Genomic DNA, 57,671 nt, shown 5'->3' with positions numbered 1-57,671 from the left:
GGCTGGGATGGCTATTCAATATCCATTGGAAATATTGTATCTGTATTTGTTCTTTTCTTCATGACCAAGCACAGCGTTTCAGCCTTCAAGGTTTCCATCGAGCTTGTCGGGCGAAAATGGCCCAGAGGTAAACGAGGCGCAGTTCCTTCAATGCAAACTTTGTTTTCCTATGGAATCTGGACGCTGTTTGCGCTTTTGGCTATGCGCATTCTTGGCTTGAACCTTACAAGTATAGCCGTCATCGCCGGGGGACTCAGTGTCGGTATAGGTTTCGGACTTCAAAATATTGTAAACAACTTTATCAGCGGCCTTATTTTACTATTCGGCAGATCCATCCAGCAAGGCGATGTCATTGAATTAAACAGTCTCTGGTGCACAGTCAAAAACATCAACATACGTACCACTCTGGTAGAAACCTTCGAAAATGCGGTAATCATGATTCCCAATTCCGACCTTGTTACCAATCAGGTTACCAATTGGACTAAAAATAATTCAATACTCCGCCGCGATATATTGGTCGGTGTAGCCTACGGCTCGGATACAGACAGAGTCAGAAGAACATTGCTTGAAGTTGCGAATGAAAATCCCCATGTTCTTAGTAAGCCTGAACCGTATGTTCACTTTAATGATTTCGGATCAAGCAGCCTCGACTTTATACTGCGTGTATGGATAGATGACATTGATAACACTATCAAAACAATCTCCGAACTTCGCTTTGCCATAGACAGATATTTCAGACGCGACAGCATTGAAATTGCGTTCCCGCAAGTGGATCTTCACCTTAAAAGCAGTCAGGCCCTCGCTGATGTGCTGGGTAAAAACAAAGATGCCGGCGGCAACCTTTCTTAATTCCTTCTTTATACGAAGATAGACGTCCAGAGCATATACTTTAACGAATGCGTCATGCTATGCTTCGCTTGTTTTTATCGTGTCATGAAGTTTTGAAAAAGCGCAGGGAGAAAAAGATAATGCCTTTGCGAGTAATAGAGATAGTTACCCCCCGCGAGGACAAGGACGAGGTTGTCAAATCTCTTGAAGAACATCGCCCCGATGAAGGATATGTTTTCTGGGCATCTCCTTTAGACGATGAAACAGCTCTGACATTTAGAGTCGTACTTGATGTCCAAGAGTCAGAAAATGTTCTGGATAAGCTTGAAAATCTTTTTTCATGGACTGAGAAGTATCGTATTATTGTTTTTTCTGCCGAAGCAACAATTCCTAGATTGAAAGTACCGGTCAAAGAAGAAATATCCGTCAATCCAAACGGAGAAAACGCCGAAAACGATGCAGCTAAACGAAAGAACAGAATAAGCCGCGAAGAATTGTATTCAGATGTTTTAGATACCTCCGTAATGTCAAAAAGCTACGTAATGCTTGTTCTTTTTTCATCACTAGTAGCAGTTATCGGACTTATGCGAGACAACGTGGCTGTAATTATAGGCGCGATGGTCCTAGCTCCCCTTCTGGGACCGAATGTAGGCCTATCGTTAGCTACAACTCTTGGTGACGGCAAACTGGCACTGGAGTCATCCAAAACACTTATTGTTGGTATTGCTCTTGCTTTTTTTATATCCCTTTGCGCAGGTTTTTCTCTTGGACTGCCGGAAATATCTTCTGAACTGATGTTAAGAAGCACCACCAGTTTTTCAGATATAATTTTAGCTATTGTTTCCGGAGCAGCCGGAATAATATCCTTTACACTGGGCGTTCCTACTTCCCTCGTCGGAGTGATGGTTGCTTTGTCGCTTCTTCCTCCTCTCAGCGCCTGTGGCATCTTTTTAGGTGCAGGACAAACGACACTCGCTGCAGGCGCCGGCCTTCTTTTTATCGCAAACATAATATGCCTGAATTTAGCAGGTGTAGTGACATTCTTGCTCCAAGGAATTCAACCCTTGACTTGGTGGGAACGTGAACGGGCCAAGGTTACAGCAATTCGTATGGCCCTTCTATGGGGCCTTATGCTGACAATCCTTGTACTGCTTCTATATTTCAGAATCATCCGATAACTTTGAATTATAAAACTCAAAACGATTCAAAATTCAAACACACAGGTAAGAATCCATGGCAAGATTTCTTAAAAATTTCGACAAAAAAGCAGGACAATCTCCCGGTTCACTTATTTTCATCGGACAGCAAAGAATGGATGAACCCCGTTTACGAATCATTGATTATGATTCGCAAAAGTTGCGAAAAGAATTCATTAAAGAAATCGATGAAGTAGGCCCGATTAAAGAGACAAATACGACCAGCTGGCTCAATATTGACGGCCTCCATGATTCTGAATTGATCAAAAAAGTCGGAGAGAAGTTTGACCTCTCCTCCCTGATGCTTGAAGACATTCAAGACACCGGACAGCGCCCTAAAATTGAAGAATATCAAGATCATCTGTTTATTACTATGAAGATGCTTTTTTTAAACAAGGATCAAACTGAAGTCTGGTCTGAACAATTAAGCGCAATTCTTACCCCCAATTATCTGATCACTTTCCAAGAAAGGCCCGGCGATGTCTTTGAACCAGTTAGGAACAGAATTACCAAACCAAGTGGGAAAATAAGAACTCGCGGAACAGATTATTTATTATATGCTCTTTTAGACTGCGTTTTGGAAAACTATCTGAAAGTCATTGAAAAGATGGGTGAAAGAATTGAAGATATGGAAGAAGAAGTACTGGAGAATCCCGTACCGGAACTTTTAGAAGAAATAAACTTATACCGGCGTGAAATTGCATACGTACGCAAAGCTGTTCGCCCGGTCAGAGAAATTATATCCAAACTTAAAAATCTAGATTCAGAAATTATTAATCCTGAAACAATGCCCTACCTGCGAGACCTCGCCAGCCTTGAAGAACAGGCTGTAGACTCTGCTGAAATATATAAAGAAATGCTCGCAGACCTATTCAGTACATATAACATGGCTATTGGTAACAAGTTGAACGAAATCATGAAATTTCTGACTATTTTTGCGACAATTTTTATTCCACTTACTTTTCTTGCCGGAATATACGGCATGAATTTCGAGTCGATGCCTGAACTTCATTATAAATATGGTTACCACGTTCTATTAGGAGTGATGGCTGTCGTTGCAGTCGGAATGTTATTCTATTTTAAAAAAAGAAAATGGATTTAAACAGGTATAACATTCATCACAAAAAAACCCCCGGACCCAATGCCCGAGGGTTTTTCTGACTTTGGAACAAAGCGAAACAGCCAACATGACTATCTCGCAACTCACAAACCAAATTTACTGTTGTACTAAACGCAACCAGTCGGCTTTGGAAGGCCAGCCATTTTACAAGCTCCCTTACCAGGACCGGAAGGAAACAACTCATAAATGTGCTTCAGTTTGTAGCCTGTAACTTTGGAAAGAATACGAACCATGGGAGCAATCCCGTTTTTCTTGTAGTAATCCTGCAAGAAATCGAGAACTTTCTGATGCTCTTCATTCAGTTCTTTAATACCTTCGCCAGCTTTACAGTAATCAACCCATTCGGGAGTCCACTCTTCAAACTTTAGCAAAAATCCATCCTCATCAACCTCAAAACTCTTACCTTCAAATTCAACGTTTGCCATGTATACCTCCTTAAAAATTAATAGTAAAAACTGTTAACAGCTTAAACTTTCAGGATATAATGCACTTCCTCAAACTTAACATTTGCGGCCCCTGCATCAAGTACCTGTTTCCCAGATAAAACCTAGGAAAAAAAAATTCAAGGGAAATTTCATTACTGTTCCTCTTTTATTTTATTTTACCCCTCCCTTTTTTTCCCACCTTACCATTTTATATGGAAGTTTTGTCCTCCCACAAAAACACAACGTTCAACAATATAAGACTTTTTTTTCAGAGGAACAAAATTTGCTTAATGCTGAATATATAATCAGGAGGAATGAAAAATGGAAATCAGTTTTGGTAAAGAGATCTTAAATACGCCAATCAGAAATGAACACATCACTTCTAAACAAAATAATTCCGGCCCGATTCAAACACGGGACCAGAATATTGATACCATTTCTGCAAACTTGAGATCCGGTGTTAAAGCTCAAGACGTGAATCCGGAACTGCTTCTTGAAAAAACTGTTGAAGCAAACGCACAAGGCGGCGGAATTAATGAAGCTCATGATTTTGATCTTGCAAGAGTTATGAGACTGCTCTCAGATCCGCTCCTTCAAGAAGATATTTCTTAATAACCACTCATTGCTTAAAATAAATTTTCTATCGCATGCAAAATGATTTTCATGCCGGATTATAGAATGTTTTTCCGGCAAAGCCCCGATTTACTGCAAATCGAGGCTTTGCCTTTTTTAATGCAAAATGGTAATGGAGGGAAGTTTCAGCCTTCAAAAGACAACTCTTAAATTTTATGAATAATATCAACAAGATAAAATCACCTAAAAAACCATCCCCCGGGTATCCGCCAATGGAATCCTGTTTAACGCCTCCTTTGCCAGTTAAATCCGACCCTTCATGGTCTGTTCCTACGGCCTCCGAGTGCATGCAGCATTGGGAAGACTATGACATGTTTGATAATATCAAAGCACACAGTACGCAGGTCGCAAAAGTGGCTGTATCCATTGCTTTGATCGCAGAACAGGCAGGAATCCCCGTACACGTTCCAACCATTCAGGCATCTGCGCTGATGCATGATATTGCAAAAAGCTATTCAATTCTGTACGGCGGCAACCATAGTCAACTTGGCGCAGCCTGGACCATGCACTTAACCGGAAATCCGGTCATTGCAATGGGCGTACTGCATCACGTTTTCTGGCCGTTTGAACCCGATGCTGACAAATATTTTCTTCCGCTTGTCGTCAGTTACAGCGACAAACGAGTTATGCACGACAACCTGACATCACTTAAAAAAAGATTCGGCGATTTATCTGTGAGATATGGAAAAACGGAAAAAATCAAACAGAGAATTCAGCAAACATATGAACAAGCCTTAGTTCTCGAACAACGGCTTGAAAACCTACTTGGAGTTGACCTTAATGCGTGTTCTTTTGATAGCGGGCGGCTGGTCTGACGAACGGGAAGTGTCTCTGAGCGGAGCAAAAGGCATTCACAGTGCCCTGCTTGAACTTGGACACGAAGTAGACTTACTGGACCCCGCACAGGACTTCAGCAACCTGATGGCCCGCGCGAACAAAGCTGATTTTGCTTTTATTAATCTTCACGGATCACCGGGAGAAGACGGACTTATTCAGGCAATGCTGAACCGGACATCCTGCCCGTACCAAGGTTCTGGACCGGAAAGCTCTTTCCTGACTCTGAACAAAGCTGCCACCAAAACAATTTTTGATGCAAACTCTATTCTCAGTCCCAAATGGGAATTAATTTGTGACGCAGAAGGATGCAACGGAATAGAAAAACTTAGCCCCCCTGTTTTTATTAAACCTAATTCAGGCGGATCAAGCCTCGGTATGACTTTTGCCCAAAACGCGCAGGACATGCAGAGCGGAATTGAAAAAGTTTTCAGCATGGGTGACAGCGCACTGGTGGAAGAATATATCAAAGGAATTGAAGTAACATGCGCGATTCTAGACAACGAGCCGTTACCGCTTATCCTCATTACTCCTCCTGACAAAGCACAGTTCTTTGACTATAACAGTAAATACGCCCTTGACGGAGCGAAAGAAGTCTGCCCCGCACCGATAGAAGAAAAGCTCACAGATAAAATTAAAGAAATCACTCTGAAAGCACATACACTTCTTGGTCTTAGCGGATACAGCAGAGCTGATTTTATAATTTCAAATGGAGTTCCCTATATTCTGGAAGTAAATACACTCCCGGGGATGACTCCGACAAGTCTTGTTCCAAGAGCTGCAAAGGCTGCCGGGTACTCATTCAGCAAGCTGATTGAAAAACTCATCGAACTGGGACTAAGCAGGCAAAAGTAATTTATTTCAACGGGTATGCCGAAACGGCAAGTTCAAGAAACGAAAAGTCAGGATCACCACATGCCAAAATCGCTCAAGCTTAAGACAGCCTCGTTTGTCTACGACCTCGGATGGAAAGCCGCTTTGCCTTTTCTGCATCGAAACGAAAGACTACGTGAAGGGTTTGACCGCAGAACTCTGAAACACAGCCTTCCGCCAAAGGCAGATGTATGGATTCAAGCAGCCTCAGCCGGAGAAGCAAAGCTTGCAACACGGATTATGGATCACATTTCTCCTGACAAACCAACTAGATTTCTCTTAACCACCAACACTTCACAAGGATTTTCTGAGCTTGAACGGACAGCATACAGGCTGACCCCGAATTCGCGCAATGTTTCTGCGACGGCAACCTACTTTCCCTTTGATATGCCCAGTTTGGCAACAAAGGCGTTAAAGGCAGTTAATCCGAAACTGGTGGTACTTCTGGAAACAGAAATCTGGCCAGGATTCCTTATGGCATGTAAAGATCTCGGAATAAAAGTAATCATCATTAATGCAAGAATGACCACGAAAAGCCTTGCCGGATACATGACATGCCCTTCATTTTTCAAGCTCATTGCACCGGAAGAAATTCTTGCAATATCTCCGGATGATGCGAACAGATTCAAAACTTTGTTTGAAATAGACAAAGTCAGTTTGATGCCTAATATTAAATTCGACAGCACGGCCACAGCGGAAATAATTCCATATATCTCAAATCCTCTTTCCAGTATTTTCAAACCGAAAACACCTTTCATAATACTGGGTTCGGTCCGGAAAGAAGAAGAATCTCAAGTCTTAAATATTTCAGTCGCACTGAAAAAAGAAAGACCTAAAACAGTCATAGGACTTTTCCCGCGTCATATGCACCGGATCGAAGCTTGGAAAAAAATGTTGAACGAAAAAGGTCTTCCATGGATTCTCCGTTCAGAAATTGAAAACACTGTGCCCTTCGGACATATTGTTCTCTGGGATGTCTTTGGGGAAATGTTCTCAGCCTTCTCTCTGGCACGCGCTGCTTTTATCGGAGGCAGCCTTGCTCCCGTTGGCGGACAAAACTTTCTCGAACCACTGGCATACGGTGTAACTCCGGTAATAGGCCCGTTCTGGTCCAATTTCGCTTGGATCGGCAACGAAATTTTTGAGAACAAACTTGCCAGACAAGCACAGGACTGGGAAGGAGTTCTGCACGAATTACTGGAAATCAGCAAAAAAACAGTAAAGCCTGAAAAAGTTAAAAACCATTTTGAAGCTTTTCTTGAAGATATGCGCGGCGGAACAAAAATGGCCTGCGAAGCCATAAACCGGAATCTGTCGTAAGGACTTTAACGCATGAATACAATATCAGGATGTTTCGGAATAATTCCGGCTCGCTACGAATCCAGCCGTTTTCCGGGTAAGCCACTGGCTGACATTTGCGGAAAACCCATGTTCTGGCATGTCTGGAACAAAGCGAGCAAGTGCCCTGAAATGGCACAAGTTGTCCTCGCAACAGACAGCTCTATCATAATGGATGCGGCGGAAAAACTAGGAGTTCCGGCCATAATGACTGCCGATACGCACACAAGCGGAACCGACAGAGTACTGGAAGCAGCGAGAAAATTAAATATCCCTAAAGATTCAGTTGTGGTAAATATTCAAGGAGACGAACCTTGTCTTGCCCCGGAAATGCTCTCTGAATTGGTAAGCCCTTTTACTGATAAAAATGTAAGAGTAACAACCCTTGCCTCTCCAATAAGCGCAAAGGAAGCTCTTTCCCCTGACAGGGTAAAAGTCGCGCTTGCAAAAGACAACAGAGCACTATATTTTTCCCGTTCTCCCATACCCTTCTCTCATGATGGGAAAGGAGAATATTTGTTACACATCGGCCTATACGGCTTCCGCATGGAAGCCCTTGAAACATTCGCCAGCCTGCCTGGATCCCCGCTTGAACAAAGGGAAAGGCTAGAACAGCTCAGGCTGCTGGACAACGGAATATCCATCCATGTCACGGTTACAGGACACTCCTGTCACGGAGTAGACCGTCCCGAAGATTTGGATACAGCCATAAAGATTCTTGAGAGGGAACAAATATGAAAGCCATTCTGGCACTTGAAGACGGAACTTGGTTTGAAGGAACATCCTTCACAGGCCCCGGTGAAACGGGCGGTGAGACCATCTTCAACACCGGCATGACCGGATATCAGGAAGTTCTCACAGACCCTTCATACACAGGACAGATGGTCTGTATGACCTATCCGCTTATCGGCAACTATGGAATAACAAAGGAAGACAACGAGTCTTCCAAAGTCCACGTCGCTGGATTTATTGTTAAAGAATGTTGCAAAAAGCCCTCTAACTGGCGATCAGTTATATCTCTGCCCGACTACCTTAAAGAAGCAGGCGTTATAGGGATTGAAGGGATTGATACCCGCGCTCTGACACGCCATCTCCGTATCAACGGAGCCATGCGCGGAATTATCTCAACCGAAGAAACCGATCCCGCCAAGCTTGTAGAAAAAGCTAAAAAAATTCCTACAATGGAAGGCCGTAATCTGGTAGATCAGGTAACTTCAACCTCCTGCTATGCTTGGAGAGAGAATAAACCTGTTCCTGTTGATGTGACATCCGGATATAAGTGGAGCGGCAAAGGCCCTAAACTCGTACTTATTGATTATGGTGTTAAATGGAACATTCTGCGCCTTCTCGAAGATCAAGGTTTTGAAGTTCTTTCTGTTCCTTCAAGCTACAGCGAAAAACAAATTCGCGATCTGGGTCCCGATGCCATATTCCTTTCCAACGGCCCCGGTGATCCCGGAGTTCTGGACCACGCTATCAAAACAGTGCGCGCCCTTTGTCAGGATTTTCCGACTGCCGGTATCTGCCTAGGTCACCAGCTTCTCGGACTTGCACTAGGTGGAAAAACTTTTAAGTTAAAATTCGGGCATCATGGCTGCAACCAGCCTGTATTGGACATGGAATCCCAGAAAATCGAGATTTCTTCACAGAATCACGGTTTTTGCGTTGACATTTCTGAATGTTCAGATCTTATAATGACTCATAAAAATCTTAACGATGAAACATTGGAAGGATTTGCACATAAATCAAAACCGATAATTGCAATTCAGTTTCACCCGGAAGCAGCTCCCGGTCCACGCGACAGTGAGTATTTCTTCGCCAGATTCCGCAATCTGGTAAAAGAAGCTCTTGGTAAATAACTCTCTCCTAAAACATAACTTCGGAGAATAATATGTCCGGTGAACTTACCAATGCCAGGAAAAAACTGGCCGGAGTCTCAAGCCTTTTAAAACAACAAAAAGCTATGGCAGCGGTTCAGGCTGTATATGATGCAGTTGTTGCAATGCTTCGCGGCTCACTGATGAAGTCTGAGAGGGAAGAATTTCAAGAACTGCTCGACAGCACTGTGCACATTCTTAATGGTGATAAAAAACTGCGCGAAGATTATCCGCTGATCATCAATTATACGCACGGTGAAGAAAAAGTCCTGATGGAAGTTTTGCGCGAACTCTTAAAAGAGTTGCAGGAAAAAGTCAGCGCCAATGCTCAGGATCTCCTGAAAGCAATGGAAAAAAGGAAAAGAGATATTCTTGAACAGGGACAAGCCCAAATAGAGAAAGGTGATGTTCCCGAAGCTCATATTACCTTCAACCAGTTAATCCGTGAATTTAAAGATGATACGGAACTCCGTTCAGAAATAGCTGATAAATTCATAAAAGCCGGCCTTTACTCAGAAGCACTCAGCTATCTTGAAGATGCTCTGGCACATGATCCTAATGCAATCTTTCTTTACAACCGTATCGGAATAGTTCTTCGCAAAATGCAGGATTTTGCTACAGCCGAAAAGTACTACATCAAGGCCTTGCAACTAAACGACAAGGATGAATATCTCTACTTTAACTGTGGTCGCCTTTATTATGACTGGAAAAAATGGGATAAGATGGCCGAGGCCGCAAAAAAGGCAATCAAAATCAATCCCAGTTTCGCTGAAGCTGAAAAAATGCTGAAATTTGCCAACAAAAAAATCGGCTAAAATCTGCAAGCAGTAACTAAGCCGCCCGGGCTTTTAAAAAATGAAACAACAAAAGCTCAAATTTTCATACGTGAAGATTTGAGCTTTTCTATTGGAAGCACAATGAAAAAATATATACTTCTTGATCGGGACGGCACAATCATCGTCGACAAGCATTATCTAAGTGATCCCGAAGGTGTTGAGATCCTGCCCAATGCCGAAGACGGGCTTAAACTAATGCAGGATGCCGGATTCGGTCTGATAGTCGTCACGAACCAATCAGGAATAGGACGCGGATATTATTCAGAAGATGACATGAACGCGGTCAACAACAGAATGAAAAAAATGCTGTCTAAAAGCGGAATTAAATTCGATGCAATATATCACTGTCCACATGCGCCTGAACAAAATTGCAATTGCCGCAAACCCGCTCCGGGAATGTTCGACAACGCAATAAAAGATTTTAAAATGAATCCTACAGATTGCTACGTAATAGGCGACAAGATCTGTGACATAGAACTCGGGTTAGCCAAAGGAGCCAGCACAATCCTTGTCCGCACAGGCAAAGGGTTAAAAGAAGAGCCTCAGTGCGAAGGTAAAGCCACATACATAGCAGATGATTTACTTCGTGCGGCTGAATTTATTATAAATAGGTAGATTGTGCTTGTTAGGCCTGCGGCGCTGAAAACAAAGATTTTGCCTCCGGCGGGCAAAGGGCCCGCGGCCCTCTGCACACCCTTTTTTAGGGGAATATTTTAAGTAAGAGATTACTAACTAATTCTTTTTAATAAAATATTTATTAGGAAAACATATTTCAGTAGGTTATGCGTCAACCATTTTTCCAGCTGTTTCCAGTGCTGCTTTAAAGCTGTCTAGTGACGCTTTTCCGGTTCCGGTTATGTCATAACCAGTGCCGTGATCGGGTGAAGTTCTCGGATAAGGCAATCCCAACGTAATATTTACTGCTTCACTGAAATGCAGAAGCTTGAGCGGAGCCAAACCTTGATCGTGATACATGGCAAGGACTGCGCTATACGCACCCTGCGCGGCAAAGTAAAAAATTGTATCACCGGGAAACGGACCTTCGACATTTAGCCCTTTCGCATTCGCTTCCTTAATAGCGGGTTCGATAATATCGATTTCTTCGCGACCGATTCGACCTGATTCTCCAGCATGAGGATTGAGACCGCACACTGCAATAGGCTTTTCAAGGCCGAGCGACTTCACAAGTTGATCTGTCAAATCAAGACAACGCAAAATTCTTTCTTTGGTAATTAAAGCAGGAATATCAACAAACTTTGGATGAGTCGTAACAAGACTTACTTTCAACTTCGGTCCGCCAAGGTGCATGCAGACATTTTCACGCCCTGCACCTGACCGTTCCGCCAAAAATTCCGTATGACCCGGGAAATCAAATCCAGCCAACTGCAACATAGCCTTATTTAACGGGCAGGTAACAAGCCCATAAACTATTTTATCCTCAAGCAATTGAACTGCGGTCTCCAAAGCTTCACCGGCACCACGCCCTCCCTCAGGGTCCGCGACGCCGACATTCAGCTTAAAATCTTTTAATTTCTCAGGACAATAATGATAATATCCCGCCTTCGCCCCGACAATCTTTGCGGGATCATCGATTTCCTCATAAAAAGGATCAAGTCCAAGCTGCTCCAAATGGTATTCCAAACTGTTCGCAGGACCAACCATCAAAAAAACACGCTCCGGTTTACGTCCAGAAAATGACCTGCAAACAAGTTCAGGCCCCAACCCGTTTGGATCACCAAGAGTTATACATATATTTTTTTTCATATTATCACCTGAATTTTTATTTAAATACTTTTAGGAAATTACTTAACACCCGCTTATCCAATACTATTTCAAAACAGTTAGCAAGAGCACAAAAAGAGGGAGAAACTTTCCTAAAGAAAGCTCCCCCCGTAAATTAACTTTACTCACTTTTAAAAACCAAAACTGCACCTAAAGCCCCTCCCTTTAAAAGGGAATCCAGAGGGCCGCGGGCCCTTTGGACGCCGGAGGCCTACGAAAGCACAATCCAGCAAACTTGCAAATTACTCAGGCCGTAAAGCAATAGCACCGAGCGGTGGCAAGGTCAGTTCCAGATAATATGGAAAAGATCCGATATCTCCGGCCTTCTTGGCTACGACTTCGCCGACATTACCGACATTGGAGCCGCCGTATATTTCTGCATCCGAATTAAATATTTCTTTCCACCTTCCGCCCTGTGGACAACCGAGACAATAACCGGACCGTACCACCGGAGTGAAATTAAAAATCCAGAGAATGGGCCTGTCGCCATCATTTTTACGTAAAAAACTGATGGTAGAAGATTTGAAATCGCTGAAATCTACCCATTCAAACCCTGACCAGTCGTTATCCTGCTTATACATGGCGGGATTTTCACGCATTGTCCGGTTCAAATCAGTAACGGTATTGCGTATTCCTTGATGTGCAGGAAACCCTAGCAACAGCCAGTCCAATTCTTTGCGGCAATCCCATTCATTCCACTGCCCGAACTCGCAACCCATGAATAATAACTTTTTGCCGGGATGCGCCCACTGATAACTGAAAAGCAAACGCAAATTAGCCATCTGCTGCCAAGTGTCACCGGGCATTTTAGACAAAAGAGCACCTTTGCCATGCACAACTTCATCATGTGAAAGCGGCAGAACAAAATTTTCGCTGAAAGCATAAATCATAGAAAAAGTTAAACTGTTGTGATGATACGCACGATGAATAGGACTTTTGCTCACATAATCAAGCGTGTCATTCATCCACCCCATATTCCACTTGAAAGTAAATCCAAGACCACCGGTATAAACAGGCCTTGAAACTCCGGGCCATGATGTTGATTCTTCAGCAATCATCATTGCGCCGGGGAACTGGTCATGAACAACAGTATTGAGCTGCTTAAACAACTGGATAGCTTCAATATTCTCGTTACCGCCATGCTCATTGGCTACCCATTCTCCATCTTTTCTAGAATAATCCAGATATAGCATGGAAGCCACTGCATCGATACGAAGCCCGTCAATATGAAACTCTTTGAGCCAGTAGAGCGCGTTGGTCAGTAGGAAGTTGCAGACTTCATGACGACCGAAATTAAAAATATATGTTCCCCAGTCAGGATGCTCACCTTTACGAGGGTCAGCATGCTCATAAAGGGCTGTACCGTCAAAACGCCCAAGCCCCCATTCATCTTTTGGAAAATGTCCGGGAACCCAGTCCAGAATGACCCCGATTCCTTCCTGATGACATTTATCAATAAAGTATCTGAGATCATCAGGCGTTCCATGCCGTGAAGTCGGAGAAAAATAATGACTGGTCTGATATCCCCACGATTCATCAAGAGGATGTTCGGCTATAGGCATCAGTTCAATATGAGTAAATCCCATATCTTTTACATAAGGAATAAGCTCTTCCGTCAACTGGCGATAGGTACGGTAATCCCAGTTATCTCTGCGCCATGAACCGAGGTGAACTTCATAACAGGACATGGGTTTATCAAGAGGCAATCCGTCGTTGCGGCGCTTTGTCATCCATGAGTCGTCTGTCCACTCATAATTTTCTAACCCCCATGTAACAGCGGCATGCCCGGGACGCATCTCGGAACGAAAAGCAAAAGGATCTGTCTTAGTTACTTCTCGCCCGTCACTTTGAACTACCTGATATTTATACATCTGACCGGGCACAACATCCGGCACAAATCCCGCCCAGATACCGGACACGCCGACAGGATATAACTGATTCGCGCGGCTATCCCAGTTATTGAAATCTCCGGCGACATAAATATTGCGGGCATTCGGTGCCCACACGGCAAAACGATACCCTTCCTGTTTATCCTGCACATCAAAATGAGCTCCGAGAATACGGTAAAGATCCCAGTGCTCACCTTTCCCGAACAGGAACAAATCAAAAGGGGCTATGTAGACAGGTAAAGTTTCAGGCATGAAGCATCAGTCCTTTGATTTTCGGGAATTCTGGAGGCATTCAATATAAAATAAACAATCTTTCTGATCGCAAAAACCGCTTGCCGCCCTTGCGAAACAATCAAAATTGCCTTCAACTCTCTGAAGCTTTCTGACGGATTCAATAAGACTTAAACCTTCAACTTTTACATTAAGCCTTTCAGCTAAATCCGCTATCAATTCTTGTGACATAATTTTTCCTAAATTCTCGCGCCGAGTTTGCGATACAATTTAATATACTCATCAGCCGAACGATCCCATGTGAACTCTTTCCGCATAGCCCGTTTGACCATTTTTTCCCACTCTTCTCTGTCATGCCAGACAGCTATAGCCTGTTCAATCGCTTCAAAAAATAAATCCGCGTCTGATTCCGCAAAGGTGAATCCCGTTGCTTCTTTGGAAGGATAGGGAGTAATAGTATCACACAGCCCGCCAACAGCTGTGGCAACAGGAGGCGTTCCAAATCGTAAGGCATAAATCTGGGTCAAACCACATGGTTCGTAACGTGAGGGCATCAGAAAAATATCCGATCCGGCCTGAATCGCATGAGCCAGATTTTCGGTATATCCGACCTGAACACATAATTTTCCAGCATACTCTTCCATAAGCTCAAGAAGCTGTGCTTCGTAAGCAAGATTGCCTTCACCGAGCACAATAAGACCTACATCTTTTTCCATCAGCTTCGGAATGATGTCAATGAGCAGGTCAACACCCTTCTGATCTCTCAAACGCCCTATGAATCCAAAGACAGGTTTGTCTTCAAGTTGATCAGACATATAAAATTCACGCAGCATGCTCTGCTTGCATTGCTGTTTACCGCGAATATCCTCAGCACTGTAACAGCATGGCAAAAACTTATCTTCGCAAGGATCCCAGACATTATAGTCAGCCCCGTTCAGAATTCCTTCGATTTTACCACTGTTACTTCTTAAAAAACCTTCGAGCCCACAACCAAATTCAGGTCCTAAAATTTCTTCTGCATAGGTAGGGCTGACGGCTGTAACTGCGTCGCTGTAGGCAATGCTGGCTTTGAGCATATTAAAATCACCATAAAATTCTGCTCCGTGCATGGACCATGCTTCAACCGGAAGCCCTGATTCGTGAAAAAGCCTTTCGGAAAAACGCCCCTGAAAAGCAAGATTATGAATCGTTGAAACCGACTTAGTATTTTTCCAGAAAGAATCACGGGCTCGTTCGAAATGTAAATAAGGAGGAACTAGTGCTGACTGCCAGTCATGTGAATGTATCACGGCCGGAGGACTGGGCAGAAGTCTTGCCCATTTCAAAACAGTTTTACAAAAGAAAATAAATCTTTCGCAATTATCAAAATAGTCGCCGTTATGAGTATTGTAGTAATAGCGACGATCAAAATATTCACCTCTGGCTACAAAATAGACAGGCATTCCATCGTAGTCTGTCTGATATATTTCAGCAGTCGTTGACGGCCAGGGATATCCCACATGTAAATCCGAATAAACAAGTCTGAGTTTATGCCCGTCCAGATTCATCCGTCCATAAAAAGGGGTGATAACAGCGGCATTAACACCTTTTTCGTGAACACAGGGAGGCAAAGCTCCCATAACGTCACCAAGTCCACCAGTTTTAGAAAAAGGATACATTTCCGAAGTTACGTACAAAACGTCGTGCATGGGCCAAACTCCCTATGATTTTATACCTGCTCAACAGAATTTCCAATCGAAGCCGAAACTTGCAACGAAAGCACTTTAACCGAAAATTCATTCAAAATGTCACTATGATCAAAAACTAATTCAGGAAGATCGTCCAACTGAAAAAAACGGGCTGCTCCTGCATCATCTCCAGCTTTAAGCCCCTGCGGATTACGCGCAACAGCGCTGTATGTAATGCTTATTGTATGTTGTCTGTCATCGCGGCAAGGCATGGAAAAGACTCCGACCAGACCAGTAAGTACAACGTCTAGACTGGTTTCTTCTTTCGCCTCACGAACAGCAGCATGTTCAAGTGTTTCGCCATAGTCAACAAACCCACCGGGTAAAGCCCACCCCAGCGGGGGGTTGTTCCTCTCAATTAATACAACCCCCTTACAAGGATCATATATAATAATATCTACAGTAGGGACCGGATTACGGTAAAGAACAACATCATTACCGCAATGAGGACACGGTTTCGAACCAAGCATACACAACAACCTTAATTTTATGTCACCAAAAACAGGAATTCTTACATTTGGTAATTCCTTATAATTATTAACGCATATGTTTTTTCATGACAAGAGAATACGGTTTATTTCTAAGAAAGAAAACAAGACAAACGACATAAACGAAAAAGGCCCCGTCGGTGGTATCCGACGGAGCCTGTTTTTCGATATTAATCTCAGCAAAAGAATGAAGGTGATTTAAATATAGCAACTCGCGTGCCAAAAATTATAGAAACCCAAAACATACGCTAACATACCTAAATATATGTCATTTTAAATATAAAAGACATTTTTACCAAACATGGAAAAAGTTAAATTTTTTATACTCGCATTATAAAAACACCGATTTCAAAGGGATCTTGGTTTAATTTTTTGAACTACCAAAAACGATATATCACAATCGGCCAGATCTGATCAATTTATTCAAAAGTTTTCAATCTTCAATTCTTAATTTGCTACAAAATCGAAAAGGCCCCGCCGGTGGTATCCGGCGAGGCCTGTTTTCGATATTAATCTCAGCAAAAGAATGAAGGTGATTTAAATATAGCAATACGCATGCCAAAACTTTAACCCACTAATAAAAACTCTTAACCTGCTATAATTAAACATTTTTATATACAAAGTGTCTCTTTTTAAAATTACACACAAAGTACAACAATTTATACCGGAAGACTGAACATCGGCTATTCATCACGATTACAGTTTAATTTTTTTTACTAAAAAAAAGGACCTGCTCTCACATATAAAGAGCAGGTCAATAAAATCGACATAATATATCAAAAGCTAATTTACGACTGTGAACCCGGCCTGTATCAAAGTTGCTCTGGAAATGACTCCGTCCCTGAGAACTCTTACTTTACCATTGCTAAGCGGTTCAATCACGGTTGAAGGACTTCCTCCGCGAGGAGCGGGCTTACCATCAAAAATACCTTCAACAGAGTTTATCAATTCTTCATCAATATCTTCAAATTTTTCCGCAGCTTTTTTACCGCTAAGATTCGCACTTGTTGCAATAAGCGGAGTACGAGATGCAAGACAAATTTTTGCCGCAACGGGATGATCGGTCCATCTTACAGAAGTATATCCCCGTGAATCTTTCACAGCATATGGCAACTCTTCGCGAGCTTTAACCAAAATGGAAAGAGGCCCGGGCCAAAAAGACTTAGCAAGTTTAAGCACTTCAGGAGATGCGTATTTAGTAACAAGATCGAGTTGATCCATACTCCCTATAATAATAGGTAGCGGTTTAGACACAGGCCGTCCTTTCACAAGAGCAACGCGATTTGCAGCCCCTTCGTCACTGGCATCTGCCCCGAGGGCAAACAAAGTTTCGGTAGGATAAATAAGTACCCCGCCGGATCTTATTATTTTTACGGCATCAACATCAGTCATCCCAAATCTCCGATCTTTTTATAGTGCATACGAAGCGATTATTTATACCAACTTTAAAACTTATGTCCAACATCTTTTACAATGTGCGGAAATAAAGTATCAAGCGATCATACTGCGAACAAGAAACGGCCCTACGGAGAAGTTGATGTCCACCAGAAATACAGGTTTGATAAATTTAGATATTGAAAAATTCCTATTGGAAATAAAAAATAATGTTCCTTTGTGGGCTCTGGGCACAGAGGAAATATCGCATCAAAGCGGCCTTATCAATACATTCCAAAGACTTTCAGCAAGTATCCCCTCTTTCGCAATACCATGCCGGGGAATTTCATTATGGATGTGGATGCAGAATCCACTGGATACATTTGCAGCACGTAAATTTTCAGAAGTCAGTGACATTAACGTTCCTGAAACACTTAAAAATACTATAAATTTTATCTCAAGTATGGACACAGGGAACATTCCGCTCGAGGATCTGGACAATCTGCTTCAGACAAACGACCAAACTCTTGTAATCAAGCACCTTTTCCCGCTGCTACGCGGCCCAGACGGAATAACGTGGTTAAACCATTCGTGGGATACTTTGCTACGGCTCGGCACCCCTGAGCTACCCAAAACAGCTCTCGATCTGGTAAAATGGGATGATGAGTTAAGGCCTGTAAAACAAAGGCTATATGCTCAGTACAGTTTTTTATACTTGGAACCTCAAGAAGCTTTAGACGCTGTTAATAAAATGGATGGAGACATCTGGGGTCTCTGGAAAGAATCAATAAAGTGTGAACTATTCTTAAAACTCAATGATAAAGAGCAGGCTATTGAAACTCTCTCAGCTCTTTGGAAAGAAAATATCTGGAACGTAAACTGGGGACAAAAATTATACGGACTTTTAAATCCTGCCCCGACAGCTAATATTTTGGACTCATCAGATGAAGTTTCCATCCTGCTATACTCATGGAACAACGCTAAACTTATTGAAAATACTCTTAAAAATGTAGCGACCTCAAACATAGGCAGGGCAAAAATATTTGCGCTGAATAACGGTTCCAGCGACAACACAGGTGAAGTCGTCAAAAATGCTGAAAATATTTTTGCAAAAGGGCAATACCAGTCCATCCAACTACCGGTTAACGTTGGAGCACCTGCCGCCCGCAACTGGCTGCTTGCCGAACCTGATGCCCGCAAAGGAAAATGGGCCGTATTTTTAGATGATGATGTGGAACTTCCTGAAAACTGGCTTGAAGAACTGCTTGCCACCGCAAAACAATATGGAAATCCCGGCGCAGTGGGATGCAGAATTACATCCACCACTAATCCGACGACCCTGCAATCAGCGGACTATCATATTTTTCCACCCGGATCCGGAACATCACAGATAGAAGGATTAACAGAAAGAATTATGGTTTTCGACAACTGCCGTTCGGCCTTGGATTACGGACAATTTTCATACACCCGTCCGGCAGTACATGTTTCCGGCTGTTGCCACATGCTCAACCTTGAAGCCATAAACAACAGCGGCCCGTTTGATGTCCGCTTCAACCCCACTCAATTCGATGACCTTGAGCGGGACTTAAGAGCATACCTTGCCGGATACAGTCATATATACGCAGGCCAGCTTCGCATCGGGCATATTCAGCATTCAAGCCTTGCAAAAGCCAGCAATATCAAAGGAATAGCGCAGGTGTTCGGCAACAAAATCAAGCTCGAAAGCAAATTCTCCGAGCCGGATATAAACAGTATATTTTCAAAAGACCTGATCTCACTTTGGTCAGACACTGAAAACAAATGGCGAGAGTTAACCACAATACTTTAACGGGTAAGCCAGTCCTGTACAATCACATCCATCTCTTCCTGTGAAAAAGACGGTTTGTCATACATACCTTTAGCGTAACGCTGAGTGAATCCATGATAAAGAATGAGTCCAGCTGCAACCGACACATTAAAGCTTTGTATCATTCCCTGCATAGGAATATAAACTTCATCAGGAACAAGTGCGGCCAGTTCAGGAGCCGTCCCGCTGTGTTCGTTACTTAAAATAACTGCCGAAGGCTTGCTGAGATCAAAATCCATCAACGGCCTTGCATTTTCCGAAAAACCAGTTCTGAGGACTTGGTATCCCTTACCTCTAAGTGATCCTACCATCTCAGCCGCGTCAGTGTGTGTTGTACGCTCCACCCACTTTTTACCGGACGCAGACGACTTATTGGCAAAATCCGGCCACTCGGCGTCAGTATAATACAAGTGGATGCCATAAATACCGAAAGCATCACAACTACGCAAAATTGCTGAAACATTATGCGGATCCCAGACATTATCAACAATAAGAGTAAGATCTTTCTGCCGCTTTTCCAACACTTCTCTGATTCGTTCTTCTCTTTGGGGGGTTCTCTTTTTTTCCATGGCGTTTTAGGTACTCAACCTTTCCAAAGTTTGCAAGGAAAGCCTGAAAAGAACTAGTAACACAATAATTGCTTAATATTAATTGACATTATATTGATTTAAAAAACATGATATGAGATTGTATATAGATATTTCACCAACGGAGGAACGGATGCGTGCTCTTGTAGCAGAAGATGAATTTGTAAGCAGAAAACTTATCTCCACTTTTCTGTCACCTCTTTTCGAAATAGATATCGCGGTGAACGGAAAAGAAGCCTTTGAAGCATATAAAATTGCCTTTGAAGAAGGGAAGCCGTACACATTGGTTTGTATGGATATAATGATGCCGGAAATGGATGGCATAACAGCTCTTGAAGCCATACGCAATTTTGAAAAAGAAAATGGCACTCCGAATAAAAAGAGCGTGAAAGTTTTTATGACGACAGCACTCAATGACCCTAAAACAGTTATCCGCTCCTTTCATGATGTTGAAGCTTCTGCCTTTCTCGTAAAACCGGTGTCAAAAGAAAAACTTTACGAAGAACTTGAAAAACTTGGCGTGCTGCACAAATAAACCGGATTTTAACGGAGCTGGAAATGAGTGAAGACGAATCCTTAATTGAAGAATTCTTTTCTGAAGTTAATGATAAATATTACCCTCAAGTTCTTGAGGGAATAGACCTTCTTGATGAGCAGCAGATTGAAGAAGGTATAGAAATTCTTTCGCGCCCTCTTCACACAATTAAAGGTGTAACCGGCTTCATGTCCGGTTTTGAACCGGCTTCTGCATTTACTCATAAAGTAGAAAGCTTCCTGAAAAAAATGCAATCCGGAGAAGTAGGAAGAGCTTTGCCGCAAATAGCTCTTGCAATTGAATCAGTGAACTCCATATTTATTCTTATTGAACAACTTCGAAATACCGGAAGCTACGATACAGAATTTACATCCTCTATTGAACAAAGGCTTTTAGGAGAAGATGAAGTCGTTGCAGGACCAATCGACAACGGATTAAAACCTATAGAAATTGAATCCATTGATAATTGCGAAATTATTATTCTTTCCGTTAACAGACTATATTTTTCCGAACAGCGCGAAGCAGTTAAAAAAGTTTTGCAGGATATTACAAACCAGAACAAAGTGCTGTTTGATTTCAGCAACACTTTATCCGTAGGTTCATCACTTTTTGAGCTTATTGCATCATTTTCAGATAACCTTGAAATCGGTATTACCGGCATGAACGGTTTCTGCTCATCTACTTTTCATTCTTGGGGATTTTCCAGATATATTGCTGAATACGACAGCCGTGAAATATTCCTTTCGAACAATAATTCCGGAGCAAACGGATAATGAAAGAAAGTATTGCAAGCTGTATTGAAGACATACAGAAAACAATCATAAACTTAGAACAAGGTTCTGGTGACATAAACAATGTCATGAAAACCCTTGGTCTTGAACATGTGAAAATTCCTTCGGCGCAGATTATCGCGCTGTTGGATATGCTTTCAGACGGAATTACGCCTGTCACTTCCGACTTAATTACTTCCCTGCTTGAAATTACAGAAGCTCAGAAAAAATTCTTTTATTGCATTGCGGGGCTATTAGATAAGGGAGCCGCTCCGGTCGACTGTGTAAAAGATAAAACTACAACTGAAACACTTGAAATAAAAAAAGAAAAAACTGAATCAACTACCGAAAATCCGGTTGAAAACGAAGTTGAAAACGAAGTTGAAAACGAAGTTGAAATAAAAAAAGACTCAGTTACTGACAATGAACCTCCAACAGAAACAGCTGTAGCAGCTAAATTTTCCCCGTCTGCACCGGCTAAAAAAGATAAATCACAGGCAATTTCTTCAATTCGAGTTTCCACACAACAGCTTGATTCTATCATAGAACTTGTCGGAAAACTCATGGTCACGCATGCAGTTATAGCGCAAACCGGAACCGATAATATCGCTAAAATTTCTGTCAGTCTGGGCGAGCTTGATAAAGTTATCCGCAACTTGCAGTCTGAAGTTGATGAAATACGACTTGTCCCGTTAAAACAAATTTTCATGCCCATGCACAGGCTGGTAAAAAGCACTTCTCAAAAGCTCAACAAAAGAATCAAATTCATAATTAAGGGAGAAGAACTTGCCCTCGACAAAACCATCGTTGAAAGCCTCAATGAACCTCTGGTTCACTTACTTCGTAACGCGCTTGATCACGGCATTGAAGATCCTGAAGACCGCGAAATGTGCGGTAAAGATAAAGACGGCTCAGTCATTCTGAGTGCAAGCAGAAAAGGCGAATTCGCGTATATCGAAATAACTGACGACGGAAAAGGCTTGGACGCGGATGTTCTGCTGGTAAAAGCTCTGGACCGAGGCCTTGCTGATCCCCAAAAAAATTATACGCAGGAAGAAATATATGAATTTATTCTGCAATCAGGATTTTCTACAGCCGAGGCAGTAACAGATATTTCAGGACGCGGGGTCGGAATGGATGCGGTCGTAAGCTCCATTCAGAATACTCTGGACGGTAAAATTTCAATCAAAAGTAAACTGGGATACGGCTCAACATTTACTATCGCCATACCGCTCAGTCGTTCAGTGAATGAAGGAATTGTCGATGCCCTTATCACATCGGTCGGGCCTGAAACATTTATATTCCCCAGCCGGGAAGTTCTCGAAGTATATGAACCTGTCCTTAAAGAGTTCACAACACTGCCGGACGGACGCGAGACTGTATCCATCAGAGGCAAGATTCATCCATTAATTCGAATGCATACTGTTTTCGATTTTCCTCAGCCGCCTGAAGATCAGCTGTCGAAAGTAATTTTAGTGAAAATGGGACAAATCAGCGCGGCCATTCTGGTTGACGATGTTTTACGCCAGCAAAAAGCAGTTGTCACCGGATTCACCTTGCCGGTGAACAGTATTTACAATCTGCCCATTCTCGGCTTCGGCATGATGGGCGAAAATGATGCTTTGGTAGTAGACACAGAAGTTCTGCTCACAAAACAATTGGGGATTAATGACACGCTATAAGTCATGCCCTCACCCTTGAAGAAACATCGAATACCGGCTTTTCAGGCGCATTCAAAAGGCTTTGCTACCTTTCTTTTGTCTGCTATACATCTTGGTCCACTCAAGACGCGATAAATACGGACAAAATTCCGCAGGGATATATTTGATGAAAAAAGCCATTCTTCTTGCCGCACACGGTTCAAACAACCGGGCCGCCAATTCCGCTCTCAACAATATACTTAAACTGGCAAAAGCAGAGTACCCGGACATCCCCATAAAAAGCGCTTTTACGTCCTACCATGTTCGCAAAATAATGCGCGAACAGGGACAGCCTATCCCATCGGTAGAAGAAATTCTTAAATCAATGCACGATGATGGAATCACCCACGTGGTAATTCAATCTCTTCACGTTATTCCGGGTATTGAATTTCATCACATTACGCGAATACTTAATAAAATCGCAAAAGGTGAAATTCACTTTGAAAAAGCAGTATTCGGACAGCCCTTACTCAGTGATGATCAGGCTGTAGACGAAGTCTCTGATTTGATTTTATCTCTTTTGCCTGACCGCGATCCTGAAAAAGATGCTCTGATTCTGGTCGCTCACGGGTCCAGACATTCCGGTAATATTTTTTATCACAAATTCAAACTTGTACTTGAAGACAAAGACAAGCATTCTTTTTTGGGGGCAGTAAGCTCACCAAACGACATTGTGGAAATAACTGAAAAAATAAAAAAAGCAGGATTAAAACGAGCATTCCTTCTTCCTCTTTTGTTCGGCGCAGGGAATCATGTTCAAAAAGATATGGCCGGAGAAGACAAAGATTCTTGGAAAAATATAGTTGCCGCAGGTGGGATTGAACCTATTCCCGCAATTAAAGGTATCGGAGAATTCGGTATTTTTGCTGACCGCTGGATGGATAACCTGCGTGACGCTATCAAAAAACTGGACAATTAAAATACAGCCTACCCCCGCTCTTGCTAAACAGACGGACCGCATATAAGTTATCTTGGTAATGAAAAACAACCTTACTGTGAATGTTCACGACGGAAACGTCCTTGAACTCGCACCTTCGAGTGAGCTTAATCTGGCTCAACGTTTATTCCTGAATGGAGCTTTCAGCGGAGTTCCTCTCTGTTCGGGTATGGGAAGGTGTGCCCTTTGCAAAGTTAAGTTTGAAACATGCGCCCCGACTCCTCTCAAAGAAGAGCTTAAAAATTTTTCCGCAGCTGAAATAGAATCCGGCTGGAGATTTTCCTGTCTGCATAAAGCTGAATCAGCCGTTATCTATCTCCCGAAACCGGAACGGGTTGTCCCGAAAATATCCGGCAATATTCTCGACAAATTTGCAAACAGCCTGCCGGACAATCTTTCACTTGCCATAGACCTCGGGACCACGGGAATGCAATGGGCCTTTACGGTGAATGGTGAAATAGTAATAGAAGGACAGGAACTTAACCCGCAAATAGGGCTGGGCAGCGAAGTTATGTCCCGTCTGGCTTTTGCAGGTAAACCGGAACAGTGTAAAATTCTTTCAGACTTGGTAACGACCAGACTGGCTTCCATTATTGAACAGACCGGTCCGGTTAAAGAAATAGTCATCACCGGAAACCCTTCGATGATCTCGATCCTTGCTCAGGATAATGTTGAAGGCTTAAGCCGTGCACCCTACTCACTTCCGAACCAATGCGGCAAAGTTATCAATCTGGGACAAAACCTCCCGCAAGCTTACGTCCCTGTTCACCTTGCTCCTTTTGTAGGGGCCGATATAACAGCGGGCATTGTTGCCCTTAATTTTTCAAACGTTATTCCCGAGCCTCCATATCTTTTTGCGGATCTCGGAACTAACGGCGAATTTGTCCTCTGCCTTTCACCCGATGAATATATTGTTTCATCGGTTCCGATGGGTCCAGCCCTCGAAGGCGTAGGACTAACCAACGGCAGAACTGCCGGCCCCGGTGCAATCTCATCTTTCACCCTCACTCCGGCCGGACTTTCTCCGTCATTTATAAGTGAACCAGACAAAACAGGCAGTCCCGGTATAACCGGAACAGGTTATCTGTCTCTCTGTTCGCTTTTACTGAAATCAGGAGTTCTTACTCGTGAAGGTCAATTCTCAAAGGGAAATACCCCTTTTGCCGCACGACTGGCTCGTAATATAACTCAGGCGCATGGATCTCCGGCTCTTGATCTGGGCTTAAATTCGGAGCTTTTGCTTCCGGCTTCTGATATAGAAGAAATATTAAAAGTTAAAGCTGCTTTCAATCTGGCTATGACAGCCCTTTTAGACAGGGCCGGATTGTCACCCTCGTCACTGAACTCATTGATTCTTGGCGGGGCCATGGGACAGCATGTAAATATTAATGATCTTGTAACAACCGGATTTATCCCTGCAGAAACAGGTCCTATAACCCGCGCCGCAGGCAACACCTCCCTTGTCGGAGCTGTAATTCTCACAAATAACAAAAATGCTCGAGATTTTGCTTCATCTCTGCCCGCCCTGACTTCAGTACTGGAGTTAGCCGGAGGCCAAGATTTTGGACAAAAATTCCTCGAAAGGATGATATTTCAATATGTCTATTAGAGTCACTTCACTTTTCCCGCTGCCACCCGAAAGTATTACCAAGCAATTAGAAAACTATCTTAATATTCTGAATAAAGCAGTCCCTCTGCGTCCCAAACACAAAGAAGAAATTCACTACGCAATTCGTGACCTTTCAAAAATGCTGACAGGTGACCGCGCAAGTCTACCCAAAGATTACATGGGTGATCCACGCACACTAAATGCATACTTGCGCTTCTACCTGCCTTGGAATCTATACAGACTGACCCGCCTATTTCAGGACATGAATTTCAATCTCCCTGAAAATGGAGTCATCATAGACCTTGGCGCAGGACCATTAACTGTGGCGCAGGCTCTCTGGATTGCAAGACCTGAGCTTCGCGAAAAACGTTTGACTTTTATCAACGTTGACCGTTCACCAAAACCCATGCGCGAAGGACAAAAACTTTTCGAAGCTCTTGCCGGAAAAAGCCCGTGGAAAATGATTAACGTAAAAGGTGGCCCTTCTTCTAAAATACGAGAAAAGGCCGACCTGCTGATTACCGCTAACATGGTCAACGAAGCTTCATCAGGAATGCGCACCCCGCTTCAGTTATGGGCTAATAAATTTTGTCAGCAGATAAGCAGAATGCTCACTCCTAAAGGGAAAATGCTTATTATCGAACCGGGCATCCGCCGTTCAGGACGCGTACTTTCCATTATGCGTAATGAATTCATGGAAAGAGGACTTTCAATTCTGGCTCCATGTCCACATCAAGAAGAATGCCCACTCAACGGTGAACAAGGTAAGTCTTGGTGTCATTTCAATTTTGACTCCAACCATGCACCTGAATGGCTGCAAAAACTTTCCGCCAAATGCCGTATGGAAAAAGACAATGTCAGCATGAGTTTCTTATACGTAGCACAATCTGACACACCACCTCCTGCCGCAGCAGAAGGCGAAATGCTTATCCGTACTATTTCTGAATCTTTCAGAATCGATGAGGGCGGATTCGGTCAGTATGCCTGCGCCGCTCAGGGATTAATCCTGCTGCTCGCAAAAGGCGGAGCAAGATCAATTTTCCCCGGTGGACTTATCGGAATACCCGAGCCTGAAAAAATGGAAGAAGATCTTAAATCCGGCGCAAAAATAGTTGAACTGCCGACCCGCGCAATTCATAAATCTGCTGACGAAAAAGCTTCGGATTCAAAATCTGATCATGATTCAAAAAAAGATAATCGTTCAAAGTCTGCACCGGATTCAAGAAAAAGTTCTTCTCCGAAAGGCAGATCAGATTCCAGATCAGATTCCAGACCGCATTCAAAAAAAGATTCTTACAAAAAAAATAAGCCTCCCCGGAAATAAGGGAGAAAGGATAAATTCCGTTGGATTTTATTGATCTGGGGATTATTCCTCATGACGAAGCTGAAAAAATACAGCTCGAAAAACTTAATCAGGTTATGCAATCCGTTGCGCCTGACACTCTCTACCTGCTGGAGCACCCGCCTGTGGTGACTCTAGGCAGGCAGGGGGGGCTGGACAATCTGTTGATAAGCGAAGAGGCTTTGCGGGGCATGGGAGCGCAACTCGTCCACACTGCCAGAGGCGGCAATATCACCTGCCACTATCCCGGCCAGTTAGTTGTCTATCCTGTTATACGCATTGAAAAAAGGCGCGGCGGTATTAAGAAGTTCTTTCATGACATGGAAGAAACTGCTATCCGTACTGCGGCCCGTTTTGATGTGATCGCGGCCCGAAGCGAAGGTCAGCCCGGAGTATGGGTCGGCGGAGGCAAACTCTGCTCTATCGGTATCGGGGTAAAAAAATGGATTACCTACCACGGACTTTCATTTAATATTTCGCGCGACATGAAACTTTTCAACGCCATCACCCTTTGCGGATTGCATGGTGCTCACCCTACATCCCTTTCAGCAGAAGCCGGCAGGGAGATTGACATCGAGGATGTTAAAAATGTCTTCAAAGAAGAATTCAGAAGAATATTTACGGATTCCACCGTGGCTTAGAGTTAAGCTTCCCGCTGGCAAAACTTTCAATGATACAGCAAAATTGCTTGCGGATTTAAATCTGAACACAGTTTGTCAGACCGCAAAATGCCCCAACACATGGGACTGCTTTTCACGCAACGTCGCCACTTTTTTAATTATGGGATTCGTCTGCACACGCAACTGTGCATTCTGCAATATCACTTCCGGCAAAATAGATCCGCTCGACAGCGACGAACCACGCCGCGTATCCGAAGCAGTCTCACGCCTGAAACTTAAATATACAGTCATAACCTCTGTCACCAGAGACGACCTGCCGGACGGCGGAGCCGCACACTACGCGGAAACAATCACCCGCATCCGCACCGATCATCCAGAGTGCGCTATCGAAGTTCTCATCCCTGATTTTCAGGGAGATCTGCCCGCATTGAAAACGGTTCTTGAAGCTAAACCGAATGTACTCAATCACAATGTTGAAACTTCACCGGACCTCTATTCCGAAATCAGGCCGGAAGCTGACTATGAACAAAGCCTTGAACTGCTTGAACGGGTAAAGAAATACGGCAACGGAATCCCCGCAAAATCTGGCTTAATGGTGGGATTGGGTGAAACGGACGAACAGGTCTATAGAGTCATTAATGATCTGGCGGCAATAAACTGCGACATCGTCACAATCGGACAATACATGCGCCCGTCAAAAGAACATCCAACTGTAAAAAGATACGTTGAACCGCACGTTTTCGACGAATACGCCGAGTACGGAAAATCACTGGGCATAAAACATATGTTCTGTGCGCCATTAGTTCGCAGCAGTTTCCATGCGGCTGAATCGTTTGGGGAATTGTAAAATATAAATTCTACTTAAGCTTCCGCGTAAAATCACGAATCGTAAGTTCAATTGTAGGAATGCCGTTAAATTTGTCAATTTTGGGGGAGAATGCGAAACGCATTTTTTTACCGATGAGTTCGGAACCCAGCTTTTCGGCCAGACGCCATGCTTTCGCGGGCATTCTGCGGGTTTTATTGATATCGGAAATGGTAAGCTTTACGTGTTCTTTACCCATAGGCCTGCGTTCTAATATTTCGACAGGCGGCGTTGTGAAAACCGGTTCAGGGTTCCCCATACCGAAAGGCTGCATCAGCTCAAGCTCTTTGAGCAGGACATAATCGATATTTTCCAGCGGTAATTCTTTATCAACTTTCAAAGTAGGCTTAAGCGGTTCAGTACCCACAACTTTTATTACGGCGGTATCAAATCTTTCTCTGAGTGCTTTAAAATTAGCAGAAGGAAAAGACATACCTGCGGCAAGTTTATGACCGCCGAAATTTGTAAACAATTCCGACATTCCAGTCAGCGCTTCGTGAATATGAAATTCGCGGATAGAACGAGCGGACCCTTTGATAACACCTTCGTCTTCACAAAGCATGATGGTCGGGCGATAATATTTTTCTACAACGCGTGACGCAACAATCCCGATAATGCCCGGATGCCAGTCCGGCGAAAACAATACCAAACCAGCCCTGTTATGCGGCGGCCTTGATTGCTCTTCGGCCTGTGCCAGAGCTTCTTTAAGGATGCGGTCCTCTTCTGCGCGACGCTCAGAATTAAGCGTATCCAATTCCTTCGCAATGGGACGAGCTGTTTCCATATCTGCGGCAAGCAAAAGATCGAGAGCCTTGTCAGGATCACCCATTCTACCGGAAGCATTTATCCGCGGAGCAAGTCCGAATCCAACCTGTCCGGCACCGATTGCGGCAAACATATCATAGCCGCTGACGACTTTAAGAGCGGCCAGACCGGGACGTTTAGCCTCTTTCAAAAGAAGCAATCCATTCTTCACCAGAATGCGGTTATGTCCTTGCAATTCAACAACATCGGCAATGGTTCCGAGAGCAACAAAATCAAGATACTGCCTGAGATCAACAGGATCTCCGGGAAGAAGTCTGTTCATCTGCGCCATGAGCATAAAGGCCACGCCGACACCTGCCAAAGCATCGCAGGGGCAGTCATACGTTTTACCGTTCATAGACGTTATGCGTGGGTTGCATATAGCGGCGGCAGGAGGCAACTCATCACTTGGCAAATGATGATCGGAAACAACTACAGTCATCCCCATTTCATTGGCAGCGGCGATCTCGGCATTATTTGTTATGCCGCAGTCGACGGTCAAAAGAAGATTTATACCCTCATCGCTAAGCTTTTTAAGATGAGGAATATTAAGCCCGTATCCTTCTTCGATACGATTCGGAAGATGATGAGCGCATTCAAAACCGCGGGATTCAAGAAAAGATTTCACCAAAGCCGTGGAGGTTATGCCATCAACATCATAATCACCCCATACAGCAAACTTTTTACCCTGTGTAAGCCCTTCAACCAGCACTTTCGCGGCTTCTTCAGTACCGGGAACTTCCGTAGGCTTGCATAGATTCCTCAACCCGGGAGACAGAAAAAAATCCATCTCATTACGAGTCTTAAAACCTCTGTGCCATAAAATTTCAGCTAAAAGGTCAGTAATTCCCAACTCTGCCGCTAATACAGATAAAGACGAAGGTACTTCCTCTTCGCTTCTCAGCTTCCAAATGGATGGCAAATCTAACTCCGTTATGCTTTATGAAAAAGGTCGTTCAGGTGCGGCTGTTTGTTGCGGTTAAATGTTAAAATTAAAATCCGGGGCTGGACTTTTTTTATTCTTTATCTTTTGAGGAGCAACACATTCAGAATCAGCAACTCTGTCACCCCCGTAACCAATTTCACGCATATACTCGAGAAAAAGTCCGGCCTCTTCGTGATCAGAATTAATATCAAGGCTTTTATTGACGTATTTCAAGCAATCCTCAACCTCACCGTTTTCGAAATATGCACGGGCTATATTAAGGTACAGATTTTCATCTCTTTTACAAATACTCTCAGCCTTGTGATAATATTCCAAGGCCTGATCAATCATGCAGTTTTTACGCAAACTGATACCGAATTCATTGAACAGATGCTTATGTCTAGGCTCAAAAATAGCTTCCAGTACCACCAGCCGCCTGAAAATATCATCAGCTCTACCGGTTTCACCGCGATCAAGATATGTCAGCCCCAGACCAAAGTTTGCTCTGACATTATCTTCATCAACTGCAATCGCAGAATTAAATTCATACTCCGCACTGTAATTCTCTGAGCGATCGCGATGCTTCTCTCCGCGCTTAATTGTGGCATCAAGATTTCTAATACGCGGAAGAACGACCTCAACGTAATATTCAGGTTCCGGCTCAAAATTATCAAGAAATTCTTCCTTGGCAACAGTATTCTTCGGTCCGGAAGGAACGTCATGACTATTTAACGGCTGAACCTCAACAATTTCATTTTTAAGTTCTTCTACAAACCAATAAGTTTTTTGAAAGGTCTGTTTGGTCGTGGCCCCTGCTCCGACTTTAGATTCTGTCAGAGTTGAAAAAACACCATGAAGCTTAGTCCGTTGTCCTGTAGACATTTTACCTTACGGCCTCCGGCTAAGAATTCATTTCAGCAATTATACTACGAGCAGCTTCCGCCGGATCATCCGCGCCGGTGATGGGTCTTCCGACAACTAGAAAGTTTGAACCTCTGCTGACAGCCTGCGCCGGAGTAACAACTCTGCGCTGATCATCAGAAACTGATGCGGGCCTGATACCCGGAGTCAGACATAAGAAATCGCTACCGCATTTTTCTTTAACGGATTCCACTTCAAGCCCGGAACAGACCACTCCGTCCAGTCCTGCCTGAGAAGACGCAAGCGCCAGATCAAGCACAGCGTCGCCAAGTCCGTTCGGAACAGCAAAAGGAAGATCTTCTTCGCTCATACTTGTGAGTACAGTAATAGCCATCAGTAAAGGACCAGCACCGCCAATCGCAGCTTCAGCTCTACCTTCACGGGCAGCAATAGCCATACGCTCTCCGCCCATAGCATGCAGACTGAGCATATCAGCTCCCGCCAGCGTGGCGGAACGCACAGCACCTTTTACGGTATTGGGGATATCAAAAAATTTGAGATCGATAAAAACTTTAAATCCCATATCCTTAAACGTGGATATAATCTGAGGCCCTTCCGCACAAAAAAGTTCAAGACCGACTTTTACCCAGGGAGCAACTCCGCGGACTTTTTCGGCCATGGCAATGGCGGATTTCGCATCTTTAAAATCTAGGGCGACAACTAATTCAGACATACTACTCCCAAGTGCTTAATATACTTTCAAGAAGTCCCGGATTGGTACAGGGACGATTTTTCCCGGCAAGGTAAATTGACCTCAATTCAGAATAAGCCTTGTCAAGATCATCATTGACGATCCAGTACTCAAACTGAGGGGCTGAGGCCATTTCACTCATTGCATTTCTTAATCTGCGTCCGATAACTTCAGCAGAATCTGTGTTCCGCCCTTCAAGACGGGCCTTCAATTCCGAATAGGACGGAGGCATCAAAAAGACAAATATTCCATCCGGCATCGTTTCCATGAGCTGCATAGCTCCCTGAAAATCGATATCAAAAAGAATATCCATCCCTTTAAATAACATCTTCTCGACAGGCTTTTTCGGAGTTCCGTAAAAATTACCGTGGACTTCTGCCCATTCCGCAAATTCACCAGCATCTCGTTTTGCCTTGAATTCATCAACGGATAAGAAATAATACTCTCTGCCGTGCGCTTCCCCTTGTCTAGGTTCACGAGTTGTGCACGAAATAGAAAATCCCACTTCGGAGAATTCACCGCGAAGACTTTTTACAAGAGTACTCTTACCAGTGCCGGATGGCGCGCAAAGTACCAGAACTTGACCTTTTCGTGACGGAAACCGCGTATCAGTCATTGTCAGCGTCTCCAGATGTATAACGATGTCCGATTGTTTCCGCCTGTATAGCTGACAGGATTACATGGTTGGAATCCATAACTATAATGGACCTTGTTTTACGTCCCTGAGTTGCATCGACAAGGCGGCCTTCCTGCCTTGCATCTTCACGAAGTCTACGCATCGGAGAAGATGAAGGATTAACAATGGTAATTACGCGGCTGGAAACCACGTAATTACCAAAACCTATATTGAGTAATGTCTGCTTTTGCATTTACAACCAAATTATTCGATGTTTTGAACCTGCTCACGGCATTTTTCAAGCTCAGCTTTGAATTCAACAACTACGCGGCTGACTTCGATATCCTGACATTTGTTACCGCAAGTATTAATTTCTCTGAATGTTTCCTGAAGAAGGAAATCGAGTCTTTTACCAGCATCTTTATTACTATTCAGAACTTCAAAAATACGGTCGAGGTGAGCATCAAGACGTGTGGCTTCTTCTGAAACATCAAGCTTATCAGTAAGAATCGCTACTTCCTGAATCATTCTGTCTTCAGAATACTCAGCACCAAGAGTTTCCATCATGTTAGTTACTCTTTCGATAAGAGCTACACGTCTCATTTCAAGAATTTCAGGAACTTTAGCTTTAACTGTTTCGCCATATTCTTTGAGCAGAGTAAAACGCTCTTTAAGGTCTACAACAAGGTCATCGCCTTCAGCCTGTCTAGACTCACGCCAGTTAGCAAGAGCGCCTTCAAGACCGGCTGTAATTGATGCTGCAAGTTTAGGATCAGGCTCGCTTGAAGCGTCTCTCCACAAGGAAGATAAGCCGAAAAGCCTATTGTAATCCGGAGTAAAATCTACACCATCAGCAGTTGCCATATCGCGAACCTGTGTGATCATAGCTTCGGCCTGAAGCTTATTCAGACCAATTCCTAATAGTTCTGCGCTGAAAACTTCAAGGTTCAAAGAAATATCAACCCTACCGCGAGATCCATATTTTCTGACCAGTTTTTCCCAGCGGGATTCATATCCGCGAAGGAAACCGGGCAATCTCCATTTAAGATCAAGGTAACGTGAATTTACGCTGCGGATTTCCCAGCAATGGCTCCATTTATCTTCAGTACTCTCAAAACGTCCGAATCCAGTCATGCTAACAGGCATTGAGCCTCCTTTCTTTTAAAATATAATTTAAGCAGCATACGCTTGCGCTGCTTATCAATTTTATACTGACAATTTTATAGTAACAAATTTACTCTAACATTCCGGCTCTAAAATACGAACCAACAACTTATCTTTCAAAATCTTTATAGGAACAACTTTCACGAGTTCACGCGGTACGGCTCCTTCAAAACCATTTTCCAACTCACATGTCGAATAAAACTCACAAATACCTTTATTTTTATCCTGAAAAAGGACTTTCAATGAATTCAACCCTAAAATTTTATTCAAAAACTCAGCTTTCTTTTCTTCAACAAGTTCACGAAGTTTTGCCCCGCGCTCTTTTTTTATAAAACCGGAAAGTTGTCCTTTCATTTTCGCAGCAACAGTTCCCGGCCTGACTGAATACGGAAAAACATGCGCATAAGATAGAGGAAGCTTTTGGCAGAATTCAAAAGTATTATTAAACTCTTCCTCTGTTTCTCCAGGAAAAGCGGTCAAAATATCAGCTCCAAGACCGAAAACAGGCCATATCTTGGTTAACTCTTCAACAAAAGTAAGAGCATCCTGCGGCTTATAATGCCCTCTACCCATTCTTTTCAACACTGAATAATCACCACTCTGCAAAGATAAATGCAGTTGCGGGCATATTAATTTAGAGGATGAAAAAACTTCAAACGCACGATCTTTGAGCTGGCCCGGTTCAAGTGAACTGATACGTAGTCTTGCCCTGCCACCCCACTCTGAACCGAATTCCTTTTCAATCCGCTCCATGAGATCCCAGAAATCAGGACGATCTTTAAATTCACGCCCATAATGACTGAGATTAATACCGCTGATTACCATTTCTCTGAATCCGGCATCCAGCAGTCTTTGAATTTCACTCAGAATATCTTCAATCTTCCTGCTGACACTAGGCCCGCGGGTGATTGGTACTATACAATATGTACAGCGATGCGAACACCCGTCCTGCACTTTGACTACAGCTCTTGCTCTTTGATAATCTTTAATTTCAAAAGGCTGAAAAATTGTCACCCCATCTGAATTTTCAACTTTTTCTTCAGAGTCATGAAGTTTATCAAGCTTTAAAAGATCCGCCTTGTGATCTTGCGGAATAACTTCACTGACACCGGGAAGCTCTGCTAATTCTCCGGCAAAAACCTGTGCGGCACATCCGGTGATAATAATATCAGCTTCGGGATTCCGGCGGTTGATGCTGCGAACGAGTTGACGCAAATCGCGTAAAGCTGATGCGGTTACAGCACACGAATTAATCACGACCTCATGAGCTTCCACGTCATTGGCAGCCTGCTCAAATCCCATCTGCTCCCAGCGCTGACGGATTGATTCGCTTTCATATTGATTGATTTTACAACCGAGGGTGGTAATCCAAAATTTTTTCATATTTCTGTCCGATTCATATTGCTCATATATCATGGAGCTACAAGATATTAAACTCTTAACTTTTCGTTTTTAAACCGACCCCTTACCACTATGACCATGCCGTTTATTACCTTTTTTAGCACGTCCGGGCTTGCTGCGTTCTTTTTTCTTCACAACCTCAGGTAAAACAGGTTCAGGTTTGGAACCCTTGTAATCAAAATTGTCTAAATGATGTACCGAAAGGCGGCCCTCAACTAATTTTCCTATCTCCACAACCTGAGCTATATCTTCATCAGCGGCAAAAAGAAATGCTACACCTTTTTTACCGTCAATCCCAGTCTTTTCCATACGATGTCTATATATTTCAAAGGTATCCGGCATGTCATAATTAATGACATGCGTAATTGAAGAACACTCGAGACTGCTGGCCGCTAAATCAGTAGCGACCATAATATTAAATTCCCCGCTCTTAAATCCGTCTAAAACTACTTTCCGTTTACTTTGAGACAAATCGCCATGAAGTGACGCTGCATTATACCCTGCTTTTACAAGTCTTGCGGCAAGTCGTTCCGCCCAGCGTCTGGTTCTGACAAAAACCAGAACACTTTCAAACTCTATATCTTCAAGCAAAGCTTTCAAAAATTCCTGCTTAAGATGAATCGGAACAGGGCAGCAGATATGCTTTACGGTTTCAACAGGTGCAGTATTCGCGATTTGAAATATTTTAGGATCATGCAAAATCTCTGCGGAGAGGGTGCTCACGCTTGAAGGCAGAGTAGCGGAAAACATTAAATTCTGTCGTTTCAACGGTAGCTTAGCGAGAATAGACTTAATTTCAACTGAAAAATCCATCGTCAGTTGAGTGTCAGCTTCATCAACAACAAGAGTATCAACATAGGATAAATCAACTTCGGCGCGATTAATCAGCTCCAGAAGTCTGTCAGGAGTGGCGACAAGCACTGTCACGCGGGAAATTTCTTTCAGCTTAATCTGTATGCCGGATTCAGCATCACCATCGCCAAAAACAGCACTGCAACGTATTCCTGTCTGTTTACCAAGCGAAATAAATTTTTCGTGAATTTTTAAAACCTGTTCACGGGCAGGAGCCAGCACCAAAACACGTATAGGTCCACGAGTCGGGGCCTCAGCCGTTATTAAACGCTGAAGAATGGGCAACACAAAAGCAGAGGTTTTTCCGGTGCCTGACTGGGTTAACCCAAAGACATCGCAACCCTCCAAAACAGCGGGGATAGCCTTTACTTGAACAGACGTCGGAGCGCTGTAACCGGTCGCACGAATGCCGGAAGCTATGCGGGAGTCAAAGCAAAACGATTCGAAATTCAAGAAATTCTCCGTTGTCACATAAAAATTTACTGCTCACCCTTCAATATATAAAACAGCTATACGCCTGTCACGCGAGCGCGCGGAATATCATATATTTATTACGCACTGTAAAGCTAAATGAACCGACAAACAAACATAAAAAATCTCCTCCCACATATCGTAAAATATGCTGGAGGAGATTCTAAAATTTCTTAATAATTTGGAATTATTACCATCTACGGGAAAGACGCTCTCGAGCCCATTCAGACATATACGGCAGCAGTTCATCTCCAAGCTGATGGAGCGGAACAATATTTCCTTCTATAATAATCCCCTGCGGGAGAAGATGCATATCATGATATTCTTTCGGCCCTAGAAAAGCTGTGTTTTTCGCAAGAAGTACAGATACATTCATTTCCTTACAAAAAGCGATCAACCCTTCCGGGAAAAATCCTGCATCTTTAATGTTGTTGCCGACAGTCCTAAAAAGAGTGCGGCATATAGCTACAAAGTGATCACGCCGAAGTGGCTGGTGCATGGCGGCAACAGTTTCATTTGAGACAAATGTGACCTGCTTATCCATTAACGGCTCATAATTACGGCTTTCTCTGGCATCGCCAAGAATAATTTCAGCAATTCCCAGTTCTTTGAAAATTTTATAGCTCTGCAACCCGACCATCTTATCATATTCTATTCCGTAAAGATGAATCTTTTCGAAACCCAGTCTTCGGGCATGGATATATTGTGCAAGAAGCAAAATTCCAGTCCCGGTGCCGATATCCAGACCGACATATTCATCTAAATCCATAAGATTCGGAGAAATTTTATGTGTGATAATGGAACGGATAATATGGCTTGTTTTAGGAATATCAGCGAGCATTCGGAGAGAAAATGACCACTGACGCAGATAATTCATCAATTCAATATCATCATCAGGCTCGTTAAGACTGCGATGACGGCTGAACATTTCACATAGCTCACTGACTTTTTCCAGCGGAACAACTTCATCAAAACAGCCCTTATGGACATAACAATAGAAAAATTTAAGAACCATTCCCATAATCATGGGATCTGTAATTACAACAGAGGGTTTACTCATCTCGTTAACATCTTTCAACAAGGAACTATCAGTATAAAAGGAAGGATTGATGACCATATCCTGTATGAATTTATGCGAATAACTAACTTTTTCAACGTCCACGGCGGTCTGTTCCTGCATCTCCATTCTCCCCTTACAATCATCAAAATGTTAATCAGACAGGCATCCTTTGCCTTGCCCACTCACATAATGCACAGATCGTACCCAATTATTTAAAGATCTCCCTTCAAACCAGCTTATCTATCTTTTAATAATGTATTTAAACATGTTAAGTGTAATGATATTTTTTAAATTGCATAAAAAAAGCCGTTTTCAATTTTGAAAACGGCTTTAATGGGAAATAAATTCACACTGACAACAGGACTATTTTTCTTAGGAAAAATATGTACTGTTTTTATTTTAGAACTTCCGAAAAGCTCCTCCGGAAGGATATCTGCGTCTTATAGATTCCACTACATCAATATGTGCTTTAAACGGATTGAGCGGCTCCGGAACTGTGGAAAGAGGTTCAAGATCATGCTGCGGAAATCTTTCTATATGAAGATTATAGCCGCGAATCATCAAGTTCTCAAGATTAACACTATCCAGAACATTATATGCCAGCAAAGTTTCAAGCGCTTTCTCGTTACCTGACATTTCGTATTCATTCCATAAAAGAACAGCAAAATATCCGTCCAGACCTTCTGCGTCACCGCGATCCATACCGAAATAATGTTCAATTCCTTTAAGTCCGCCGGTAATTCCGAGCGACCTGAAAACAAACCGTAAATCAATATGAGCGGCTTTGACCTTGATACCGAAATATTTCTCGATAAAAGGCACATCAAAACATTTACCGTTAAAACTGACTATCATCTGATACTTGGCTATTTCTTCTTCAAACTCATGAAGATTACGCCCCTGCACGTAAGTTTTAACCTCACGCCCGTTCCAGAGAGCTATAGTCGTAATATCGCAGCAATGAGCATCCGTTCCGGTCGTTTCTATATCTATATAAGCTATGTTCTTGCGAAAATGAGGATAAAGACGCCATTGATCGGAGGCCGGAAGTCTATCCGCAAACCATATGGGATCACATTCTTTAAGTCTTTTCAGAGATTCACCGCACCCTATTTCCAGCTCATTCACCTTCGCAGGTGAAAACGGAATATCAGTTCCTTCCAGAATATCATTCCAGTGACTGACTCCGGATTCCCAGATTTTAGCCTCAGTGGTGTTTCCTATTCCCTTAAGATGACAAAAAGTCCTTTCGAGCATTTCACAAACCCTGCATTAAGCAATGTTTTCGCATGTATCAGATCGGGCAAAAATAATTTAGCGTTAATTTTAATATTACACCCGCATTAATAACCATTCGTTAAGGCGGTGAATAGCCGTAATAACCATGATAGTCCAGTAACAAACCAACATTGACAACTTGCACTCCCGCCACCTACATAAGTAAATGATGAGAATAAAATTTTTAGCAATATAATATTCACTACAGGATATTACCGATGGAAAAAATAAGCCTTCAATTCTTTTTAGATAAAATAGACTCAGCAATAGCTGTTCCGGCTATGAAAATTTTTAAGGCACTGCCGCCGGAATCTATGCCTATAATACTCACCACGGCCGGAGCTATAGGTTTTCTAGCCGCACTGATTGCTTATCTTATGCTCCGCTCTTCTTCCCGGAAACGAGACGGAGGATCAAACTACAAAAAAAATCTGATATCAGATTTCAAAGATAACGGCATAATTCTGGATCTTGCTAATTCTGAATCACATGAAAATGTTCTCGCCCGCGCGGTAATTACGGACATAAAAGAAGACCGCATAAATCTCGAAATCGTTGACGAGATGGGATTATCGCAACAATCGGAGTTTGGACAAATATTGATGATGTTCCCGCCTGAAAAAACAGAAACAGGCTCAGTTAACAACTTCAAAACAACAATAATTTCTCTTGAATGTAAAAAGGAAGGATGCAGCAGATTGAGTGCAAGTCTTCCCCGCTCTTTTTCAAGCATCATACGCCGCCGTCATAAACGTAAAAGAGTTATCGATCAGCAGTTCATAAGGGTTAAAATCTGGCTCGGAAAACCTGATACTGATGACGCTTCTTTTGCCGACTCCATCCCTGACTTGGCGGTTAACTCATATGATCCAAGGTCAGGCGGACATGAAGATAATGAAGTTATCAACATTTCAAACGGAGGCTTAGCAGTCAGCACTCCTCTTATTTTAAGCGAAAATAAATTTGATACAGATACAGATGTGCTCATTAATATTTTTATGTTCAACTTCCGTCAAAAAATATTCAAGCCTTACTGGTATGCTGGTAAAATACGTACAGTTGAAAACATCGACAGAAAGTCATGCAGACTTGGTGTAGGATTCACCATGAGCGGGACCATTCGCGATGAAAATGAGCAATTTATTGATTGGACTGAAATTTAATCAAGTGAATTAAAGGATAAAACCCCGACCGGAATATAATTCCTGCCGGGGCTAATCATGTCGTACCGTCATTTAACGCAATAGGATAAGGCTGAAAACAGGTCTGCGAAATTACCCGACCTTATGAATATAACGGTTTTTCATAATGGGAGTACCTTTAGCGACACCAAGATACCCCTTAAACCGAACACTTTCCTTTTTGGCCTGCCCGAGATCCGCTTTAACCGAAGCGTGTAACTTCTTAGCTTCCGTTGTCAGCTGCCCCTGAAGAGATTTGAGCTTTTCAAGTTTACTCAAAATATCATCAAGGCTTACGCTTGCTTTAGTTTCAAGGGCCTGAGTGGTATATAATCCCCGTTGTTCCGCAGCCTGAAAAGCTTCTTCAACTTCTCCGGCAACCAGAAACTTAAGTTCCTTATGTCCAAGGTCTAAAGCCTGATCCAAAAGATTTAATGTGTCAGCCATGATATTTACCTCTTAGCTGCCTCTCTGATATCTTCACGAATTGCGGAAATAACATTCTTCCACTTTTCAACTGAAGGCAGAAATTCATATTCAAGTAAATCTGCAAGTAAAATCCAATCTTCATTTTCAAGCACTTCAGTCATTTCAGTGAAAAGACTGGAAAATTCTTCCAACACTACGCCGAAGCCGTTGCTGTCTTTGAGGGAAAATTGATCCCTGAGGCTGCCTAGCATGCCGAGGAAGTCTCTAGTTACATCAAGAAGATCCTGATATAGTTCAAGTGCTTCGGCATCATCTGCCTGTCTGAAAAGCTCTGCAACCTGCTTGCCTCCGCCTGCCATAATGTTAACAACTTTGTAAAGTTCAAGAGTAATGCTGCTTGCCATTTCAACGGTTGTAGCACTCTTGATTTCAAGACTTTCAATCTCTGAAGTTTCGATATCTTCAGACTGATTGGGATAAATTTCGCTGAAAGGTTCTTCATTTACGAAAACATCAGTTACGATGCGTCCGTCAAGAAATCCATTTTCGAGTACGCTATCAAAAACCTGTTCCAGATTTTCAAAACTTCTAATGTCCATTTCCTTTTTGTGTCCATCGATGACGACCATGATTACTCTCCTTCTGAATTAGATACGTAAATTTTTCCGGTTGGTCCGGTACGCAGGAGAATATACAAGAGTTGTGCCAAGTTTATTCAAAAGAAATATGAAGCGCAGAAACAAGAGATCTGTAACGATTTAGAAGAAGCGAAAGTCCATCCATAGAATCATGCGCTCTGGACTCAAAATACCAAAGAGATGAAAGGACTGTAAGCTCGGGACTTGATGACAAAATATCCTGTATTTTCTGAAAGTTAGCTAAAAATTTAACTTTCAGACTTTCCATAGGATTGCCTTGCAGTAATTCGGATTGTTTACTCAGCAGAAAAAGAAGATCGCGGGCTTCTGAAAGCGGCTTCATAAGTCTGAGACAGAATTCTCGCGAAGGAGGCGTACTATTCAGTGACAATGCAGAAAGATCTTCCTCGTCAAGAAAACGACGGTACAACTCTCTTTGCAAGATTATCCATTTGTGACGGTCAGTTTCATCATGACCTGAAAGCGACGACAGAGTCATGAAACCAAGCTCATCCCGCCCGGTCAGATATGAACGGACACCCTTCTCAGCTGAATATTCCCAGACTCCATTCTTTATGAAGCGAGACACAGCATTAAAAACAACATCCGCGCCAACTTCATGACGGCACATATGATCATTTGGACAAACAACTCCGAACGAACAGGGGTGACAATCTGCATCAGGCTCCAGACATAGGGAATTAACTGCCGCCGGACCTGTATCCCATGGCTGGGCTGTTGCCAGAAAAATTGCCGCTACGGGAGTTCCTGCGCCGGCGGCAAGGTGCATTGTCCCGGTATCATTTGTAATGAGTACATCAAGCTTGCCCAGCACTGCTGCAAGTTCGGGCAACCCAGTCTTTCCCATCAAATTTACTGCCGGGAAAGTGGCTCCTTCAAGAATTCTTTCTCCGAGATGCTGTTCACCTTTGGTTCCTAAAAGAACAGGAACTTTTCGTAATTCCTTCCACAGCCTGTCTCCAAGCTCTCTGAAATATTTAACAGGCCAGCGCCTGCGTTCTTCACTCGCACCGGGTTGAAACCCAACAAAACCCTCAGCGCCGGGTATCGGACCAGCAAGATATTTATCAGCCGCGGCCTTCATTTCCGAAGAAGGCTCAGCAAGCCTGAAAGGTGCAGTATTACCAAGTCCGGCAACTCTGCTGAAAAGATCAACGACATTAAAGGGACTTGCTCCCCTGTTAGTCGAGGCGACTTGCAGAAATCCTGCCCACGGAGTGGTATCTGCATTAAAACCGAAACTATCCACGGCAAAACCGCGCAATTCACGTCCCTTACCTTCTGCCCTGCTCAACCGCATTGCAAGCAGACGGGCCGGAAGTGACGGTGTTAAATTCACGATCAAATCAGGATTGATCTGTGTTTCAATTTCAGCACAAAAAGATTCGAAAATATTTAAAGATTCCCGCCAGTCACGGTCAAGAGCGGCAAGAACAGAGGCTCCGGGCATGGCAAACGTCAAAGAAACATCTCTCATAAGCTCAGTTGTTCCTGAAAAATTATCAAGACACATGATACTGGTATCATATCCGCTCTGCACAAGGCCGGAAACCACGGGTTGAGTCTGGAGCAAATCACCGAAACGAGTAAGATTTATGACAAGCGCTTTCATTAAGTGGAACTTCCTTTTTTCATCTTTTGGAGTCAATCTAACCTGATAACACCAGTATACAGCCTCGGGCAAGAGCTGCAAACTAACGTTAACGGCACCTTTTTAAGATGAACGGGCAATTCATACCGCCAAACGGTGCTGCCTTCCGCCCACGTTTTTCTACTGCCGTTTATCGAAAAGGATGTGCATCAAAGTTGAAAACTGTATATAACCAAATCATCCGGTCAGAAAAACCATTTATACAGGTTACGAACCGGATAACCCTTTTCTGCATAAACAGGCACCTTTAAAAACTCTCAGGAGGTTCGCAACATGAACGAAGAGAACAAAATCGAAAGCCTTTCGACTGAAAACAGAATTTTTAATCCTCCTACCAATGTACCCACCGCGTGTGTAAAAAGTCTTGAGGAATACAAAGCCATATATGACCGCTCCATTAATGATATGGAAGGATTCTGGGCTGAACGCGCAGACGAACTCATCACATGGGATCGCAAATGGGACAATGTACTCGAGTACGATTTCGACAAACCTGAAATTAAATGGTTTGAAGGCGGGAAACTGAACGCGTCTGCAAACTGCCTCGACCGTCATATTGAGAATGGACGCCGCAACAAAGCTGCTTTAATCTGGCAGGGTGAGCAGGACGATGAAGTTAAAGTCTACACATATGATATGCTTCATCGCGAAGTTTGCCGCTTTGCGAATGTGCTTAAAAAACTCGGAGTTGAAAAAGGCGACCGCGTATCAATTTATCTGCCCATGATTCCGGAACTGGCGATTGCTATGCTCGCCTGTACCCGTATCGGAGCACCTCACACTATCATTTTTGCAGGATTCAGCTCTAACAGCCTGCGTGACCGCATCAACGACTGCGGCGTTAAAGTTCACATCACCGGTGACGGCGTACTTCGCGGCGGCAGAGTAATTCCTTTGAAACCAAACTCTGACGAAGCCCTTAAAGAATGCCCCACTGTTGAACAATGTGTAGTTGTTCCAAGAGCAGGCAACGAAGTTGAAATGATTGAAGGAAGGGACAGAATGTGGGGAGAACTCATGTCCGACCCGGATATCAGCGACGACTGCCCTTACGAACTCATGGATGCAGAAGATCCTCTCTTCATCCTCTACACTTCCGGCAGTACAGGAAAACCAAAAGGTGTTTTCCACACAACCGGTGGTTACATGACCTACGCAGCTCATACCTGCCAATGGGTTTTCGATCTCAAAGACAATGATGTTCACTGGTGTACAGCTGATATCGGTTGGGTAACCGGCCATTCATATATTGTATACGGACCGCTCGCTCTCGGTGCTACCAGTGTCATGTTCGAATCAGTTCCCACTTATCCGGACCCAGCAAGATTCTGGCAGATCTGTGAAAAGTTCAGAGTTAATGTATTCTACACAGCTCCCACCGCTATTCGCGCATTGATGCGTGAAGGTGACAAGTGGACTGAAAAATATGATCTCTCCAGCCTGCGCATTCTGGGAACAGTCGGCGAACCGATCAACCCCGAAGCGTGGATGTGGTATCACAACCAGATCGGCGGAGCGAAACTTCCCATCGTGGACACATGGTGGCAGACTGAAACCGGTGGGCATGTTCTTTCTCCGCTGCCGTACGCAACACCGCTCAAACCTGGCTCAGCAACATTGCCACTGCCCGGTATTGATGCAGCGATTGTTGACAGACAGGGTAATGAAGTCGGCCCTAATGAAGGCGGATTCCTTATTATCAGAAAACCTTGGCCCGGAATGCTCCGCGGAGTCTGGGGTAATCAGGAAAGGTTCAAACAACAGTACTTCCAAGGCTTCCCCGGTGTATACGAATCCGGTGACGGAGCACGCAGGGATGAAGATGGATACTTCTGGATCATGGGCCGCGTAGATGACGTTATCAACGTTTCCGGTCACAGACTCGGAACCGCTGAAATCGAATCAGCGCTGGTTTCACATCCATCAGTTTCTGAAGCTGCTGTTGTCGGCATGCCGCACGAAATTAAAGGACAGTCAATTTACGCCTATGTAACTCTTAAGGCTGAATTTGATGAAGGCGAAGATATCACCAAAGAACTGCGCTTGCATGTTCGCAAGGAAATCGGACCTCTGGCAGCACCGGAAGTTATCCAGTTCTCACCATCTCTGCCTAAAACCAGAAGTGGAAAAATCATGCGCCGCATCCTTCGCAAAATTGTTGAAGGTGACACTGCAAACCTCGGCGACACTTCAACTCTCGCCGATCCATCAGTAGTTACTGCTCTTATCGAAGGTTACGACGAAATTATGAACCCGTAACAAAAAAATAAACACTCCGGATCAGGCCGGGAGTTCAGATGCTTTTGACTATTGGAAGGTGGCAACAAAAGCATTCTGAGCCCCGGCTTTCTTATGCCTAATGAAAAATCTTCACTTAAAATTTATATATTCTTACTTGCAAACCAGCACCTAACTGCTATCATGTGAACATTACTATTTTGCAAGTAAGGAGAGCGAAGTGAGACGTGAAATAAGCCAGATTTTTTATGGGGAACCAGTAACCGAAGGAGCCGGTGTAAAGCTTCATCGCGCTTTTGGATATTTCGAAGCATCCCTTTTTGATCCCTTCCTGATGCTGGACGACTTCCGTTCACATAACCCCGAAGATTACATTAAAGGTTTCACATGGCATCCCCACCGCGGTATCGAAACAATCACTTATATCCACAGCGGCGATATTGAACATGGCGACAGCCTTGGAAATAAAGGGATAATCTCATCCGGCAGTGTACAGTGGATGACCGCCGGTAGCGGCATTGTTCATCAGGAAATGCCGAAGGGAGATAAAAACGGCTCAATGCTCGGATTTCAGCTATGGGCAAATCTCCCTGCTTCCCATAAAATGATTGAGCCCTGCTATCGAGAAATTACTAAAACTGAAATTCCAGAAATTAAACGCAAAAACGGAACCATAATAAAAATTATTGCAGGTACCGTGGACGGGATAAAAGGTCCGGCCCGCAACATTGCCATTGACCCTGAATATCTTGATTGTAACGTTCCCGCCGGACTTGAATTTGTACATCCTCTAAACAAAGAATACACCGCTTTCATTTATATAATAGAAGGAAAAGGATCAGTTAATGGTTCCGTAGTGAAGAACCGCGCGCTTATCCTGTTTGATAAAGGCGAAGAGCTTGCCATAACTGCGGGTAAAAAGGATCTGCGATTTCTGCTTATTTCAGGCAAACCATTAAATGAACCGATTTTCTGGCGTGGTCCTATCGTCATGAACTCCATGGAAGAATTGGAACAGGCTTTTCGAGAGTATCAGGAAGGAACATTTGTAAAGCACAATTTATCAGGAGGACAGTCTAATGAATTTCAAGGATATTCTAATCAAAAGAAGAGCAATTAATTTTTTCGATCCTGACCGCGACGTAGAAGAGTCTCTCTTAAAAACGATTATTAAAAATGCTGCCAACGCACCTTCAAGTTACAACCTCCAGCCATGGAAACTTATGGTGCTGAGAGATCATGACAAAAAATCAGCACTTCAAACCCTTGCCTTTAATCAACCGAAAATCACCGAAGCTCCGGTCATACTTATTGTTCTAGCTGACCGCGACGGATGGAAAGCAGGAAACAGCTCATTCGAGTCTGTTTTCAAAGACAATGTTGATTCAGGGAAAATGCAGCAGGAACAGAAAGACGGTTTCTCAGGCACCACGCAAACCCTGTACGGACAAACCAGTGAATCCTCTCAAGCTTTTGCCAATAAAAATGCAGGATTATTCGCAATGTCGCTTATGTATTCAGCCACGGAGCAAGGACTTGAGACCCATCCTATGGATGGCTTCGATCATGACGGAGTGAAAAAAGAATTCAATATACCTGACAATTACTGGATTCCTATGCTCATTGCAGTCGGCTATTTAAAACCCGGAGTAAAAGTTCACCCCAAAGCATGGCGACAATCTTATGAAGAAATGATCCTTAAATAACAATTTATGCTCCTGCCAACGGTTTTAATATCACGATGGAAGGTATGCGGGATCAATCCCCTGCCGTTTCCCGAAACTTTCCGCCGTTCACCGAAAATGGGATGCATAGGTGTTTTATCTGTGCTTTAATCCATAAATAGAAAGACACTCACCGCAGAAAGTGAGTGCACACAGACAGAAAAGGGTTCGACGACAACAGGAAATTTGAATCAGGAACAAGATACTGACCAAAGTATCTTCCGAAAATTCCAACACCGGGGGCAAAAGAAAATGGGCAAACAAAAAACATTGAACCGATGGTTTCCAGTTCTGGGAGCAATTCTTATCCAGCTTGCTCTCGGAGCAATCTACGCGTGGTCGGTATTCACGCCATCACTTGTTGCGGCAGGTTGGACAAAAATTCAAACTCAGATTGTTTTTTCAATCGGCCTTGTAACCTTTGCCCTTTCAATGGTCTGGGCCGGTAAAAAACTTGCCGTATGGGGTCCCAAAAAACTTGCGATGCTCAGCGGGCTTGTACTCGGAGCAGGTTACGCCCTTGCAGGATTTTTCGGCGGAACTAACTTCACAGCTCTCTGTCTCTTTATCGGAATTATCGGCGGAGCAGGAATAGGACTTGGCTATGTTGTTCCTATCGCAGTAGGCATGCGCTGGTTTCCTGATAAAAAAGGGTTCATCACAGGGCTTGCTGTTGCAGGTTTCGGATTCGGCGCAATGGCATGGGTAAAACTTGCCGGAGCATGGGGAAGCCTTATTGCCGACTTCGGACTTTCCACAACCTTTTCTATCTACGGATTAATCTTTTTTGCAATGATAGCACTCGGTGGAACGTGGATGGTTTTCCCCCCTGAAGGCTGGCTCCCTGAAGGATATAATCCCGAAGCGACTTCTTCCGGCAGTGCCGCTAAAAAAGAAGAAAATTTCTCATTCTCCGAAATGCTTAAAACTCCTCAATTTTTACTCATTTTCATAACCTTTACCTTCAGTGCGGCAGCAGGACTCATGTCCATCGGGCTGATGAAACTTTATCCCATGGAAGCTCTTCAGGCACAGGGTCTTTCTGCCGCTGAATCAAGTGCTATCGCAGGAACAGCAATGGCAGTTTTCTTCAGCCTTTCCAATGGGCTCGGAAGAATTGCATGGGGAACTGCAAGCGATAAACTCGGGCGTAAAATGTCCATACTTTTGATGACCGCGATTCAGGGACTGACTCTGTTAGCCTTCACCAATATGGCCGGACACGAATACCTGCTCTATCTCGGCGCGACCATCATCGGATTTAACTTCGGCGGAAACTTTGCCTTGTTCCCGACTATGACAGCTGACACTTTCGGAACCAAGAACGTAGGTCAGAATTATCCTTACATTTTCCTCGCCTACGGAGTCGGAGGGATGTTCGGACCGATGCTCGGCGGAAAATTGGGAGATCTCGGAAACTTCCCGATGGCTTTCACAATCTGCGGAGTTTGCTGTATCATCGGCGCAGTTGCAATCTCACTGGTAAAACAGCCACAAAAAAACTGTGAAATGGCTGAACCGGAATTCGCTGATTAAAAACTAAAAAGAATAGTCTCACATTTCCCGAGAACCTTTCAGCTTAAAAAATAAATAAATCCTCCAGTTAATATAGGCAACTGGAGGATTTATTCGTTTAAAAGCCGACAATTATATTTATAAATAGGACTCAAGCCTTAGCTTGACAGGTCTCTGCTCAGTCACTAATTCTTTCATGTTACAGCAATGCGCAACATTAGAAACCGGAACAACTCTTTTTTTCCGGTCTTTTTTATAATGATAATTAATTCTAAGGAGAGTTTTTGTGGCTTATAATGTAAAGCTTTTTAAAATGGTTAATGGCGATATGGTTATCGGAAAATGGGATGCTGAAAAAAATCTTATTACTGACCCTGCAGTTCTTCAGACTGTTCCTGCCGAACAGGGTGTGCAAATGATGATTCTGCCTTTCGGATATCCTTTTGATAATGAAATTGAAGGCGAAATCGACGGCAAGCACATTATGTATGAATACAAAAACTGCCCTGAAGATGTATCCACTAAATACCTTGAAGCTGTCAGCAAACTGACTCTTTCTTCAGGCGGCCTTGGTGGCAATTTAGGTGGTGGTATGAGAGGCGGAAACGTTTCTAACATTTCTGAACTTCTCAAGAAATAATTCAGACGGGGAGCTTTTTGTTAAGCTCCCCGCTTTAAACTTCCCGCGACATCTCTCCTGTGGTATATTTCCGGCTCAGTCTTTCACGCAATGTCGCGTATAAATCTTTTTTTTACAGGCAATACATTTGAAAAAGCTACTCCCCCTCCTGACACGGCCCACACGTTACCTCGGCTCTGAATGGGGCACCGTTCATAAAGACCCTGCGTCTGTTAAAGCTCATATAGCTCTCGGATTTCCAGATCTATATGAAATAGGGATGTCATATCTCGGACAGAAAATTCTTTATGAAATTGTGAACAAAAATCCCGATTTCTACGCTGAACGAGCTTACGTGCCATGTGAAGAAACCGCCGGAATAATGCGTGAACACGGCGAATTGCTGTGTACCATGGAAAGCGACACTCCGCTCAAAGACATTGACGCGGTCGGGGTAAGCCTTACACATGAGCTATGCTATACAAATGTACTTTATATGCTCGACCTTGCCGGAATTCCGCTTAAAACTGCGGATCGGGGTGAAGACTGTCCGCTTATTATTGCCGGTGGAGGAGCCTGTTTCAACGCCGAACCTATGGCTGATTTTTTCGACATAATGATGCTCGGCGATGGCGAAGAATCAATCATACGAGTCCTTGAAACCATTGCCGATTGTAAAGAAAAAAATCTTTGCCGGGCTGACAAACTGACCGCATTGTCAAAACTTCCGGGTATTTATATCCCATCCTTTTTTGATCCTGAAAATCCCGGTGATTTTTGTGTAGAAAAAGCTATTGTCGACGACCTTAACCCTATTGATTTCCCCAAAGATCAGGTCCTTCCCTATGGTAACGTCATACACGACAGGCTGACTCTTGAAATTGCCAGAGGTTGCACAAGAGGTTGTCGATTCTGTCAGGCGGGTATTATTTACCGTCCGGTAAGAGAACGCACACCGGAAATTCTGAACAAGACATTGATGCAGGGGCTTGAGGAAACCGGTTACGAAGAAACTTCGTTACTATCGCTAAGCACTGGTGACTACTCCGCACTTGATGCTTTTTTTGCAAAAAGTTTCGACCACTGCGCTGCTGAACAAATTTCCATTTCACTCCCCTCTCTGCGTGTCGGCTCGCTTTCCGAGCCTATCATGGAACGGATTGCAACCATCAGACGGACTGGAGCGACTCTCGCACCGGAAGCCGGAAGCCAACGTTTACGAGATGTCATCAACAAAGGCATTACCGAACAGGGACTGTTGGATCATTCGCGAATGCTCTTCGAAAACGGATGGCAGAGCATCAAACTTTATTTCATGATCGGCCTGCCCACCGAAACATTCGAAGACCTTGACGCAATCCTCGACCTCTGCCTCAAAGTCCGCGACATTGCCGGGCCGCATGTTAAACTCATGCAAATCTCAGCAGCTATTTCACCGTTTGTGCCCAAACCGCAAACTCCTTTTCAGTGGGAACGTCAAATATCACTAGAGGAAATTAATGAAAGACTTGATTACTTGCGCGCAAACTTCAGTAAATATAAACGCATCAAACTGAAATTTCACATTCCCCGCATGAGTTTCCTTGAAGGAATTTTCTCACGCGGAGATCGTCGCCTAGGCCCGGTTATTCAAAAAGCATACGAACGCGGTGCTCTTTTTTCAAGCTGGAAAGATCACCTGGATTTAGCTCCATACCTTGAAGCAATGGAAGAAGAAGGTCTCACCTCCGAAGAATTCCTTGCAGAACGTCCGGTTGAAAACAGACTCCCATGGGATCACCTTTCATGCGGTGTCAGCAAAAAGTTTTTACTGACTGAAAGAGATCGCGGTTTTAAAGGAAAAGTCACCGGAGACTGCCGTTACGAAGAATGCCGTAATTGCGGTGTTTGTGAATTTGACGGGCGTAAATCTCTATTAAAAGTTCAGGCCGCAGAAAAAGATATCCGCCCGAAAATGGTTTTCACTCAAAGAGATCAGGCAAATAAGGATGTTCAGCCCTTTGTTCAAAAAGAAAAACCGAACATGGGTTTAAAAGGCAGTCACTTTCGCATCTGGTACACAAAAACCGGAACGACAGCCTATTTAAGCCAACTTGATTTGCAACCAGTTTTTGAACGGGCCATACGCAGGGCCAAGCTTCCGCTGACCTTTTCTCAAGGCTTTCATCCTATGCCTCGTATTTCTTTCGGACGGGCCTTGCCTGTAGCCGTAGAAAGCCAGGCTGAGTGGATGAATGTAATGTTCCGCACTGAACTTACTGATGAAGAAGTGGTTGAAAAACTGAACAAACAAATGCCCATCGGCATTGTAATGATCAAAGCTGACAAGCTTTCTCTTGCCCATAAACAAAGCCAACCGCAAATTGAAGACTTTCTACTGTCTTTCAATGGTGACAATGAAGAAACAGCTCAGCGCGTGGCAAAATGGCGTGAATTTATGGAATCTGAAGAATACATAATCTCGCACAAGTCCAAAAAAGGATTTAAAGAGAAAAATGCCAGACCATGTCTCAGCAGTTACGAAGAACTTGGTAACAATAAAATAAAAATGACTTTTAACTGGACCGATCTTTACATCAGCCCGACCAAAATCATTGCAGCAGTTTGTCCCGGAACAACTCTGCTGGACTATTCACTGATCAAAACAGATCAAAGATTCGAATAACTCCCCCATAATACTAAATAAAAAAGGGCTGCATTTCATAACATGAAATGCAGCCCTTTTTTATTTAGATAAATTAATTACCTACCATTCAAAAAATGGTTCACCGTCTTTTGTAATATTTAAACTGATTATTTTATACGCATCGCGCTGGCTGTCATTTGCCCTTTTAATATTAATAATGATTGGGACTTCCCCTATTGCCAGAAGCTTAAATTCAAACCGCCAGCGGCCGAAATCTCCCACCATGCCTGATTCAGGTTTTAAAATCTGAAATTTTTCAAGATTGACCAACTTAGGGTCAAACGTAATTCCGTCAAACTGATATCCACCAGAACCGGGATTCCTCATTTCAAAAATGACTGAGTCCCCCGGCATCATGATCAGCGACAAATCATGCATACCGTCAAGATCATACTCCGGGACAGAAGACGCAAACGGATTAATATACGCGCACCCTCCTAAACCGAAAAGAAGCAAGACACATATAGCTAAAATTGAAGCCTTATTCTTAGCATCAACGTGCAACAAACATTGACATTTTTTAAGAGATTTATTGGAATTAAAGAATAAATTATTTTTCATAAGTGATTTCAAGATGTTAAAGATTTGAGAAAAAACTGATTCAAGTGTAATACTACGGGATACATACGGCAAGGGGAAGCCGTATAGTTGAATTGTTTTCTCCATTATCTTACTGTTTCGATGTGACCTTTTTTCGAGCATCGTTCGTAAAAAGGATACCTGTTTTTATTACAGATTTTACCCTTTCAAGGAGTGTGAGGATGAAACGTTCATTAGTATTTCTGGCGCTTGTCGCCATTCTGGCTCTCGGCCTGATCGGCTGTAGCTCAGATAAAAAGGAAGAAGCTACAGCTAAACAGGAAACAGCTGAAAGCGCAACCGTCGGTAAAACCCTGAAACTTGCCATGGATGCCGACCCGGTATCTCTTGACCCTCAGGTTCAGCTTTCCGGTGGAATGATGCAGTACGCTCACATGGTTTTCGACCCTCTCGTTCGCTGGGCAAAAGACGGTTCATTTGAACCACGCCTTGCTGAATCATGGGAACAGGTCAACGCTACCACAATGCGTTTCCATCTTCGTAAAGACGTTAAATTTCACAGTGGCAACCCCCTTACAGCTGAAGATGTTGTATGGACACTTGACCGCATCAAATCCAGCCCTGACTTCAAAGGACTATTTGAACCTTTCGGTCAGGCTGTCGCTGTTGACGACTACACTGTAGACATCAACACTAAGAAGCCTTACGGGTTGCTCCTTAATATGGCTACTTACATCTTCCCCATGGATAAAAAATTCTATTCTGGTAAAGACGAAAGCGGAAAAGATAAAGCTGCAATCATAAAAACCGGTCCTTCCTTTGCTAACTCCAACGAGTCCGGCACCGGTAAATACATCGTTGCTGAACGTGAACAGGGTGTCCGCACTATTTTCAAAGCTTTCCCTCAGTACTGGGACAAAAACAGCGGTAATGTTGAAACCATCATCCTTACTCCGATCAAAAATGATGCTACACGTGTAGCTGCACTTCTCTCCGGCGATGTTGATTTCATCATGCCTGTTCCTCCTCAGGACCTTGAACGTATCGGCAGCACTGAAAGTCTTGACCTCGTGACCATGTCCGGTTCACGTATCATCACCTTCCAGCTCAACCAGAAACGCTTCGAGCCTTTCAAGAACCTTAAAGTTCGTCAGGCTATCGTCTACGCAACCGATAACTCCGGTATCGTAGAAAAAGTCATGAAAGGATTCGCAACTGTTGCATCTCAGCAGGGTCCAAAAGAATTCGCAAGCTACAATGCAGAACTTACTCCTCGTTATGACCTTGAAAAAGCAAAACAGCTCATGAAAGAAGCTGGATACGCTGACGGTTTTGAATGCACAATGATCGCACCTAATAACCGCTACGTTAACGATGAAAAGATTGCGGAAGCTTTCGTTTCTATGCTCGGAAAAATCGGAATCAAAGTAAGTCTCAAAACTATGCCTAAAGCACAATACTGGGACCAGTTTGATGCTCAGGTTGCTGACATCGAAATGATCGGCTGGCATCCTGACACAGAAGATTCTGCTAACTACACAGAATTCCTTCTTATGTGTCCTAACAAGGAAACAGGATACGGTCAGTACAACAGCGGTAACTACTGCAACCCAGAAGTTGACGCTATGACCATCCAGACTCAGACTGAAACAGACACTGCAAAACGTAGCGCTCTTCTTCAGAAAATTGAAAAAGCACTTTATGACGACGCAGCATTCGTTCCTTTACACTGGCAGAACCTTTCATGGGCCAGCAAGAACAACATGAATACTGAAGCAATCGTAAATGTTCAGAACTTCCCTTACTTCGGTGACCTTGTTATCAAGTAGCCGTACTCACAACCTAATACAAAAAACAGAGGGGAGCCCCGTAAAGGAGCTCCCCTTTGAAATGAAGTGCCTATGTTTGCTTTTATAGTCAGAAGAATCGCACAGGCGATAATAGTTATGCTGGTTATCGGCTTTATCGGCTTTGCCATCAAGCAGAGCTTCGGTGATCCGATCAGGGAAATTACCGGAATATCAGTTTCCGTAGAAGAACGTACCAAAATCAGAGATGAACTCGGACTTAATGATCCATTTATGGTTCAGTTCGGCAGATTTATCAAAGGGGCTGCTCATGGAGACATAGGCAGATCTTTTTTCTATAAAAAATCTGCACTTGAAGTCATCCTCAGCAAAGCTCCGGCTACGCTGGAGCTGGTTTTCTGTTCTGCTATAATAATTGTACTTTTTTCTATACCTCTTGGTATCTATTCAGCCATCAAGCCGAGATCTATACTCTCGCGAATTATCATGGGAGGTTCGACTCTAGGGGTCTCTATCCCTGTATTCCTGACCGCCATTTTGATGATTTACATTTTTTCGGTTGAACTACACTGGCTACCCTCGTACGGACGAGGTGAGACAATAAATCTTGGCGGTTGGCGGACAGGTCTCCTGACACTGGACGGCCTCAAGCATTTGATTATGCCATCAATTGCCTTATCCTCAATTATGCTGCCCCTGTTTATTCGTCTTATCCGCTCTGAGATGATGGAAGTTCTTGAGAACGACTACATCAAATACGCATGGGCGAAAGGACTTACTCCGCGCCGGGTATGGATTGTTCACGCTTTTAAGAACACACTGCTTCCGGTTATCACCGTCGGCGGCGTACAGCTTGGAACCATGATCGCATTCACCATCCTGACTGAAACAGTTTTCCAGTGGCAGGGCATGGGCTTCATGTTCATTGAAGCTGTAGAACGCGGCGATGCTCCCCTTATGGTAGCCTATCTGGTAGTTGTCGGATTTATATTTGTTATTGTTAACACTCTGGTTGACGTCATTTACGGACTGGTCAACCCACAAGTCAGAATTACGGGGCAAAAATGATAACCAGAACTCGCTGGCAGAGATTCAAAGAATCATATTTTCTGCATGACTTCCTGCGCGACCCCGTTGCTCTTACAAGCTTCTGTATTTTGGTCGTGTGTTTAATTTTAGGTTTTGCGGCACCGCTTATTGCTCCTTTCAACCCATATGATTCCGTAAACATAAATATTATGGATGCGGAAATTCCTCCTTCATGGCTTGCCGGGGGACATGCGGATTTCCTGCTTGGTACTGACGGACAGGGAAGAGATTTATTCTCCACCATGCTTTACGGCATGCGGGTGTCTCTGATCATCGGTTTCGGAGCGGTTGCACTTCAGGCTTTTCTAGGAATTCTGGTCGGCCTGGTTGCCGGATTCATGGGCAAGAAAACAGAATCAATCTTAATGCGTATTGCAGATGTCCAGCTATCATTCTCTACTTACATGGTAGCGATCTTTATTTCTGCAATCTTTCAGGCAGCCTTCGGTTTGGCAAAATATGAAGAAATTGCTGTGCCGCTCCTTATTCTGATCATCGGATTTGCGGAATGGCCTCAGTATGCACGCACAGTCCGTGCTTCCGTGCTGGCTGAAAAGAAAAAAGAATACGTTGAAGCAGCTAAAGTCATAGGCCTTTCAAAAAGGCGTATTATGTGGAGACATATTCTCCCTAACACCCTTTCACCGGTATTCGTTATTTCCACCATTCAAGTTGCAAATGCCATCATGAGTGAAGCTGCACTTTCCTTCGTAGGACTGGGCATGCCCGTTACACAGCCCTCTCTTGGATCGCTGATTAATGTGGGATTTGAGTATATATTCAGCGGATCGTGGTGGATTACCATGTTCCCCGGAATTACACTTGTAGTTCTGATTCTGGTCATCAACCTGCTTGGCGACTGGCTACGCGATTTCCTGAACCCCAAGCTGTATAAGGGATAGAAGACCATGCAACATCTACTCGAAGTAAAAGACTTAAGCGTAGGCTTCGCTTTGCGGAACGGCTCTCTAACGGCTGTACGCAATGTAAGTTTTAATCTGGATAAAGGTGAAAGACTCGGACTGGTTGGAGAATCCGGAGCAGGTAAATCTGTTACCGGTTTTTCGATCATTAATCTGATATCAAAACCTGGATATATCTCAAACGGATCAATCCTGTTTGAAGGTAAAAATCTAGCGAAACTACCCAGCGAAGAAATGCGCAAGATTCGCGGCAACAGAATCTCAATGATCTTTCAGGACCCGATGATGACCCTTAATCCGGTTCTTACCATCGGCACCCAGATGATCGAGACTGTGTTAGCCCACATGAATGTATCCCGCAAAGAAGCCGAAGAGATTGCTCTTGAAAAGCTTAGAAAGGTCTACATTCCTTCTCCGCACAAAAGACTTGCTCAGTATCCGCATGAATTCTCCGGAGGCATGCGTCAACGTATTGTAATCGCCATTTCGCTTTTGACTGAACCGTCCCTGATTATTGCGGATGAGCCCACAACAGCCCTTGATGTTACCATTCAGGCTGAAATTATGGATCTTCTCCTTGAGCTTTGCCAATCGGATGATATGGCTCTTATCCTGATCACACACGATCTTGCTGTTGTCTCAGAAGTGACACAGAGAATAGCGGTTATGTATGCAGGAAGCATTGTTGAAACAGGCATCACCAGTGAAGTTACAACGAATCCTGGTCATCCTTATACAAAAGGACTGATCGCCGCACTGCCGCAAAGCGGAGGAGCCGGTGACAGACTGACTCAGATTCCCGGAGCCATGCCTTCTTTGGTGAACATGCCGTCCGGTTGTCCATTTCATGCAAGGTGCAACCTCTGTACAGATATTTGTGAACGTGAAGTCCCGAAACTTATCGAAAATAAATCCGGTATTCTGGTGGCCTGCCACCATGCCGATAAATAATAGAGACTCGTCATGCAGACTGACTCCCTCGTAGAAGTAAAAAATCTGGTTAAGCACTTCGACATTTCAGGTGGATTGCTTGATCAGTTATCATTGGAAAAAGGACGCATCACGCGCCGCCATACTATTGTTCAGGCTGTAAATGACATCAGCTTTGCAATAAAAAAAGGTGAAACCCTCAGTGTTGTAGGCGAATCAGGATGTGGTAAATCCACACTCGCAAGAACAGTTATGGGGCTCTACCCTCCTAACAGCGGTGAAATCTATTATGATGGACATCGTATTGACCAACTGTCATCCTCTCAAATGCTCCCGTTCCGTACGAAAATGCAGATGGTTTTTCAGGACCCTTATGCGTCTCTGAATCCACGTATGACAGTTCGGCAGATAATTGAAGAACCGATCTACTTTCACAATAAGGGAATCTCACGCGGGGAAGCTAAAGACCACCTTCACAAGGTGATGCGTAGCGTCGGCATGGACCCGGAATGGGTTAATAATTATCCGCATGAATTTTCAGGTGGACAAAGACAGCGCATAAGCATTGCACGCGCACTTGCAGTAGACCCTGAATTTATTGTGGCAGATGAACCCATCGCCGCTCTTGATGTATCCATTCAGGCCCAAGTCTTAAACCTGCTGATGGACGCGCAGGAAGAACGCAACCTGACTTACCTGTTTATCAGCCATGACCTTTCAGTTGTAGAGCATATCAGCACCAGAGTGGCAGTTATGTATCTGGGCTGTTTATGCGAACTTGCTCCTGCAAAAGATCTATTTTCATCGCCTAAGCATCCGTATACACAAGCTCTTCTCTCAGCTATACCGACCCTTGGCGGAAAACGTAAAAAGCATATTCACCTCTCTGGAGATGTGCCTACTCCTATTAATCTGCCTACAGGTTGCGTATTCAACGGTAGATGTCCTCATGCAAATGACCGTTGCAGAGAAGAAAGACCTCAAGCTATTCAAGTAGAAAACGAAGGATTAGTTGTTTGTCATGCCTTCGAAGAAGGAAGATTATAACATTCTAATCGACATAATTATAAAACCTGCTTATATTATATTGGATTTCAAACATTTTTGATTTTGTTAGACAAAATCAAAAATGGTTATTATCCTATGCCCTTATCTATTAGGCTCCTCGACGTTTCGTGTGGAATTGACTTGATCGACAACACAAGTGAATGCAGTATATTCGGATGACTTATAC

54 protein-coding genes (1 of these 54 running past the window's edge) are annotated in these 57,671 nt (G+C 43.6%); 32 read left to right on the top strand and 22 right to left on the bottom strand.

Annotated elements, in window-relative coordinates:
- From JEY82_RS13340 to corA, 3 genes are all read left to right on the top strand, one after another.
- Window positions 1–849: the end of a mechanosensitive ion channel family protein gene (locus JEY82_RS13340; RefSeq protein WP_304086224.1), read on the top strand. It extends 1,482 nt beyond the left edge of the window; the window shows 849 of its 2,331 coding nt (coding positions 1,483–2,331); its start codon lies beyond the left edge, outside the window; it ends in the stop codon at window positions 847–849.
- A 119-nt stretch (window positions 850–968) separates the two neighbouring features.
- The gene (locus tag JEY82_RS13335; protein WP_304086223.1) at window positions 969–2,006 is read left to right on the top strand and encodes a TIGR00341 family protein; all 1,038 of its coding nucleotides are present in this window, start codon (window positions 969–971) and stop codon (window positions 2,004–2,006) included.
- Window positions 2,007–2,061: 55 nt separating this feature from the next.
- Window positions 2,062–3,126 carry a magnesium/cobalt transporter CorA gene (gene corA / locus JEY82_RS13330; RefSeq protein WP_304086220.1) on the top strand — a complete coding sequence of 355 codons (1,065 nt, stop codon included), beginning with the start codon at window positions 2,062–2,064 and terminating at the stop codon, window positions 3,124–3,126.
- A 125-nt stretch (window positions 3,127–3,251) separates the two neighbouring features.
- Here the strand turns inward: corA and JEY82_RS13325 are convergent, their stop codons facing one another.
- Entirely contained in the window at window positions 3,252–3,569 is a 318-nt protein-coding gene (locus tag JEY82_RS13325) for a TusE/DsrC/DsvC family sulfur relay protein (protein WP_092162078.1), read from the bottom strand.
- Between the two features lie 321 nt (window positions 3,570–3,890).
- Here JEY82_RS13325 and JEY82_RS13320 point away from each other — a divergent pair, with 321 nt between their 5' ends.
- The 8 genes from JEY82_RS13320 (at window position 3,891) to gmhB (ending at window position 10,575) form a co-directional block, all read left to right on the top strand.
- Window positions 3,891–4,181: a hypothetical protein gene (locus JEY82_RS13320; protein ID WP_304086216.1), complete on the top strand. Its 291-nt coding sequence runs from the start codon at window positions 3,891–3,893 to the stop codon at window positions 4,179–4,181.
- A 233-nt stretch (window positions 4,182–4,414) separates the two neighbouring features.
- Window positions 4,415–5,017, top strand: a complete 603-nt coding sequence (locus JEY82_RS13315; RefSeq protein ID WP_304086214.1) for a phosphohydrolase — start codon at window positions 4,415–4,417, stop codon at window positions 5,015–5,017.
- On the top strand, window positions 4,983–5,891 hold the full coding sequence (locus JEY82_RS13310; RefSeq protein ID WP_304086210.1) for a D-alanine--D-alanine ligase: 909 nt from the start codon (window positions 4,983–4,985) through the stop codon (window positions 5,889–5,891). Before JEY82_RS13315 ends, JEY82_RS13310 begins: the two co-directional genes overlap by 35 nt.
- Before the next feature lie 60 nt (window positions 5,892–5,951).
- Complete coding sequence (locus JEY82_RS13305) at window positions 5,952–7,229, top strand: 3-deoxy-D-manno-octulosonic acid transferase (RefSeq protein ID WP_304086208.1); 1,278 nt, start codon at window positions 5,952–5,954, stop codon at window positions 7,227–7,229.
- A 12-nt stretch (window positions 7,230–7,241) separates the two neighbouring features.
- Window positions 7,242–7,985 carry a 3-deoxy-manno-octulosonate cytidylyltransferase gene (gene kdsB / locus JEY82_RS13300; RefSeq protein WP_304086205.1) on the top strand — a complete coding sequence of 248 codons (744 nt, stop codon included), beginning with the start codon at window positions 7,242–7,244 and terminating at the stop codon, window positions 7,983–7,985.
- A complete protein-coding gene (carA, locus tag JEY82_RS13295) occupies window positions 7,982–9,106 on the top strand; it encodes a glutamine-hydrolyzing carbamoyl-phosphate synthase small subunit (RefSeq protein WP_304086203.1) in 1,125 nt (374 codons plus the stop codon). Before kdsB ends, carA begins: the two co-directional genes overlap by 4 nt.
- A 32-nt stretch (window positions 9,107–9,138) precedes the next feature.
- Window positions 9,139–9,939, top strand: coding sequence for a tetratricopeptide repeat protein (locus JEY82_RS13290; protein ID WP_304086201.1), 801 nt, complete (start codon window positions 9,139–9,141; stop codon window positions 9,937–9,939).
- 102 nt (window positions 9,940–10,041) lie between these two features.
- A complete protein-coding gene (gmhB, locus tag JEY82_RS13285) occupies window positions 10,042–10,575 on the top strand; it encodes a D-glycero-beta-D-manno-heptose 1,7-bisphosphate 7-phosphatase (protein ID WP_304086199.1) in 534 nt (177 codons plus the stop codon).
- A 165-nt stretch (window positions 10,576–10,740) separates the two neighbouring features.
- Here the strand turns inward: gmhB and pdxA are convergent, their stop codons facing one another.
- The 6 genes from pdxA to JEY82_RS13255 form a co-directional block, all read right to left on the bottom strand.
- Window positions 10,741–11,724 carry a 4-hydroxythreonine-4-phosphate dehydrogenase PdxA gene (gene pdxA / locus JEY82_RS13280; protein ID WP_304086196.1) on the bottom strand — a complete coding sequence of 328 codons (984 nt, stop codon included), beginning with the start codon at window positions 11,722–11,724 and terminating at the stop codon, window positions 10,741–10,743.
- 260 nt (window positions 11,725–11,984) lie between these two features.
- Window positions 11,985–13,883 carry a 1,4-alpha-glucan branching protein GlgB gene (glgB, locus tag JEY82_RS13275; protein ID WP_304086193.1) on the bottom strand — a complete coding sequence of 633 codons (1,899 nt, stop codon included), beginning with the start codon at window positions 13,881–13,883 and terminating at the stop codon, window positions 11,985–11,987.
- A 6-nt stretch (window positions 13,884–13,889) separates the two neighbouring features.
- On the bottom strand, window positions 13,890–14,093 hold the full coding sequence (locus JEY82_RS13270) for a hypothetical protein (protein WP_304086191.1): 204 nt from the start codon (window positions 14,091–14,093) through the stop codon (window positions 13,890–13,892).
- 8 nt (window positions 14,094–14,101) lie between these two features.
- A complete protein-coding gene (glgA, locus tag JEY82_RS13265; protein WP_304086189.1) occupies window positions 14,102–15,550 on the bottom strand; it encodes a glycogen synthase GlgA in 1,449 nt (482 codons plus the stop codon).
- 20 nt (window positions 15,551–15,570) lie between these two features.
- Window positions 15,571–16,059, bottom strand: coding sequence for an NUDIX hydrolase (locus tag JEY82_RS13260; RefSeq protein ID WP_304086186.1), 489 nt, complete (start codon window positions 16,057–16,059; stop codon window positions 15,571–15,573).
- An 801-nt stretch (window positions 16,060–16,860) separates the two neighbouring features.
- On the bottom strand, window positions 16,861–17,469 hold the full coding sequence (locus JEY82_RS13255; RefSeq protein WP_304086183.1) for an L-threonylcarbamoyladenylate synthase: 609 nt from the start codon (window positions 17,467–17,469) through the stop codon (window positions 16,861–16,863).
- A gap of 145 nt (window positions 17,470–17,614) precedes the next feature.
- On the opposite strand from JEY82_RS13255, the gene JEY82_RS13250 reads away from it, so the two are divergent.
- Window positions 17,615–19,279, top strand: a complete 1,665-nt coding sequence (locus tag JEY82_RS13250) for a glycosyltransferase family 2 protein (RefSeq protein WP_304086181.1) — start codon at window positions 17,615–17,617, stop codon at window positions 19,277–19,279.
- Here JEY82_RS13250 and JEY82_RS13245 read toward each other — a convergent pair.
- Window positions 19,276–19,866 (bottom strand): RNA methyltransferase, encoded by a 591-nt coding sequence (locus JEY82_RS13245; RefSeq protein WP_304086179.1) that lies wholly within the window; start codon window positions 19,864–19,866, stop codon window positions 19,276–19,278. The two genes, JEY82_RS13250 and JEY82_RS13245, sit on opposite strands and share 4 nt — an antisense overlap.
- 151 nt (window positions 19,867–20,017) lie before the next feature.
- Here JEY82_RS13245 and JEY82_RS13240 point away from each other — a divergent pair, with 151 nt between their 5' ends.
- The 8 genes from JEY82_RS13240 (at window position 20,018) to lipA (ending at window position 28,244) form a co-directional block, all read left to right on the top strand.
- Window positions 20,018–20,419: a response regulator gene (locus JEY82_RS13240; protein WP_304086177.1), complete on the top strand. Its 402-nt coding sequence runs from the start codon at window positions 20,018–20,020 to the stop codon at window positions 20,417–20,419.
- A 23-nt stretch (window positions 20,420–20,442) separates the two neighbouring features.
- The gene (locus JEY82_RS13235; protein WP_304086175.1) at window positions 20,443–21,192 is read left to right on the top strand and encodes a histidine kinase; all 750 of its coding nucleotides are present in this window, start codon (window positions 20,443–20,445) and stop codon (window positions 21,190–21,192) included.
- Window positions 21,192–22,871: a chemotaxis protein CheA gene (locus tag JEY82_RS13230; RefSeq protein WP_304086173.1), complete on the top strand. Its 1,680-nt coding sequence runs from the start codon at window positions 21,192–21,194 to the stop codon at window positions 22,869–22,871. Before JEY82_RS13235 ends, JEY82_RS13230 begins: the two co-directional genes overlap by 1 nt.
- A 145-nt stretch (window positions 22,872–23,016) precedes the next feature.
- Window positions 23,017–23,808 (top strand): sirohydrochlorin cobaltochelatase, encoded by a 792-nt coding sequence (locus JEY82_RS13225; RefSeq protein WP_304086171.1) that lies wholly within the window; start codon window positions 23,017–23,019, stop codon window positions 23,806–23,808.
- Window positions 23,809–23,866: 58 nt separating this feature from the next.
- On the top strand, window positions 23,867–25,435 hold the full coding sequence (locus tag JEY82_RS13220) for an ASKHA domain-containing protein (RefSeq protein WP_304086169.1): 1,569 nt from the start codon (window positions 23,867–23,869) through the stop codon (window positions 25,433–25,435).
- The gene (locus JEY82_RS13215; RefSeq protein WP_304086167.1) at window positions 25,425–26,759 is read left to right on the top strand and encodes a small ribosomal subunit Rsm22 family protein; all 1,335 of its coding nucleotides are present in this window, start codon (window positions 25,425–25,427) and stop codon (window positions 26,757–26,759) included. The genes JEY82_RS13220 and JEY82_RS13215 overlap by 11 nt, the downstream gene beginning before the upstream one ends.
- A gap of 20 nt (window positions 26,760–26,779) precedes the next feature.
- On the top strand, window positions 26,780–27,418 hold the full coding sequence (gene lipB / locus JEY82_RS13210) for a lipoyl(octanoyl) transferase LipB (RefSeq protein WP_304086165.1): 639 nt from the start codon (window positions 26,780–26,782) through the stop codon (window positions 27,416–27,418).
- Window positions 27,366–28,244: a lipoyl synthase gene (lipA, locus tag JEY82_RS13205; protein WP_304086163.1), complete on the top strand. Its 879-nt coding sequence runs from the start codon at window positions 27,366–27,368 to the stop codon at window positions 28,242–28,244. Before lipB ends, lipA begins: the two co-directional genes overlap by 53 nt.
- 10 nt (window positions 28,245–28,254) lie before the next feature.
- On the opposite strand, the gene recJ is transcribed toward lipA, so the two are convergent.
- The 10 genes from recJ to JEY82_RS13155 form a co-directional block, all read right to left on the bottom strand.
- A complete protein-coding gene (recJ, locus tag JEY82_RS13200) occupies window positions 28,255–29,988 on the bottom strand; it encodes a single-stranded-DNA-specific exonuclease RecJ (RefSeq protein WP_304086161.1) in 1,734 nt (577 codons plus the stop codon).
- A 57-nt stretch (window positions 29,989–30,045) separates the two neighbouring features.
- Window positions 30,046–30,873: a lipopolysaccharide assembly protein LapB gene (locus JEY82_RS13195; RefSeq protein WP_304086159.1), complete on the bottom strand. Its 828-nt coding sequence runs from the start codon at window positions 30,871–30,873 to the stop codon at window positions 30,046–30,048.
- A 19-nt stretch (window positions 30,874–30,892) separates the two neighbouring features.
- Window positions 30,893–31,585: an orotidine-5'-phosphate decarboxylase gene (gene pyrF, locus JEY82_RS13190; RefSeq protein WP_304086157.1), complete on the bottom strand. Its 693-nt coding sequence runs from the start codon at window positions 31,583–31,585 to the stop codon at window positions 30,893–30,895.
- Window position 31,586: 1 nt separating this feature from the next.
- A complete protein-coding gene (gmk, locus tag JEY82_RS13185; protein ID WP_304086155.1) occupies window positions 31,587–32,219 on the bottom strand; it encodes a guanylate kinase in 633 nt (210 codons plus the stop codon).
- The gene (locus JEY82_RS13180; protein WP_304086153.1) at window positions 32,212–32,472 is read right to left on the bottom strand and encodes a DUF370 domain-containing protein; all 261 of its coding nucleotides are present in this window, start codon (window positions 32,470–32,472) and stop codon (window positions 32,212–32,214) included. Before JEY82_RS13180 ends, gmk begins: the two co-directional genes overlap by 8 nt.
- 11 nt (window positions 32,473–32,483) lie before the next feature.
- Complete coding sequence (locus tag JEY82_RS13175; protein ID WP_092162013.1) at window positions 32,484–33,365, bottom strand: YicC/YloC family endoribonuclease; 882 nt, start codon at window positions 33,363–33,365, stop codon at window positions 32,484–32,486.
- 93 nt (window positions 33,366–33,458) lie between these two features.
- Entirely contained in the window at window positions 33,459–34,766 is a 1,308-nt protein-coding gene (gene mtaB, locus JEY82_RS13170) for a tRNA (N(6)-L-threonylcarbamoyladenosine(37)-C(2))-methylthiotransferase MtaB (RefSeq protein WP_304086151.1), read from the bottom strand.
- Between the two features lie 69 nt (window positions 34,767–34,835).
- Window positions 34,836–36,089 carry a DEAD/DEAH box helicase gene (locus JEY82_RS13165; RefSeq protein ID WP_304086149.1) on the bottom strand — a complete coding sequence of 418 codons (1,254 nt, stop codon included), beginning with the start codon at window positions 36,087–36,089 and terminating at the stop codon, window positions 34,836–34,838.
- A gap of 208 nt (window positions 36,090–36,297) precedes the next feature.
- Window positions 36,298–37,287 (bottom strand): class I SAM-dependent methyltransferase, encoded by a 990-nt coding sequence (locus JEY82_RS13160; protein WP_304086147.1) that lies wholly within the window; start codon window positions 37,285–37,287, stop codon window positions 36,298–36,300.
- A 279-nt stretch (window positions 37,288–37,566) separates the two neighbouring features.
- Window positions 37,567–38,424, bottom strand: a complete 858-nt coding sequence (locus JEY82_RS13155; protein WP_304086145.1) for a ribonuclease H-like domain-containing protein — start codon at window positions 38,422–38,424, stop codon at window positions 37,567–37,569.
- 239 nt (window positions 38,425–38,663) lie between these two features.
- Here JEY82_RS13155 and JEY82_RS13150 point away from each other — a divergent pair, with 239 nt between their 5' ends.
- Window positions 38,664–39,608: a PilZ domain-containing protein gene (locus JEY82_RS13150; RefSeq protein WP_304086143.1), complete on the top strand. Its 945-nt coding sequence runs from the start codon at window positions 38,664–38,666 to the stop codon at window positions 39,606–39,608.
- 111 nt (window positions 39,609–39,719) lie between these two features.
- On the opposite strand, the gene JEY82_RS13145 is transcribed toward JEY82_RS13150, so the two are convergent.
- From JEY82_RS13145 to JEY82_RS13135, 3 genes are all read right to left on the bottom strand, one after another.
- Complete coding sequence (locus JEY82_RS13145; RefSeq protein WP_092162007.1) at window positions 39,720–40,073, bottom strand: hypothetical protein; 354 nt, start codon at window positions 40,071–40,073, stop codon at window positions 39,720–39,722.
- Between the two features lie 5 nt (window positions 40,074–40,078).
- Entirely contained in the window at window positions 40,079–40,684 is a 606-nt protein-coding gene (locus tag JEY82_RS13140) for a hypothetical protein (RefSeq protein ID WP_304086140.1), read from the bottom strand.
- An 82-nt stretch (window positions 40,685–40,766) separates the two neighbouring features.
- The gene (locus tag JEY82_RS13135) at window positions 40,767–42,326 is read right to left on the bottom strand and encodes a glycosyltransferase family 9 protein (RefSeq protein WP_304086138.1); all 1,560 of its coding nucleotides are present in this window, start codon (window positions 42,324–42,326) and stop codon (window positions 40,767–40,769) included.
- Window positions 42,327–42,638: 312 nt separating this feature from the next.
- Between JEY82_RS13135 and acs the strand changes: the two genes are divergently transcribed.
- From acs to JEY82_RS13105, 6 genes are all read left to right on the top strand, one after another.
- Complete coding sequence (gene acs / locus JEY82_RS13130; RefSeq protein ID WP_304086136.1) at window positions 42,639–44,624, top strand: acetate--CoA ligase; 1,986 nt, start codon at window positions 42,639–42,641, stop codon at window positions 44,622–44,624.
- A gap of 199 nt (window positions 44,625–44,823) precedes the next feature.
- Window positions 44,824–45,723 carry a pirin family protein gene (locus JEY82_RS13125; protein WP_304086134.1) on the top strand — a complete coding sequence of 300 codons (900 nt, stop codon included), beginning with the start codon at window positions 44,824–44,826 and terminating at the stop codon, window positions 45,721–45,723.
- A complete protein-coding gene (locus JEY82_RS13120; RefSeq protein WP_304086132.1) occupies window positions 45,683–46,309 on the top strand; it encodes a nitroreductase family protein in 627 nt (208 codons plus the stop codon). Before JEY82_RS13125 ends, JEY82_RS13120 begins: the two co-directional genes overlap by 41 nt.
- A 270-nt stretch (window positions 46,310–46,579) precedes the next feature.
- On the top strand, window positions 46,580–47,863 hold the full coding sequence (locus JEY82_RS13115) for an OFA family MFS transporter (protein ID WP_304086130.1): 1,284 nt from the start codon (window positions 46,580–46,582) through the stop codon (window positions 47,861–47,863).
- A gap of 265 nt (window positions 47,864–48,128) precedes the next feature.
- Window positions 48,129–48,482, top strand: coding sequence for a hypothetical protein (locus JEY82_RS13110; protein WP_304086128.1), 354 nt, complete (start codon window positions 48,129–48,131; stop codon window positions 48,480–48,482).
- A gap of 127 nt (window positions 48,483–48,609) precedes the next feature.
- A complete protein-coding gene (locus tag JEY82_RS13105) occupies window positions 48,610–51,126 on the top strand; it encodes a TIGR03960 family B12-binding radical SAM protein (RefSeq protein WP_304086126.1) in 2,517 nt (838 codons plus the stop codon).
- An 81-nt stretch (window positions 51,127–51,207) separates the two neighbouring features.
- On the opposite strand, the gene JEY82_RS13100 is transcribed toward JEY82_RS13105, so the two are convergent.
- On the bottom strand, window positions 51,208–51,708 hold the full coding sequence (locus tag JEY82_RS13100; RefSeq protein ID WP_304086124.1) for a hypothetical protein: 501 nt from the start codon (window positions 51,706–51,708) through the stop codon (window positions 51,208–51,210).
- 200 nt (window positions 51,709–51,908) lie between these two features.
- On the opposite strand from JEY82_RS13100, the gene JEY82_RS13095 reads away from it, so the two are divergent.
- From JEY82_RS13095 to JEY82_RS13075, 5 genes are all read left to right on the top strand, one after another.
- Window positions 51,909–53,516 (top strand): ABC transporter substrate-binding protein, encoded by a 1,608-nt coding sequence (locus JEY82_RS13095; RefSeq protein ID WP_304086122.1) that lies wholly within the window; start codon window positions 51,909–51,911, stop codon window positions 53,514–53,516.
- 72 nt (window positions 53,517–53,588) lie between these two features.
- Window positions 53,589–54,563, top strand: a complete 975-nt coding sequence (locus JEY82_RS13090; RefSeq protein ID WP_304086120.1) for an ABC transporter permease — start codon at window positions 53,589–53,591, stop codon at window positions 54,561–54,563.
- Window positions 54,560–55,486, top strand: a complete 927-nt coding sequence (locus JEY82_RS13085) for an ABC transporter permease (protein WP_092161966.1) — start codon at window positions 54,560–54,562, stop codon at window positions 55,484–55,486. The genes JEY82_RS13090 and JEY82_RS13085 overlap by 4 nt, the downstream gene beginning before the upstream one ends.
- A gap of 6 nt (window positions 55,487–55,492) precedes the next feature.
- The gene (locus JEY82_RS13080) at window positions 55,493–56,458 is read left to right on the top strand and encodes an ABC transporter ATP-binding protein (RefSeq protein ID WP_304086116.1); all 966 of its coding nucleotides are present in this window, start codon (window positions 55,493–55,495) and stop codon (window positions 56,456–56,458) included.
- 12 nt (window positions 56,459–56,470) lie between these two features.
- Complete coding sequence (locus tag JEY82_RS13075; RefSeq protein WP_304086114.1) at window positions 56,471–57,484, top strand: ABC transporter ATP-binding protein; 1,014 nt, start codon at window positions 56,471–56,473, stop codon at window positions 57,482–57,484.
- Window positions 57,485–57,671 lie beyond the last annotated feature (187 nt).

Source organism: Maridesulfovibrio ferrireducens (assembly GCF_016342405.1).
GTDB lineage: Bacteria > Desulfobacterota > Desulfovibrionia > Desulfovibrionales > Desulfovibrionaceae > Maridesulfovibrio > Maridesulfovibrio ferrireducens_A.
This window is presented reverse-complemented; position numbering and strand designations above follow the sequence as displayed.

Bases quoted from the DNA above. Each gene is read 5' to 3' on its own strand.
- JEY82_RS13225 (WP_304086171.1), top strand. From the start codon at position 23,017: ATGAAAAAAGCCATTCTTCTTGCCGCACACGGTTCAAACAACCGGGCC.
- JEY82_RS13115 (WP_304086130.1), top strand. From the start codon at position 46,580: ATGGGCAAACAAAAAACATTGAACCGATGGTTTCCAGTTCTGGGAGCA.
- JEY82_RS13135 (WP_304086138.1), bottom strand. From the start codon at position 42,326: ATGAAAGCGCTTGTCATAAATCTTACTCGTTTCGGTGATTTGCTCCAG.
- JEY82_RS13235 (WP_304086175.1), top strand. From the start codon at position 20,443: ATGAGTGAAGACGAATCCTTAATTGAAGAATTCTTTTCTGAAGTTAAT.
- JEY82_RS13315 (WP_304086214.1), top strand. From the start codon at position 4,415: ATGGAATCCTGTTTAACGCCTCCTTTGCCAGTTAAATCCGACCCTTCA.
- JEY82_RS13095 (WP_304086122.1), top strand. From the start codon at position 51,909: ATGAAACGTTCATTAGTATTTCTGGCGCTTGTCGCCATTCTGGCTCTC.
- JEY82_RS13145 (WP_092162007.1), bottom strand. From the start codon at position 40,073: ATGGCTGACACATTAAATCTTTTGGATCAGGCTTTAGACCTTGGACAT.
- JEY82_RS13155 (WP_304086145.1), bottom strand. From the start codon at position 38,424: ATGCTCGAAAGGACTTTTTGTCATCTTAAGGGAATAGGAAACACCACT.
- gmhB (WP_304086199.1), top strand. From the start codon at position 10,042: ATGAAAAAATATATACTTCTTGATCGGGACGGCACAATCATCGTCGAC.
- JEY82_RS13230 (WP_304086173.1), top strand. From the start codon at position 21,192: ATGAAAGAAAGTATTGCAAGCTGTATTGAAGACATACAGAAAACAATC.
- carA (WP_304086203.1), top strand. From the start codon at position 7,982: ATGAAAGCCATTCTGGCACTTGAAGACGGAACTTGGTTTGAAGGAACA.
- JEY82_RS13160 (WP_304086147.1), bottom strand. From the start codon at position 37,287: ATGCAGGAACAGACCGCCGTGGACGTTGAAAAAGTTAGTTATTCGCAT.
- acs (WP_304086136.1), top strand. From the start codon at position 42,639: ATGAACGAAGAGAACAAAATCGAAAGCCTTTCGACTGAAAACAGAATT.
- mtaB (WP_304086151.1), bottom strand. From the start codon at position 34,766: ATGAAAAAATTTTGGATTACCACCCTCGGTTGTAAAATCAATCAATAT.
- corA (WP_304086220.1), top strand. From the start codon at position 2,062: ATGGCAAGATTTCTTAAAAATTTCGACAAAAAAGCAGGACAATCTCCC.
- pyrF (WP_304086157.1), bottom strand. From the start codon at position 31,585: ATGTCTGAATTAGTTGTCGCCCTAGATTTTAAAGATGCGAAATCCGCC.
- JEY82_RS13305 (WP_304086208.1), top strand. From the start codon at position 5,952: ATGCCAAAATCGCTCAAGCTTAAGACAGCCTCGTTTGTCTACGACCTC.
- JEY82_RS13220 (WP_304086169.1), top strand. From the start codon at position 23,867: ATGAAAAACAACCTTACTGTGAATGTTCACGACGGAAACGTCCTTGAA.
- JEY82_RS13090 (WP_304086120.1), top strand. From the start codon at position 53,589: ATGTTTGCTTTTATAGTCAGAAGAATCGCACAGGCGATAATAGTTATG.
- JEY82_RS13335 (WP_304086223.1), top strand. From the start codon at position 969: ATGCCTTTGCGAGTAATAGAGATAGTTACCCCCCGCGAGGACAAGGAC.
- JEY82_RS13325 (WP_092162078.1), bottom strand. From the start codon at position 3,569: ATGGCAAACGTTGAATTTGAAGGTAAGAGTTTTGAGGTTGATGAGGAT.
- JEY82_RS13240 (WP_304086177.1), top strand. From the start codon at position 20,018: ATGCGTGCTCTTGTAGCAGAAGATGAATTTGTAAGCAGAAAACTTATC.
- JEY82_RS13150 (WP_304086143.1), top strand. From the start codon at position 38,664: ATGGAAAAAATAAGCCTTCAATTCTTTTTAGATAAAATAGACTCAGCA.
- pdxA (WP_304086196.1), bottom strand. From the start codon at position 11,724: ATGAAAAAAAATATATGTATAACTCTTGGTGATCCAAACGGGTTGGGG.
- JEY82_RS13180 (WP_304086153.1), bottom strand. From the start codon at position 32,472: ATGCAAAAGCAGACATTACTCAATATAGGTTTTGGTAATTACGTGGTT.
- JEY82_RS13255 (WP_304086183.1), bottom strand. From the start codon at position 17,469: ATGACTGATGTTGATGCCGTAAAAATAATAAGATCCGGCGGGGTACTT.
- JEY82_RS13290 (WP_304086201.1), top strand. From the start codon at position 9,139: ATGTCCGGTGAACTTACCAATGCCAGGAAAAAACTGGCCGGAGTCTCA.
- glgA (WP_304086189.1), bottom strand. From the start codon at position 15,550: ATGCACGACGTTTTGTACGTAACTTCGGAAATGTATCCTTTTTCTAAA.
- JEY82_RS13245 (WP_304086179.1), bottom strand. From the start codon at position 19,866: ATGGAAAAAAAGAGAACCCCCCAAAGAGAAGAACGAATCAGAGAAGTG.
- JEY82_RS13140 (WP_304086140.1), bottom strand. From the start codon at position 40,684: ATGGTCGTCATCGATGGACACAAAAAGGAAATGGACATTAGAAGTTTT.
- JEY82_RS13120 (WP_304086132.1), top strand. From the start codon at position 45,683: ATGAATTTCAAGGATATTCTAATCAAAAGAAGAGCAATTAATTTTTTC.
- JEY82_RS13080 (WP_304086116.1), top strand. From the start codon at position 55,493: ATGCAACATCTACTCGAAGTAAAAGACTTAAGCGTAGGCTTCGCTTTG.
- JEY82_RS13100 (WP_304086124.1), bottom strand. From the start codon at position 51,708: ATGAAAAATAATTTATTCTTTAATTCCAATAAATCTCTTAAAAAATGT.
- JEY82_RS13320 (WP_304086216.1), top strand. From the start codon at position 3,891: ATGGAAATCAGTTTTGGTAAAGAGATCTTAAATACGCCAATCAGAAAT.
- JEY82_RS13075 (WP_304086114.1), top strand. From the start codon at position 56,471: ATGCAGACTGACTCCCTCGTAGAAGTAAAAAATCTGGTTAAGCACTTC.
- JEY82_RS13195 (WP_304086159.1), bottom strand. From the start codon at position 30,873: ATGTCTACAGGACAACGGACTAAGCTTCATGGTGTTTTTTCAACTCTG.
- JEY82_RS13175 (WP_092162013.1), bottom strand. From the start codon at position 33,365: ATGCCTGTTAGCATGACTGGATTCGGACGTTTTGAGAGTACTGAAGAT.
- lipA (WP_304086163.1), top strand. From the start codon at position 27,366: ATGTCTTCAAAGAAGAATTCAGAAGAATATTTACGGATTCCACCGTGG.
- JEY82_RS13215 (WP_304086167.1), top strand. From the start codon at position 25,425: ATGTCTATTAGAGTCACTTCACTTTTCCCGCTGCCACCCGAAAGTATT.
- JEY82_RS13260 (WP_304086186.1), bottom strand. From the start codon at position 16,059: ATGCTTGGTTCGAAACCGTGTCCTCATTGCGGTAATGATGTTGTTCTT.
- gmk (WP_304086155.1), bottom strand. From the start codon at position 32,219: ATGACTGATACGCGGTTTCCGTCACGAAAAGGTCAAGTTCTGGTACTT.
- glgB (WP_304086193.1), bottom strand. From the start codon at position 13,883: ATGCCTGAAACTTTACCTGTCTACATAGCCCCTTTTGATTTGTTCCTG.
- JEY82_RS13250 (WP_304086181.1), top strand. From the start codon at position 17,615: ATGTCCACCAGAAATACAGGTTTGATAAATTTAGATATTGAAAAATTC.
- kdsB (WP_304086205.1), top strand. From the start codon at position 7,242: ATGAATACAATATCAGGATGTTTCGGAATAATTCCGGCTCGCTACGAA.
- JEY82_RS13085 (WP_092161966.1), top strand. From the start codon at position 54,560: ATGATAACCAGAACTCGCTGGCAGAGATTCAAAGAATCATATTTTCTG.
- JEY82_RS13270 (WP_304086191.1), bottom strand. From the start codon at position 14,093: ATGTCACAAGAATTGATAGCGGATTTAGCTGAAAGGCTTAATGTAAAA.
- JEY82_RS13310 (WP_304086210.1), top strand. From the start codon at position 4,983: ATGCGTGTTCTTTTGATAGCGGGCGGCTGGTCTGACGAACGGGAAGTG.